The sequence below is a fragment of the Mesobacterium hydrothermale genome, assembly GCF_035818635.1.
GTDB lineage: Bacteria > Pseudomonadota > Alphaproteobacteria > Rhodobacterales > Rhodobacteraceae > Mesobacterium_A > Mesobacterium_A hydrothermale.
Genome location: NZ_JAYLLH010000030.1, coordinates 1 through 49,449, shown reverse-complemented (window position 1 = coordinate 49,449; position 49,449 = coordinate 1). Strand labels below are relative to the sequence as shown.

Annotated in this window: 51 protein-coding genes; 27 read left to right on the top strand and 24 right to left on the bottom strand. The window is 64.7% G+C overall.

Annotated elements, in window-relative coordinates; genetic code table 11:
* The first annotated feature begins 126 nt into the window (after positions 1 to 126).
* The 4 genes from recO to VK792_RS16360 are packed head-to-tail and all read left to right on the top strand — an operon-like array spanning position 127 to position 2,273.
* The gene (recO, locus tag VK792_RS16375) at positions 127 to 861 is read left to right on the top strand and encodes a DNA repair protein RecO (RefSeq protein WP_326298942.1); all 735 of its coding nucleotides are present in this window, start codon (positions 127 to 129) and stop codon (positions 859 to 861) included.
* Positions 862 to 918: 57 nt separating this feature from the next.
* Positions 919 to 1,578, top strand: coding sequence for a CDP-diacylglycerol--glycerol-3-phosphate 3-phosphatidyltransferase (pgsA, locus tag VK792_RS16370; RefSeq protein ID WP_326298941.1), 660 nt, complete (start codon positions 919 to 921; stop codon positions 1,576 to 1,578).
* A 2-nt stretch (positions 1,579 to 1,580) separates the two neighbouring features.
* Positions 1,581 to 1,826, top strand: a complete 246-nt coding sequence (moaD, locus tag VK792_RS16365) for a molybdopterin converting factor subunit 1 (protein ID WP_326298940.1) — start codon at positions 1,581 to 1,583, stop codon at positions 1,824 to 1,826.
* A gap of 3 nt (positions 1,827 to 1,829) precedes the next feature.
* A complete protein-coding gene (locus tag VK792_RS16360; protein ID WP_326298939.1) occupies positions 1,830 to 2,273 on the top strand; it encodes a molybdenum cofactor biosynthesis protein MoaE in 444 nt (147 codons plus the stop codon).
* Positions 2,274 to 2,442: 169 nt separating this feature from the next.
* Here VK792_RS16360 and VK792_RS16355 read toward each other — a convergent pair whose 3' ends face one another.
* The 3 genes from VK792_RS16355 to VK792_RS16345 are packed head-to-tail and all read right to left on the bottom strand — an operon-like array spanning position 2,443 to position 5,329.
* Entirely contained in the window at positions 2,443 to 3,573 is a 1,131-nt protein-coding gene (locus VK792_RS16355) for a saccharopine dehydrogenase family protein (RefSeq protein ID WP_326298938.1), read from the bottom strand.
* On the bottom strand, positions 3,570 to 4,628 hold the full coding sequence (locus VK792_RS16350; protein WP_326298937.1) for a saccharopine dehydrogenase: 1,059 nt from the start codon (positions 4,626 to 4,628) through the stop codon (positions 3,570 to 3,572). The genes VK792_RS16355 and VK792_RS16350 overlap by 4 nt, the downstream gene beginning before the upstream one ends.
* A 47-nt stretch (positions 4,629 to 4,675) precedes the next feature.
* Positions 4,676 to 5,329 (bottom strand): histidine phosphatase family protein, encoded by a 654-nt coding sequence (locus VK792_RS16345; protein WP_326298936.1) that lies wholly within the window; start codon positions 5,327 to 5,329, stop codon positions 4,676 to 4,678.
* A 245-nt stretch (positions 5,330 to 5,574) separates the two neighbouring features.
* Here VK792_RS16345 and VK792_RS16340 point away from each other — a divergent pair, with 245 nt between their 5' ends.
* Positions 5,575 to 6,093, top strand: coding sequence for a sigma-70 family RNA polymerase sigma factor (locus VK792_RS16340; RefSeq protein WP_326298944.1), 519 nt, complete (start codon positions 5,575 to 5,577; stop codon positions 6,091 to 6,093).
* Positions 6,094 to 6,102: 9 nt separating this feature from the next.
* Complete coding sequence (locus tag VK792_RS16335; protein WP_326298935.1) at positions 6,103 to 6,747, top strand: ChrR family anti-sigma-E factor; 645 nt, start codon at positions 6,103 to 6,105, stop codon at positions 6,745 to 6,747.
* Between the two features lie 51 nt (positions 6,748 to 6,798).
* Here the strand turns inward: VK792_RS16335 and VK792_RS16330 are convergent, their stop codons facing one another.
* Positions 6,799 to 8,457, bottom strand: a complete 1,659-nt coding sequence (locus tag VK792_RS16330; protein ID WP_326298934.1) for a KpsE/RkpR family capsule polysaccharide export protein — start codon at positions 8,455 to 8,457, stop codon at positions 6,799 to 6,801.
* Positions 8,435 to 9,094: an ABC transporter ATP-binding protein gene (locus tag VK792_RS16325; protein WP_326298933.1), complete on the bottom strand. Its 660-nt coding sequence runs from the start codon at positions 9,092 to 9,094 to the stop codon at positions 8,435 to 8,437. The genes VK792_RS16330 and VK792_RS16325 overlap by 23 nt, the downstream gene beginning before the upstream one ends.
* A gap of 210 nt (positions 9,095 to 9,304) precedes the next feature.
* On the opposite strand from VK792_RS16325, the gene VK792_RS16320 reads away from it, so the two are divergent.
* The 6 genes from VK792_RS16320 (at position 9,305) to VK792_RS16295 (ending at position 14,921) form a co-directional block, all read left to right on the top strand.
* Complete coding sequence (locus tag VK792_RS16320) at positions 9,305 to 10,045, top strand: SDR family NAD(P)-dependent oxidoreductase (RefSeq protein ID WP_326298932.1); 741 nt, start codon at positions 9,305 to 9,307, stop codon at positions 10,043 to 10,045.
* 12 nt (positions 10,046 to 10,057) lie between these two features.
* On the top strand, positions 10,058 to 10,798 hold the full coding sequence (locus VK792_RS16315; protein ID WP_326298943.1) for a glucose 1-dehydrogenase: 741 nt from the start codon (positions 10,058 to 10,060) through the stop codon (positions 10,796 to 10,798).
* A 123-nt stretch (positions 10,799 to 10,921) separates the two neighbouring features.
* The gene (locus tag VK792_RS16310) at positions 10,922 to 11,575 is read left to right on the top strand and encodes a YfdX family protein (RefSeq protein ID WP_326298931.1); all 654 of its coding nucleotides are present in this window, start codon (positions 10,922 to 10,924) and stop codon (positions 11,573 to 11,575) included.
* Positions 11,576 to 11,720: 145 nt separating this feature from the next.
* Entirely contained in the window at positions 11,721 to 12,725 is a 1,005-nt protein-coding gene (locus VK792_RS16305; RefSeq protein ID WP_326298930.1) for a P1 family peptidase, read from the top strand.
* Between the two features lie 52 nt (positions 12,726 to 12,777).
* Positions 12,778 to 13,572, top strand: coding sequence for an alpha/beta fold hydrolase (locus tag VK792_RS16300; RefSeq protein ID WP_326298929.1), 795 nt, complete (start codon positions 12,778 to 12,780; stop codon positions 13,570 to 13,572).
* Positions 13,569 to 14,921: a tetratricopeptide repeat protein gene (locus VK792_RS16295; RefSeq protein WP_326298928.1), complete on the top strand. Its 1,353-nt coding sequence runs from the start codon at positions 13,569 to 13,571 to the stop codon at positions 14,919 to 14,921. The genes VK792_RS16300 and VK792_RS16295 overlap by 4 nt, the downstream gene beginning before the upstream one ends.
* Here the strand turns inward: VK792_RS16295 and VK792_RS16290 are convergent.
* Together VK792_RS16290 and VK792_RS16285 are read right to left on the bottom strand one after the other, a co-directional pair.
* A complete protein-coding gene (locus VK792_RS16290) occupies positions 14,918 to 15,709 on the bottom strand; it encodes an SseB family protein (RefSeq protein ID WP_326298927.1) in 792 nt (263 codons plus the stop codon). The genes VK792_RS16295 and VK792_RS16290 overlap by 4 nt on opposite strands.
* Positions 15,702 to 16,289 carry a uracil-DNA glycosylase family protein gene (locus tag VK792_RS16285; protein WP_326298926.1) on the bottom strand — a complete coding sequence of 196 codons (588 nt, stop codon included), beginning with the start codon at positions 16,287 to 16,289 and terminating at the stop codon, positions 15,702 to 15,704. Before VK792_RS16285 ends, VK792_RS16290 begins: the two co-directional genes overlap by 8 nt.
* 104 nt (positions 16,290 to 16,393) lie before the next feature.
* Between VK792_RS16285 and VK792_RS16280 the strand changes: the two genes are divergently transcribed.
* The 3 genes from VK792_RS16280 to VK792_RS16270 all read left to right on the top strand — a co-directional run bounded on the left by VK792_RS16280 (position 16,394) and on the right by VK792_RS16270 (position 19,107).
* Positions 16,394 to 16,735: an ArsR/SmtB family transcription factor gene (locus VK792_RS16280; RefSeq protein ID WP_326298925.1), complete on the top strand. Its 342-nt coding sequence runs from the start codon at positions 16,394 to 16,396 to the stop codon at positions 16,733 to 16,735.
* Positions 16,728 to 17,753: a permease gene (locus VK792_RS16275; RefSeq protein ID WP_326298924.1), complete on the top strand. Its 1,026-nt coding sequence runs from the start codon at positions 16,728 to 16,730 to the stop codon at positions 17,751 to 17,753. Before VK792_RS16280 ends, VK792_RS16275 begins: the two co-directional genes overlap by 8 nt.
* A 106-nt stretch (positions 17,754 to 17,859) precedes the next feature.
* The gene (locus tag VK792_RS16270) at positions 17,860 to 19,107 is read left to right on the top strand and encodes a Na+/H+ antiporter NhaA (RefSeq protein WP_326298923.1); all 1,248 of its coding nucleotides are present in this window, start codon (positions 17,860 to 17,862) and stop codon (positions 19,105 to 19,107) included.
* A 67-nt stretch (positions 19,108 to 19,174) separates the two neighbouring features.
* On the opposite strand, the gene VK792_RS16265 is transcribed toward VK792_RS16270, so the two are convergent.
* The 8 genes from VK792_RS16265 to VK792_RS16230 all read right to left on the bottom strand — a co-directional run bounded on the left by VK792_RS16265 (position 19,175) and on the right by VK792_RS16230 (position 27,365).
* Positions 19,175 to 20,620, bottom strand: coding sequence for an aldehyde dehydrogenase family protein (locus VK792_RS16265; RefSeq protein ID WP_326298922.1), 1,446 nt, complete (start codon positions 20,618 to 20,620; stop codon positions 19,175 to 19,177).
* The gene (locus VK792_RS16260; RefSeq protein WP_326298921.1) at positions 20,598 to 22,298 is read right to left on the bottom strand and encodes an ABC transporter ATP-binding protein; all 1,701 of its coding nucleotides are present in this window, start codon (positions 22,296 to 22,298) and stop codon (positions 20,598 to 20,600) included. Before VK792_RS16260 ends, VK792_RS16265 begins: the two co-directional genes overlap by 23 nt.
* The gene (locus tag VK792_RS16255) at positions 22,295 to 23,110 is read right to left on the bottom strand and encodes an ABC transporter permease (protein WP_326298920.1); all 816 of its coding nucleotides are present in this window, start codon (positions 23,108 to 23,110) and stop codon (positions 22,295 to 22,297) included. Before VK792_RS16255 ends, VK792_RS16260 begins: the two co-directional genes overlap by 4 nt.
* A complete protein-coding gene (locus VK792_RS16250) occupies positions 23,107 to 24,054 on the bottom strand; it encodes an ABC transporter permease (RefSeq protein ID WP_326298919.1) in 948 nt (315 codons plus the stop codon). Before VK792_RS16250 ends, VK792_RS16255 begins: the two co-directional genes overlap by 4 nt.
* Positions 24,055 to 24,310: 256 nt before the next feature.
* Complete coding sequence (locus VK792_RS16245; RefSeq protein WP_326298918.1) at positions 24,311 to 24,916, bottom strand: glutathione S-transferase; 606 nt, start codon at positions 24,914 to 24,916, stop codon at positions 24,311 to 24,313.
* A 138-nt stretch (positions 24,917 to 25,054) separates the two neighbouring features.
* On the bottom strand, positions 25,055 to 25,678 hold the full coding sequence (locus VK792_RS16240; protein WP_326298917.1) for an FMN-binding negative transcriptional regulator: 624 nt from the start codon (positions 25,676 to 25,678) through the stop codon (positions 25,055 to 25,057).
* Between the two features lie 59 nt (positions 25,679 to 25,737).
* Entirely contained in the window at positions 25,738 to 26,664 is a 927-nt protein-coding gene (locus VK792_RS16235) for a tyrosine recombinase XerC (RefSeq protein ID WP_326298916.1), read from the bottom strand.
* Positions 26,661 to 27,365: a DUF484 family protein gene (locus VK792_RS16230; RefSeq protein WP_326298915.1), complete on the bottom strand. Its 705-nt coding sequence runs from the start codon at positions 27,363 to 27,365 to the stop codon at positions 26,661 to 26,663. Before VK792_RS16230 ends, VK792_RS16235 begins: the two co-directional genes overlap by 4 nt.
* A 437-nt stretch (positions 27,366 to 27,802) precedes the next feature.
* On the opposite strand from VK792_RS16230, the gene VK792_RS16225 reads away from it, so the two are divergent.
* Positions 27,803 to 29,038, top strand: a complete 1,236-nt coding sequence (locus VK792_RS16225) for a DEAD/DEAH box helicase (protein ID WP_326298914.1) — start codon at positions 27,803 to 27,805, stop codon at positions 29,036 to 29,038.
* A 142-nt stretch (positions 29,039 to 29,180) separates the two neighbouring features.
* Here the strand turns inward: VK792_RS16225 and fsa are convergent, their stop codons facing one another.
* Positions 29,181 to 29,834: a fructose-6-phosphate aldolase gene (fsa, locus tag VK792_RS16220; RefSeq protein WP_326298913.1), complete on the bottom strand. Its 654-nt coding sequence runs from the start codon at positions 29,832 to 29,834 to the stop codon at positions 29,181 to 29,183.
* An 83-nt stretch (positions 29,835 to 29,917) separates the two neighbouring features.
* On the opposite strand from fsa, the gene VK792_RS16215 reads away from it, so the two are divergent.
* From VK792_RS16215 to uvrC, 6 genes are all read left to right on the top strand, one after another.
* Positions 29,918 to 32,116 carry a primosomal protein N' gene (locus VK792_RS16215; RefSeq protein ID WP_326298912.1) on the top strand — a complete coding sequence of 733 codons (2,199 nt, stop codon included), beginning with the start codon at positions 29,918 to 29,920 and terminating at the stop codon, positions 32,114 to 32,116.
* A gap of 204 nt (positions 32,117 to 32,320) precedes the next feature.
* The gene (locus tag VK792_RS16210; RefSeq protein WP_326298911.1) at positions 32,321 to 33,118 is read left to right on the top strand and encodes a S49 family peptidase; all 798 of its coding nucleotides are present in this window, start codon (positions 32,321 to 32,323) and stop codon (positions 33,116 to 33,118) included.
* Between the two features lies 1 nt (position 33,119).
* On the top strand, positions 33,120 to 33,287 hold the full coding sequence (locus VK792_RS16205; protein ID WP_326298910.1) for a hypothetical protein: 168 nt from the start codon (positions 33,120 to 33,122) through the stop codon (positions 33,285 to 33,287).
* A gap of 1 nt (position 33,288) precedes the next feature.
* The gene (locus VK792_RS16200) at positions 33,289 to 34,239 is read left to right on the top strand and encodes a calcium/sodium antiporter (RefSeq protein WP_326298909.1); all 951 of its coding nucleotides are present in this window, start codon (positions 33,289 to 33,291) and stop codon (positions 34,237 to 34,239) included.
* A 10-nt stretch (positions 34,240 to 34,249) separates the two neighbouring features.
* Positions 34,250 to 35,029, top strand: coding sequence for an SDR family oxidoreductase (locus tag VK792_RS16195; RefSeq protein WP_326298908.1), 780 nt, complete (start codon positions 34,250 to 34,252; stop codon positions 35,027 to 35,029).
* Between the two features lie 310 nt (positions 35,030 to 35,339).
* A complete protein-coding gene (gene uvrC / locus VK792_RS16190; RefSeq protein ID WP_326298907.1) occupies positions 35,340 to 37,202 on the top strand; it encodes an excinuclease ABC subunit UvrC in 1,863 nt (620 codons plus the stop codon).
* 8 nt (positions 37,203 to 37,210) lie between these two features.
* On the opposite strand, the gene VK792_RS16185 is transcribed toward uvrC, so the two are convergent.
* Genes VK792_RS16185 through VK792_RS16175 form a run of 3 tightly spaced genes read right to left on the bottom strand, consistent with a single transcriptional unit; the run spans position 37,211 to position 39,320 of the window.
* Positions 37,211 to 37,645 carry an acyl-CoA thioesterase gene (locus tag VK792_RS16185; RefSeq protein ID WP_326298906.1) on the bottom strand — a complete coding sequence of 145 codons (435 nt, stop codon included), beginning with the start codon at positions 37,643 to 37,645 and terminating at the stop codon, positions 37,211 to 37,213.
* On the bottom strand, positions 37,645 to 38,406 hold the full coding sequence (locus tag VK792_RS16180) for a TIGR02186 family protein (RefSeq protein ID WP_326298905.1): 762 nt from the start codon (positions 38,404 to 38,406) through the stop codon (positions 37,645 to 37,647). Before VK792_RS16180 ends, VK792_RS16185 begins: the two co-directional genes overlap by 1 nt.
* The gene (locus VK792_RS16175) at positions 38,406 to 39,320 is read right to left on the bottom strand and encodes a sulfite exporter TauE/SafE family protein (protein WP_326298904.1); all 915 of its coding nucleotides are present in this window, start codon (positions 39,318 to 39,320) and stop codon (positions 38,406 to 38,408) included. The genes VK792_RS16180 and VK792_RS16175 overlap by 1 nt, the downstream gene beginning before the upstream one ends.
* 161 nt (positions 39,321 to 39,481) lie before the next feature.
* Between VK792_RS16175 and aroC the strand changes: the two genes are divergently transcribed.
* Complete coding sequence (aroC, locus tag VK792_RS16170; RefSeq protein WP_326298903.1) at positions 39,482 to 40,585, top strand: chorismate synthase; 1,104 nt, start codon at positions 39,482 to 39,484, stop codon at positions 40,583 to 40,585.
* A gap of 4 nt (positions 40,586 to 40,589) precedes the next feature.
* A complete protein-coding gene (locus VK792_RS16165) occupies positions 40,590 to 41,534 on the top strand; it encodes an AEC family transporter (RefSeq protein ID WP_326298902.1) in 945 nt (314 codons plus the stop codon).
* 21 nt (positions 41,535 to 41,555) lie between these two features.
* Here the strand turns inward: VK792_RS16165 and VK792_RS16160 are convergent, their stop codons facing one another.
* Positions 41,556 to 42,431, bottom strand: coding sequence for a DMT family transporter (locus VK792_RS16160; protein ID WP_326298901.1), 876 nt, complete (start codon positions 42,429 to 42,431; stop codon positions 41,556 to 41,558).
* A 120-nt stretch (positions 42,432 to 42,551) separates the two neighbouring features.
* Here VK792_RS16160 and VK792_RS16155 point away from each other — a divergent pair, with 120 nt between their 5' ends.
* Positions 42,552 to 43,013 (top strand): YbjN domain-containing protein, encoded by a 462-nt coding sequence (locus VK792_RS16155; RefSeq protein WP_326298900.1) that lies wholly within the window; start codon positions 42,552 to 42,554, stop codon positions 43,011 to 43,013.
* Between the two features lie 104 nt (positions 43,014 to 43,117).
* Here VK792_RS16155 and VK792_RS16150 read toward each other — a convergent pair whose 3' ends face one another.
* From VK792_RS16150 to VK792_RS16140, 3 genes are all read right to left on the bottom strand, one after another.
* A complete protein-coding gene (locus VK792_RS16150) occupies positions 43,118 to 44,224 on the bottom strand; it encodes a site-specific DNA-methyltransferase (RefSeq protein ID WP_326298899.1) in 1,107 nt (368 codons plus the stop codon).
* Between the two features lie 90 nt (positions 44,225 to 44,314).
* A complete protein-coding gene (gene rnhB, locus VK792_RS16145; RefSeq protein WP_326298898.1) occupies positions 44,315 to 44,947 on the bottom strand; it encodes a ribonuclease HII in 633 nt (210 codons plus the stop codon).
* A 126-nt stretch (positions 44,948 to 45,073) separates the two neighbouring features.
* On the bottom strand, positions 45,074 to 45,499 hold the full coding sequence (locus VK792_RS16140; RefSeq protein ID WP_326298897.1) for a hypothetical protein: 426 nt from the start codon (positions 45,497 to 45,499) through the stop codon (positions 45,074 to 45,076).
* Between the two features lie 190 nt (positions 45,500 to 45,689).
* On the opposite strand from VK792_RS16140, the gene VK792_RS16135 reads away from it, so the two are divergent.
* Together VK792_RS16135 and VK792_RS16130 are read left to right on the top strand one after the other, a co-directional pair.
* Positions 45,690 to 45,965, top strand: coding sequence for a hypothetical protein (locus tag VK792_RS16135; RefSeq protein WP_326298896.1), 276 nt, complete (start codon positions 45,690 to 45,692; stop codon positions 45,963 to 45,965).
* The gene (locus tag VK792_RS16130; RefSeq protein ID WP_435404864.1) at positions 45,937 to 46,641 is read left to right on the top strand and encodes a winged helix-turn-helix domain-containing protein; all 705 of its coding nucleotides are present in this window, start codon (positions 45,937 to 45,939) and stop codon (positions 46,639 to 46,641) included. Before VK792_RS16135 ends, VK792_RS16130 begins: the two co-directional genes overlap by 29 nt.
* 273 nt (positions 46,642 to 46,914) lie before the next feature.
* Here VK792_RS16130 and pnp read toward each other — a convergent pair whose 3' ends face one another.
* A complete protein-coding gene (pnp, locus tag VK792_RS16125) occupies positions 46,915 to 49,074 on the bottom strand; it encodes a polyribonucleotide nucleotidyltransferase (RefSeq protein ID WP_326298894.1) in 2,160 nt (719 codons plus the stop codon).
* Between the last annotated feature and the right edge of the window lie 375 nt (positions 49,075 to 49,449).

Sequence of the window (49,449 nt, the reverse complement as noted above, 5' to 3'; positions counted from 1 at the left end):
GCATCAGCATGACTCGCACGGCCAGCACCAAATGGGAATCCCAATTCGGACTCGTTTGTCGCGATCAATCCACTAGACGGGGCGCATCCCCTTGTGCGGGGGCGGTTTCCGGCTCACCTTGCGGCCATGGAATGGCGTGACACCGGTATCCTTCTGTCGACCCGCAAACACGGCGAATCCGCCGCGATCATCGAGGTATTCAGCCCGGAACATGGCCGTCACGCCGGGGTGGTGCGTGGGGGCACCAGCCGCAAGATCGCACCGATTTTGCAGCCGGGCGCACAGCTGGACCTGACATGGCGGGCGCGGCTTGAGGATCACATCGGCACCTTCACCGTCGAATTGCAGCGTGCCCGTGCCGGGGCGATCCTGTCCGACAGGCTGGCCTTGGCGGGGCTGAGTGCGGTGGTGGCCCTTCTGGCGTTCTGCTTGCCCGAGCGCGAATCGCATCCCGCACTTTACCGGCGCAGCGAAACGCTGCTGGACCTGCTGCCGCAGACCGACCTGTGGCCGCTGGCCTATTTGCGCTGGGAACAGGCATTGCTCGAGGAGATGGGCTTTGGCCTGGACCTGACGGAATGTGCGGTCACGGGTGCGACCGAGGGGTTGGCGTTCGTGTCGCCCCGCACCGGGCGGGCGGTGACCCGCGCAGGGGCGGGTCCGTGGGCAGATCAGTTGCTACCGCTGCCGCCCTGCCTGCTGGGCCAGGGGGATGCGCCAGATGCCGAGATCCTGACTGCGCTGGGGACGACCGGCCATTTTCTTCAACACCAGCTTGCACCGCAGTTGCGCGGGCAACCGCTGCCTGCCGCGCGTGGCCGGTTCCTGGATGCGATTGCCCGGCGGATCGCGGCACGCTAGGCCGCTGATGATGCGGGCCATCTTCCCTGTCCCGTCAATCCGCGCTAGAGGTGGCGCATGCGCTGGACCATACCAAATATCCTGACAGTCATACGGCTGCTTGCCGCGCCTGGCGTCGCGGTGATGTTCCTGTATTTCAGCCGTCCGCTTGCGGATTGGTGCGCGTTGCTGTTGTTCGTGACCGCCGCCGTGACCGACTGGTTCGATGGCTATCTTGCGCGGGCTTGGAAACAACAGACCAAACTGGGCACCATGCTGGACCCGATCGCCGACAAGGCGATGGTGGTGATCGCGCTGATGGTGATCGTTGGCTATTCGTCGATGTCGCCCTGGTTGGTGTTGCCCGCGACCTTCATTCTGTTCCGGGAGGTGTTCGTGTCTGGCCTGCGCGAATTCCTTGGCGACACCGCAGGTACGCTGAAGGTGACAAAGCTGGCGAAGTGGAAAACCACCGCGCAGATGATCGCCATTGCCGTGCTGTTCGCGCAGGGTATTTTCGAACACTTCCTGGGCATGTCGACCTTCGGGATGAGCCCGGAGATCATCCAGGCCATCATCTCGGGGCAGGAGGAAGACCTGCACGGGTTGTGGTGGAAAGAGGCCGGGATGGTCTGGACCGGAATCGGCGGGCTGGTGCTTTTGTGGATTGCCGCCGTGCTGACGCTGATCACCGGGTGGGATTATTTCCGCAAGGCGACGCCCTATCTGAAAGGATGACCATGGATGTTCTGTATTTTGCCTGGGTGCGCGAACGCATCGGGCTGCCGCGTGAAACCGTGGAGACCGGCGCAACCACTGTGTCGGAGCTGGTCGCGGAACTGCGCGCGCGCGAGGACCGCTATGCCGCCGCCTTTGCCGATCTGTCGGCGTTGCGCGTAGCGGTGGACCAGGAACTGACCGATTTCGATGCCCCCCTTGCCGGAGCGCGTGAAGTGGCGTTCTTTCCGCCGATGACCGGGGGCTGAGCCATGCGCATCGCGGTTCAGGAGGCGGATTTCGACATCGGCGCAGAGGTGGCCGCGTTTGCGCACGGGCGCCGTGACATGGGCGCAATCGTGACCTTCACCGGCGTGGTGCGGGACCTGGCCACCGGCGACCTGACGGCGATGGAGATCGAGCATTACCCCGGGATGACCGAAAAAGCGATTGCCGGTATCGCGGCCAAAGCCGCCGAACGCTGGTCTTTGGGTGATGTTCTGGTGATCCACCGGCACGGCCGGTTGGCGCCAGGGGATCGCATCATGATGGTGGCCACGGCCGCACCGCATCGCAAGGACGCATTCGAGGCAGCGGAATACCTGATGGACTACCTCAAGTCCCGTGCGCCGTTCTGGAAAAAGGAACTGAGCGCCGCCGGGGCTGACTGGGTCGTGGCCAAAGACGAAGACGAGGACGCGCTGGACCGCTGGTAAGCGGAGCGCAGCCTCGGCTGCGCGCAGGGTTTGCCCGGGCCTGTGGCCCGGGCGGGTTCGGGGGCGCTGCCCCCCTGGGCGGCTGCGCCGCCATCCCCCCGAGGTATTTGTGAAGCCAAAGACATATGGGGCTGGCCCCGGGTCAGCAGGCAGGGCTCGGGCCTGCGGGTCAGGCCAGGTGATCCACAATCATCAGATGCTGCGCCAACACGTCGATTTCGCCCATCCATTGAGCGATGAGTTTCGGATCGCTGGGCGCGGCGGAGACGCCGACCGGTATGGCCCGGGTCATCGCGGCCTCGACCGCCAGGGACACCGGCACCGACACGAGGCGCGCCATCGCGGTGCCGCGGGCATCGCCCCAGGCGTCCATGACATAGGTTTTGTGCCAGACGGGTACGCCATCGCGCCTCGCTTCGAGCGACACACAGAGGACCACGCGGTCGGGGTCGTCTTCGCCATAGGCGTTGTCGGCCCAGAGCCGTTCTGACAGCGCCTTGAGGTCGGCATCAGACAGGGTTTCGACCTGGTCGAAGATCCCGGTCCAGGCATCTGCCCAGCCGTTCAGCCGCAGGGTGCCGCGCACGAAGGTTTCGATCTTCCACGTCGGATCGAAGTGATATTCCTCGATGAAGGGCAGGCTGTCGCGGTTGGGATAGACCTCGAAGGTTTCCGGGGCGGGCAGCGGCGCGCTGTAGTGGCTGATTGCGTCCCAGGGGCGTTTCACGTCCAGTTCGGTGAAATGGCGAATGGATTTCGACGGTGAGCGCAGCGCCTTGAGCACGCCCAGCGGCGACCAGCTGAACTTGTAGCGGAAGGCGTTGGGATGTTTCGGGATGCCGCCACAATAGGACAGGAAGGACAGGGCGTTGTCGGCGTCGCAGGCGTTGGACGCGCGATAATCGGCCACAAGGTGATGCGCCATCAGGTGGTCGATGCCCGGGTCCAGCCCGACCTCGTTGATCAGGCAGACGCCCGCCAGTTGGGCCTTGGCGTGCAGGCGGCGCATTTCCGGCGAAATGTAGGAGGAGGACACGAAATGCGCGGCCTTGGAGATCGCCAGTTCCGCCAGCGGGACGTGCCAGTCGCCCGGCAGCATCGACACGATCACGTCGCCGGACTGGACCTCGGCGCTGAGCGCGTCGAAGTCGAATTCCTGGATGCGCTGGGTCAGGTCGCCGACCGCGTCCTGGGCTTTTTCGATGGTCCGGTTCCAGACCGTGATCTCGTGACCGGCCTGGATCAGGCGGCGAAGTCCGGGAACGGCCGACAGGCCGGTGCCACACCAGTGGATCGTCATGAGCGCACCTTTGAGCTGTGAATGAGGAAATCGGAATGGGCCCGCGCCCAGACGTCCGCGTCAAGATCTGTCAGCGTCAGGAGCGAGGGGAGAAGCTGGGCCGCGAAATCTTCCGAGGATTCGCGGGGCAGCAAGGACGGCAGGTTGTCGATGGCAGTCACGTCGAGCACCGGGTCGTCGTGCACGCGCAGAGCGGGTTCGGCCCAGTCGGTGGTGCGGTCATAAACCTTGATCGGGGAAAAATCGCTGTCGGGGTCGCAGGCGATATCGCCGATCACCGACAGGGCGCGGGGATCAGTTTTCGCGCTGGCGGGCACGAAGACCGGCGTGCCGGGGCGCGCCAGGATGCAGTTGAAGAAGATGTCGTGTTGCAGCACTTCGGGGAAGGGGCCACCACGGGCGGTTTCGGCCATGTCCCAGCGGGTGGGGTCAATGCCCATCGCGGTGCACAGGTCCGCGGCGCCGGTGCCCACGCGGCCGAGCGCGCCGATGATCAGCGCGGTGGGGCGTTTGCCGGTGGCGTCGAGATCGGCGGTCAGCGCGGCGCGCAGGGCGTCGGAATCCTTGTAGGTGCTGACCGGTCCGCAGATGCCGCCCGCTTGCTGTGCGGCCCAGCATTTCAGCGCGACCGCCGCACCGGCGTATCCCGCCCAATAGCCGAAGGCCGCGACCCTGCGGCCGGCTTCGTCGACCAGGTATTCCAGATCATAGAGCGTGCCGCCGCCCGCCACGAACCGCGCCAAAAGGCGCTGGCCTGCGGGTTGGCCCTTGTAGGCATGGCCGAACATGATGTGGCGGTGCGGCAGCGGGGTGCCGTCCTCGGGCAGTTCCTTCAGGCCAAAGATGATCGCGTCGGCAGGGGCCTTGGGCCAGCTGTTCTGCGGTGCGATTTCGGCGCCCGCTTCGGCATAGCCGTCGATCGGGATGGCGCGCACGTCGCTGTGTTCGACCGTGACACAGATACCGGCCTTGATCAGCGCGGCGACGCCGTCGGGCGTAACGCCCACGCGTTCTTCGTTCGGGCGCTGTTCGGCGCGCACCCACAGATGCACCATGGCGGGACTCCTTTTTGGGCGCCACGCTAGTGCAGTTTCAAACCGGCTTAAAGGTGCGTTTGTGCGTGACGGCGTTCGATCGTGTCGAGGTGCGGCAGCGCGTTGAACTGGGTCAGAGCAAGCCCGGCGGGCAGCCGCGTCCAGCGGTGGACCGAGGTGTTCTGGATCGCGAGGCAGGCGTGGGTCATGGCCTGCAGGTCCAACCCCATTGTCACCCGCATCGCCATGCCGATCAGACCGCCCGAGGTCACCACCAGCGCCGGTCCGTGACCATCGGCGATTTCGGTCAGAGCCGCGCGCACGCGGGTCTCGAACGTGGCAAAAGTTTCGGGGATATCGGTCAGCCGGTCTTCCTGCCAGGTGCGGAACATCAGCGGCAGATGCGTCAGGAATTCCTCACGGTCCTTGGGGATCGGCACGCCGTGCTGGGCCTGCATCGCTTGGGCCATGGTGAAATAGGCCAGCTCGTTCAGGCGAGGATCCTGCACCGGCTCTGCCCCGATGCCCATCGACTGCGCGGTTTCCACGTGGCGGCGCAGGGTACCGGAATAGACCCGCGCAAAGCGTTCGCCCGAGGTCCGAAAATAGTCCCCCAGCCAGGCCGCCTGCTGATGTCCAAGTTCGCTCAGCCGGTCATAGTCGTCCTCGGTTCGGGCGTTGGAATTTGCCTGGCCGTGACGGATGAGCGTGATCTGCGACATGGGGGGCTCCTTTTTTCGGATGCATAGGCAGGCGGTCCTGAAAAGGCCAGTGAAGAAAAAAATTTGATCCCGGTGATCCAACCCGGGGCGCCGCCCGTAGAACACATATGTTCGAAGTATGCGCCCCTGACCCGTCCTGTGACGTTGCGCCCGTTGCCACCGTGCGGTCGATGCGCGATGCCAGGGGCATGACTGGGGCTGGAAAGACAGTGGATCGTTCGAACGAAGACAAAGCTGGCGTGCAGATGGTGGCATTGATCCGCCGGATTCGCGACGAGCGTGACGAGGACGCCTTCGTCGCGCTGTTCAACCATTATGCGCCGCGGGTGAAGGCGTTCCTGATGCGATCAGGGGCGGATTCGGCGCTTGCCGAGGAATGCGCGCAAGAGGTGATGGCGACGGTATGGCACAAGGCGCACCTGTTCGACCCGTCCCGCGCCAGCGTGGCGACCTGGGTGTTCACCATCGCCCGCAACCGCAAGATCGACGCCCTGCGCAAGCAGCGGCGACCAGAACCAGAAGACCTGCCCTGGGGTCCGGAGGCCGAGCCTGATCAGGCCGACGTCCTGGAGTTCCAGCAGGAAAGCAAGAAACTGGGGCAGGCGATTGCGAGCCTGCCCGACAAGCAGAGGGAGCTGATCGAAAAAGCCTATTTCGGGGATCTGTCGCATAGCGAAATCGCCGAACAGACCGGCCTGCCCCTCGGCACGATCAAATCCCGCATCCGGCTCGCGTTGGACCGCCTGCGCCACGCGATGAAGTGAGTGAAGACCATGACGATTAAACACCACCTGACCGACGCGCTGCTGATGGGGTATTCCTCGGGCAGCCTTCCCGAGGCGTTCAACCTGATCGTCGCGGCACATCTTTCCCTGTGCGACGAATGTCGCGCCCACCTGGCAAGCTTTGATGCCGTGGGTGGCGAGGTTCTGGAAGGCACGAGCGCCACACCGGTGTCTGACAGCTGCCTTGATGGCGCGATGGCACTGATCCGAGGCGCGACCCCTGTCGAACCCGCCCCCGTGCGCCCCCGTGACAAGACGCTGCCTGCGCCGGTGCTGGATTATGTCGGCGGGTCGCTCGACAACGTGAAATGGCGTTCTGCCGGGATGGGCGTGAAACAGGCGATTTTGCCAACCTCGCCCGAGGCCAGCGCGCGGCTTCTATATATCCCTGCCGGTGTGGCGGTGCCGGACCACGGCCACAATGGCCTGGAACTGACCTTGGTACTGCAAGGGGCCTTTGCAGATGAAGAGGGCTATTTTGCGCGCGGCGATATCGAAGTGGCCGACGAGGAGGTCGAGCACCTGCCGGTTGCCGATATTTCCGAGGATTGCATCTGCCTTGCGGTCACCGACGCGCCGCTGCGGTTCAAGGGCTTGCTGCCCCGGCTTGCGCAGCCGTTCCTGAAAATCTGAGTGTGTGTAAGTGGTGTCGGAAGGGCGGATCAAACCGCCCTTCTTTTTATGTCACGACGACACTTGTTCACGCAGGATTGATGCGGTCAGCGACACCATCAGGTAAATGCCCGCAAAGATCATGAACGCCAGGATCGTATTTTCGAACTTGCGCGGATAGCTGGGGTCTTCGGACGCAACGGGGACGACAGACGTTGTCAGGTAACGCGCTTGGCTGTCGGCATCGCGCCGTGCGGTTTCCAGCCGTTCCAGCGCCGCCTTCAACATCAGGTCCCGGGTGGCTAGGTCGGCTTGTGCCAACTGAATTTGCACCGCAAGTTCGGCCAGCGAATCCGATCCGGAGGACGCATTCGTCATCTGTCCGTTCAGATCGGCCAGCAGGTTTTCCAATCGGCGAATGTCGCCACGCACGCCGTCGACCTTGGCTTCGTTCGGGCGACGGTTGTCCAGCAGCGCGGCCAGTTCCAGCCGCTTTTCCTGCAACTGCACTTCGATGTTGTTGATCTGTCCGCGCAGGGTTGTGATCCGACCCTCGGGGTCCACGATTGCGCCTTCCTGCTGCAGGCGCACCAGTTTTTCCTGTGCATCGAAGCGGGCGTTCTGCGCCGCGATCAGGCCTTCTTCGGCGTCCGACACCGCGTTCGACCGTTTGCGAAGCGACAGGTTGTCGACCCGATCCTCGGCATAGCCGATCAGGGCGCGGGAAAATTCCGCTGCGGTTTCCGGGTCGGCGGCGATAACCTCCATCTTGATCACCCCTTCTGTCGGGTCATAGGCGATCTCGACGTTGCGCTTGTAGACCTTGTAGGCCTCTTCGTTCGACGGAGAGTCTGACAGCCGCTGGATGGGGTCGATACCGGGCTGGCTGAAATGCGCCTTGAATCCTTCGTCTTCGTCCAGTCGCAGCATGGCGTCCTTGGATTGCAGGTAGGATTGCACTGCGATGGCATCTTGGTTGGTGGCGAACTGGGTGCCCGACAGCAGGCTGGGCATGGCACCGCCGCCATCGTTCTTCAGGATCAGGAATTCTGAATCGGTGGCATACATCGGCGTCGCCACGACATAAAAATAGTAGCCGGCCAGGATCGTCGGCAAAAACACGAAGAACGCCAGCCGCGTCATCAGCAGCGCCATCTTCTTGCGGCGGCGCTTCGCGATATCCTTTTGGATGCGGGTGATCTCTGCCGCGCGGCGTTCTGCGGGGTTTTCGTCCGGTTCAAGTGACAGCTGGGTCGACGGAAGCTGCGCCGTCTGGATCGTCTGCGGCAGTTGGACCCGGCCCGGCTGTGGTGGCTGCGGCGGTTGCTGTGCAGCACTCTCCTGCGTCGCCTGGGGCACCACCAGTTCCAGCGTCGCGGTGCGCTGGAACGGGTCGATCCCCTTGGCGCGCAACAGCCGGACGGCGTCGAAATCCGATGTTGGTGCCAGCCCGTGTTTCTGGGCCACGCGCCGCGCCATGCGCAGCTGGCGACCAGTCAGCCCTTCACGCCGGATCGAATCGATATCGGTTTCGGTCTCGACCTCCCGGGCCGATGTCACTTCGCCGGACTGGGCGGTTGCCTCGGTATCCGCGCGGTCGCTGGTTTCCAACCGCAACGGCGCGCGCGGGATGTCTTCGGTGGCGTCCGCATCGGGTATATCTGCCGCCGCGGAAGAGCTGGTGGCGGTTCGGCGGATGCGAAACTTCTTAGCTTTGGGTTTCGTAGTCATAGAGCTGTTTCGCTTCTTCCAGTGTTTCGAACATATGCAGCCGTCCATCCATCAAAACCGCCGCCTTGCGGGCGAATTTCTGCAGGATTTCCGGCTGGTGCGACACGATGATGATCGTCGTGCTGCGCAGTCTTTCGGCCAGGATATCCCCGGCCTTGCGGTTGAATTCCACGTCGGTCGAATTCGGCATGCCTTCGTCGATCAGATACATATCGAAATCCAGCGCCAGCATCAGCGAGAACGAGAACCGCGCCCGCATCCCCGAGGAATAGGTCCCGACCGGCTGGTCGAAATATTCGCCCAGTCCGCACAGCCAGCGGCAGAACGCTTCGACGTAGTCCGGGTCCAGACCGTAAAGCCGCGCGATGAAACGGGCGTTTTCGCGGGCCGAGATCTTGGTGACGATGCCCCCCATGAAGCCCAGCGGAAACGATACCCGGCACCCGCGCCGGATTTCGCCCTCGTCGGGCTTTTCCAGCCCGGCCATCATGCGGATCATCGTGGTCTTGCCGGTGCCGTTGGGGGCGAGGATACCCAAGGATTCCCCCAGGTCGACGCGGAACGACGCACGGTCAAGGATCACCTTGCGCTGGGTTCCTGTCCAGAAGGACTTGCTGACATTGTCGAACTCTAGCATCCGCTGGCCCTGAAACTGCTCCGGTCCTCAATCACGCGAGGCCGCGTTGGCTTGGTTTATGCGGCAATTTTGTCCTCATTATGGCTGCAGCGGGAAACAAAAAACAGTGATTGTTCGGCTTTGTCGTTCAATCGCGCCGCAATGGCGGGCGCAATCCCTCTTGCCGGGCGCAAGGATTTGCGAAACCTTGGCCGCCAAGGGAGGATTTTCATGATACAAAACCGTTTCGACGGCCAATGCGCTGTTGTCACCGGCGGCGGCTCTGGGATCGGCGAGGCGATTGCCCGCCGGCTTGCCTCGGAAGGGGCGCACGTCACGATCTGGGACATCAGCCCGGCGGCGCTGGACCGGGTCACGCAGCAGGCGGGGATCAGCGGCCGGCAGATCGACGTCACCGACCCCAAGGCCGTTTCCGCCGCGATGCAGGCCGACGCCGACGCGATGGGCGGGCTGGATATCGTGGTGTGTTCGGCAGGGATCACCGGGCCGAACCTGACCACCTGGGACTACCCGGTAGAGGATTGGCACCGGGTCATGGACCTGAACCTGAACGGCGTTTTCTATTGCAACCGGGCCGCCGCGCCGATCCTGAAGGATCGCGGCTATGGCCGGATCATCAATATCGCGTCGATCGCCGGGAAAGAGGGCAACCCCAACGCCCCGGCCTATTCCACGTCCAAGGCGGCGGTCATCGGGCTGACGAAATCTCTGGGCAAGGAACTGGCCGGCACGCGGGTCACGGTGAATGCCGTCGCCCCCGCCGTGGTCGAAACCGCGATTCTCGACCAGATGACGCCAGAATTCATCGCCTACATGAAATCAAAAATCCCGATGGGCCGGTTCGGCACCACCGACGAAATCGCCTCGATGGTGTGCTGGATGGCGTCGAAAGAGGCCAGTTTCACCACCGGCGCGGTGTTTGACCAGTCCGGCGGCCGGGCGACTTACTGAAAAGGACAGACCATTAGACTTGAAGGAAAAACCGCCATCGTCACCGGCGGGGGGTCAGGCTTCGGCGCGGGCATCGTGCGCAAGTTCGCCGCCGAAGGCGCGCGCGTCATGGTGGCCGACATCAACGCAGATGCCGCCGCCGCCATCGCGGCAGAGGTGGGCGGCCTTGCCCAGACCGTCAACGTCGCCGATGGCGACAGCGTCAACGCCATGGCCTTTGCCGCGCTCGACCAGATGGGCCATGTCGACATCCTGGTCAACAACGCCGGCATCACCCATCTGCCCGCGCTGATGGAAACGGTGACCGAGGACGATTTCGACCGGGTCTTCGCGGTCAACTGCAAGTCGGTCTTCCTGACCGCGCGGGCACTGGTACCGCATTTCAAATCGCGCAAGACCGGTGCGATCCTGAACATTGCCTCTACCGCCGGGGTATCGCCGCGACCCAGGCTGAACTGGTACAATGCGTCCAAGGGCTGGATGATCACCGCCACCCGCGCCATGGCCGTCGAACTCGCGCCCGAAGGCGTGCGGGTCAACGCGCTGAACCCGGTGGCGGGGGAAACGCCGCTTCTGGCCAGCTTCATGGGCGAGGATACGCCGGAAATGCGGGCGAAATTCCTGTCCACCATTCCCATCGGGCGGTTTTCCACACCCGAGGATTTGGGCAACGCCGCCTGTTTCCTGTGTTCGGACGAGGCCAGCATGATCACCGGCGTCGCGATGGAAGTGGACGGCGGTCGCTGTATCTGATTGCATGTGCCCTCCGCGGCCACCGCCCGGGGGGCACATTGGAAATCTGTAATCTCTGGCAAAGGCTGGGGACAAGGACGCGGCGCATATCCCTGGTCATCGCTTCCGAAAAGGAGACCGGATATGAAACCGTACACCGTCCTGAAATCCGTGGCCGTTGCCATGTTGCTGTCAACATCGGCGATCACCGCATACGCGGCGACCACCGACCCCGCACCGGTGACCGCGCCGAGTTACAAGACACAGTCTGCCATGCTGAAAACCGCGGACGAGGCGCTGAACGCCGTGGTCAATGCCCGCGCCGCAAGGTTGGCCCTGTTTGACAACAACATTGACGAGGCCAAGGCCCGTCTGACCAAGGCAACGGAAGAGTTTAACGTCGCCGAGAAAGGTTTGAACGACCTGACCATCGGCGATACCGAGATGCCCGACAACGCTGCGCGCTATTTGCCGTTCGACATGTCGATGGTGCTGAGCGACAATTTCGTGCCCAGCGAAGATGCCACGCAGGCGCTGAACCAGGCCGGCGACCAGATCAAGCAAGGCAATACCGACCAGGCGCTGGAAACCCTGAGGCTGGCATCGGTCGACGTGAACGTTTCGGCGGCGCTGCTGCCGGTGGCCGACACCTCTGACCAGCTTGAAAAGGCCCAGACCCTGATGGACCAAGGCAAGTATTTCGAGGCTAACCTGCAACTGAAAAAGATCGAGGATTCGGTGATCATCCGAAGTTTCTCGATCGATGCGATCCCCCAGCAAGGGGATGCCAAGGGCTGATTTCCCCCCAGTCCAGGGCACGTGGACCCCGGTGCAGCTCCGTCGCCGGGGTCTATTTGCGTCCGCCGGTCTGCGCACCCTTGCGCAGCGGCGCGGGCACAGGGATTGTACACTCAGCACAGCCGAATGAAGGACCCAAGACACCATGCGCCCCGGCCCCTTGAACCTGATCACCGACATCGCGGGCTTTCGCGTCGGCAACGCCGCTGACCCGGTTCTGAAATCGGGGGTCACCGTGCTGACGTCCGATATGCCGTTTTCCGCCAGCTACAGCGTTATGGGGGGCGCGCCGGGCACGCGGGAAACCGATCTTCTGGAACCCGACAAAAGCGTTGAGGGTGTCGATGCGCTGGTCTTGTCCGGCGGCAGCGCCTTTGGTCTTGCCGCGGCGCAGGGCGTGATGGAGGCGCTGGCGGAGGCCGGCCGCGGCTTCGCCGTGCATTCCGTGCGCGTTCCCATCACCCCGGCGGCGATCATCTTCGATCTGCTGAATGGCGGCGACAAGACGTGGTCGGTCAACCCCTATCCCGCGCTTGGCCGCATCGCGTATGAAGACGCGGGCACGGTATTCGGCATCGGCAGCCATGGCGCAGGCACAGGCGCGCAGACGGCGATGCACAAGGGCGGGCTTGGGTCCGCGTCGCTGGTGCTGGCCGATGGCCTGACCGTCGCCGCGCTTGTCGTGGCCAACCCGATGGGCAGCGTTGCCACGCCGTCGGGCCGGCATTTCTGGGCAGCCCCGTTCGAGGTGGGCCATGAATTCGGCGGTCTGGGCACCGATCCCGCGCCCGGGCTGCAACCGCTGCCTGCCAGCCGCAAGGCCCACGCCATGGCGCAGCAGGGCAACACCACGATCGCCATCGTCGCGACCGACGCGCAACTGACCAAGGCGCAGTGCAAGCGGCTGGCCACCGCCGCGCAGGATGGCATCGCGCGCGCCATCGTGCCCGCCCATTCGCCCCATGACGGCGATCTGGTCTTTGCTGCCGCCAGCGGGGCAAAACCGCTGGACCTGCCCGCCGTTCAACTGTCCTACCTGGGCCACGCGGCGTCGGTCTGCCTGTCCCGCGCGATTGCCCGCGCGGTGTGGGAGGCAACGCCGGCCCCCGGCGATACGCTGCCGACCTTCCGGTCAGAGCTGCCGGGTTGACCCGCGCGCCGCGCCGGGGTTCCATGCGCGCCATACCTGCCGGAGCCGCCCCATGCCGCAATTCGCCCTTCCGCACCTGAAACTGCACTATGAAATCGCGGGCAGCGGGCCGCCGATGCTGTTGATCCCCGGCATGCTCAGCGACAATGCCAGCTGGTCGGTTCTGGTCCCGCTTATGTCCGACCGGTTCACCCTGATCATGCCCGACCCGCCCGGCGCGGGACGGACGCAGCCCTGGGATGCGCCGATCACGCTGGCGGGGTTTGCGCGGGACCTTCTGGCGCTGTCTCGCGATCTTGGCCACGACCGGCTGCATGTGGTGGGCCATTCCATGGGCGGGCTTGTGGCGATGGTGCTGGCGGGGCTTGCGCCCGATCACCTGGCCAGCATTACGGTGCTCGGGTCCACTCCGCTGCCGTCCGCGCGCATCCCGACCGTGTTCCACACCCTGTGCCTGATCCGCGAAACCGGGCCCGAGGACCTGTGGCTGCGGGCATTGTTCCCGTGGCTGTTCGGCGATCAGTTCTTCTGGGACAGGCAGGGCGTCGAAGACGCACTCGCCGCCAGCCTGAGCTATCCGTACCTGCAAAGCCTTGAGGCGATGAAACACCAGACCCGGTCGCTGGCGCGGCTGGATATCCGCAGCTTGCCCGAACGGATTCCCGTACCAGGTCTGGCGCTTTTGGCCGAGGCCGACGCACTGATTCCGCCGGAACCCAACCGCGATGCGCTGCAAGCCATGGGTCTGCGGGTCGAGGTGCTGCCGGACTGCGGCCATTCCCTGCACTGGGACGCGCCGCAACTGGTGGCCGACCGCATCCTTCTGCACGCCGGGGCGCTGGCATGACGGACCGGTATGGCAACGCCATCACCTGCACCTGTGCCGACACCGCGCAGGGCATCGACGATTTCATCCACGGCTTCCTGTCCTACACCACCAAGGCCGTGAACATTCTGCACGCGGCAGAGGCCGACCCCGGGTGTTGTCTGGCCCAGACCTATGCCGGGATGATCTGGATGTTCCTGGAGGCGCCCGAAGCACCGGGCCGTGCCGAGGCGTTCATCACGCGGGCAGAGGCACTGGCCGGGCAGGTCACCGACCGCGAAGCCGCGCTGGTCCGCCTGACCCGGCTTTGGGCGCAGGGTGACATCCCGGCGCTGCTGGACCAGGGCGAGTCGCTGGCGCGCCGGCACCCCCGCGACCTGGCGTTGATCAAGCTGCTGCAATACCACCATTTCAACCGCGGCGACGCGCCGGCGATGTTGCGCACCGGGTTGATCGCCCTGCCGGAAAGCGCGGCAGAGCCCTACGTCCACGGCATGATCGCCTTTGGCTATGAACAATGCCACCTGCTGGACCAGGCCGAAGCCAGCGCCCGCCGCGCGATGAAGATCGAGCCAGCCGACCCCTGGGCGCATCACGCGCTGGCGCATGTCATGCTGACGCAGGGCCGGGTGGACGAAGGCATTGCCTTTCTTGAACAGGTCGCGCCGACGTGGGTCGACCTCAACAGTTTCATGCACAGCCATAACTGGTGGCACCTTGCGCTGTTCTACCTGTCGCGCGGGCGCCATGACGACGTGCGCGCCGCTTATGACACCCATGTCTGGGGGCTGGCCAAGGACTATTCGCAGGATCAGGTCGGCGCCGCCTCGCTGCTGGCGCGGATGGAGCTGGCCGGGGTCGATGTGGGCGACCGCTGGGGCGATCTGGCCGATCACGTTGCCGCGCGCGGGGCGGACACGGTGCAGCCTTTCCTGACGATGCAATACCTTTACGCGCTGGCCCGCGCCGGCCGGGCCGAGGCGGACGCCCTGATGCAGGCGGTCGAGGCGCGTGCCCACGGCACTGCCTTCGATGCCGAGGTCTGGGCGCATGTCGCGCTGCCCGCTTGCCGGGGCTTGCTGGCCCATGCCCGCTGCGATTTCGAGACATGCGTTGCGCAACTTGGCCAGGCCCTGCCACGCATGGCCGAAACCGGGGGCAGCCATGCGCAGCGGGACCTGTTCGAACAGATCCACCTTGATGCGTTGATGCAAACCGGGCGGCTGGCGCAGGCGCAGCAGGTGCTGGAACTTCGCCGCAGTTTTGACCCCGACGGTGTCGCGGTGAACGGCGCCTTGGCCGGCGTCTATCGCAAGGTCGGGCTGGACGCGCTGGCGGCAGAGGCCGAAGCGCGCCGCAAGTTCGGTTAGCGCAGGATCGGCGGCGCGTCAGGATCGGTGCCCGGCGCAGGGCGTTCCACCCGTTCGGGCTCTGCCGGTTCGGGAATGTCGAACCGCAGCGCAACGCGGGCCAGCTGTGCCGCCACCGGGTCGCTGTCATCAAGGAATATCACGTCCAGCGCCCCGGCCTCGATCCCGGAAAACACCAGCGCCTCATTCACCGCATGGGCCAGCGCGCGTTCCGCCCCCGGCAGCGCGCCGGTCAGGCCCAGCAGATGCCCGCGCGTGCCGTCGTCATAGGTGACCGCCGCAAGGTAGGCCTTGCGCGCCATGCCCTGCGCGGTGGCCAGTTTCGCATCCAGCGCCGTCAGCAGCACGTCGGGCAGCCCGGCGGGCGGATGCAGTTCGGACGGCCGCGCCTCGGCCTCTGCCGGGCCGTGCCCCAGCGTTTCAACCAGCCAGTCGACGGCCCCCGGCGGGATCAGGATCGACGATGGCGCGACCTCCAGGTTCACGCCCAGCCCGATGCCTTGCCCGGCCAGCATGTTGGCCAGCGCCCGCCCCGACATCGCGGCATAGGGCGCGGGCTTGCCGACGAACTGGCCCAGCCGGTCTTCGCTGTCGAAGACAAGGATGAACCTTGCATCCGACAGGTCGAACAGTTCGGGCGTGACGGTGTCGCCCTCGGCCTCGCGTTCCAGCAGCAGGAACAGTTCGGAATCCGCCAACCGTTCATAGAACCGCAGGCGGGCCGCGTCGTCTTCGGGGGCGGCGTCCATCGCTGCATGGGCGCGGTCGAGCGGCGTGAGGTCAGTCATTCAGGGTCTCCTTCACCCGCTGCCGCAGGACTGGCAACAGGTCGGTTTCGAACCAGGGATTGCGTTTGAGCCAAGCGGTATTGCGCCAGGACGGATGGGGCAAGGGCAGCGCTTGGGGCAGAAAGCCGCGCCAGCCCGCCACGGTTTCGGTAACAGAGCCGCGCGCCTGCAGGTGATACCGGTGGGCATACCCGCCTACGACAACAGTGAACCGCAGGTCAGGCAGCGCCTTCATCACCCGGTCGTGCCAGGTGGCCCGGCACAACGGTGGCGGCGGCAGGTCGCTGCCCCTGGTGTCATAGCCCGGAAAGCAAAAGGCCATGGGCACGATGGCAACGCGGGACCGGTCATAGAACTGGTCCGTTGTCAGCCCCAGCCAGTCGCGCAGCCGGTCGCCCGAAGGGTCGTTGAACGGCTTTCCGGTAGTGTGCACGCGCATCCCCGGCGCCTGCCCGGCGATCAACAGCCGCGCGCCGGGCTGAAACCAGACCACCGGGCGCGGCGTATGGGCCGTGGCCGAAGCGGCAAACCGGTCGGCACACAGGCGGCAGGCACGGATCTGGTCGGGCAGGGTGGTCATGAAAGCAGCGGTAGCGCATGGGCGCGCGCGCTGCAAACCCCGTCATTTCGACGATTATCGAAATAAAGATTGACCGAGCTAAAGTTTTCGATATTTCTAGAACCATGAAAATGAAGCCCACTCTTGATGCCCTGCCGCTGGAAGTCGCGGCGTCCAAATTCGCCGCCCTCGGGTCGGAACAGCGCCTTGGCGTTCTGCGCAGCCTTGTCCGCGCCGGGCCAGAGGGGCTGACAATCGGCGACCTGGGCCTGCGCAGCGGCGTCACGGGATCGACCCTGACCCATCACCTGAAGATTCTGACGCAGGCGGGCTTGATCACGCAAACGCGGCAGGGGCGCAGCATCATTTGCGCCTGTGCCGACTATGACCAGATGCGCACGCTGTCGGAATTCCTGCTGAGCCAGTGCTGCGCCGATTGTTCCACGGAAGGACATGACCATGGCTGACACCAGCACCCAACCGGCCCGTCAGTGGCCGAAACCCGACAAGGCGTGGCTGGCCATCGTCGCGGTTCTTGCCGTGATCGCGCTGCTTGACTTGCCGCAGACGATACCGACGGTGGAATTCGCGCTGGCCGCTCTGTGGCGCACGTTCCCCTATGTGGTCTTTGCCGTTCTGGCCGTTGCCTACATGAAGGCGACGGGGGCGGAAACGCTGCTGTCGCGCGCCTTCGAGGGGCGGGAAACCCGGATGATCGTGCTGGCGGCACTTCTGGGCGGGTTGTCGCCGTTCTGTTCATGCCAGGTGATTCCGTTTATCGCCGCGCTTCTGGCGGTGGGTGCCCCGCTGTCCGCGGTGATGGCGTTCTGGCTCGCCTCTCCGCTGATGGACCCGGCGATGTTCCTTGTCACCTCGGGCGAACTGGGGCTGGATTTTGCCATCGCCAAGACCTTGGCGGCCGTGGGCCTTGGCCTTTTCGGCGGGATCGGCACGATGATCTTTACCCGCAGCGTGGTCTTCCGCGATCCGCTGCGCGAAAAGCCCAAGGTCGGCGGGTGCTGCGGCGTCAAGAAACCGTTCCAGGGCAAGCCGCAGTGGAAGTTCTGGGGCGAGGCCGACCGGCGCGAGGTGTTCCGCGACAACATCCTTGAAAACGGGCTGTTCCTGCTGAAGTGGCTTCTGCTGGCCTATGTGCTGGAATCGGTGATGATCCACTATGTTCCGGCCAGCATGATCGCGGGCGTTCTGGGCGGCGAAGGCGTCTGGCCCGTGGTTCTTGGCGGCGTCATCGGTGCTCCGGCCTACCTGAACGGCTATGCCGCCGTGCCGTTGGTCAGCGGGCTGCTGCAACAGGGCATGGCGCAGGGCGCGGCGATGAGCTTTGTCATCGCGGGCGGGGTCAGCTGCATCCCCGCCGCGGTCGCGGTCTGGGCGCTGGTCAAGCCGCGGGTGTTTGCCGCCTACCTGGGCTTCGCGGTCACGGGGGCCATCCTTGCGGGGCTGGTCTGGGGCGCAATCGCCTGATCCAATTCCGCTGCGGGCCGGATTCCGGCCCGCAGCGCGTTGCCCATCCCGGCCCGCTCGGCTATAGCCGCTTGAAAGTGGGACATTAGGGAAGGCCGGGGACAAGATGTATCGCGTCTGGAATTTTCTGACGAACTATTCGTTGCTGCTGATCATCGGGGCGATCAGCGCGCTGATCTGGGCCAATACCAACCCTGACAGCTACCACCACTTCATCCACCTGGTGGTCTGGGACAATGCCCCGATTGGTCACCTGCACGATGGCCACCGCACGCTGACGCTGCACTATCTGGTCAACGACGTGCTGATGGCGTTGTTCTTTGCCATCGCGGCCAAGGAAGTCTGGGAAGCGGTGATCCTGAAAACCGGATCGCTGCGCGGCAAGAAAGCGGCGACGCCGCTTCTGGCCACCGCGGGCGGGATGCTGGGGCCGATCTCGGTTTATCTGGGCCTTGCAATGTTGATGGGGTCCGACACCTACAACGCCGTCGCCAACGGCTGGGCGATCCCCACCGCGACCGACATCGCGTTTTCCTATCTTGTCGGCCGCATGGTGTTTGGCGCAGGCCACCCGGCGGTGCGGTTCCTGTTGCTTCTGGCGATTGCCGATGACGCCGGCGGGCTGATCATCCTGGCGGTTTTCTACCCCAGTGGCGAACTGGCGCCGGAATGGCTCCTGGTTTCCGTGGCCGCCGCTGCGACGGTGTACCTGCTGTTTAACTGGCTGCCGCGCCGATTGGACAAAGGCAACCAGCTGCGGCCGAATTCGACCTGGGTGCGCAAGTACCTGTCGTTCTGGCCCTATGCCGCTGCGGGTGTCGTCAGCTGGTATGCGTTCATGAAATCGGGGATTCACCCCGCGTTGGGTCTGCTGCCCGTCGTGACCGCGATCCCCCATGCCGACCGGTCCTTCGGCATCTTCTCTCAGGCCGAAGAACACCTGACAGACCTGCTGAACGCCATTGAACATGCGCTCAAGCACCCGGTGGAAATCATCCTGTTCTTCTTTGGCCTGATGAATGCCGGGGTCGAGTTCTCGGCCATGGGCGATGCCACCTGGCTGGTGCTGGCGGGGCTGCTGATCGGCAAACCGGTGGGCATCTTCCTCTTCGGCTGGATCGCCGCTGTGGTCCTGCGGCTGGGCATCCCCGAAGGCATGCGCCTGATCGACCTTGCCACCATCGGCTGCGTTGCCGCCATCGGCTTTACCGTGTCGCTGTTCGTGGCCTCGGTCGCGTTCGATGCGGGGCCGGTGCAGGACGCGGCCAAGATGGGCGCGTTGTTCAGCTTTGCCGCTGCCGCGATTGCCATTGTCGTGGGCAAGCTGCTGCGGACTGAGAAACAGGAAATCTGACCCGCGCGTCAGACGTGAAAAAGCCCCGCCCGGATGCGTTCCGGGCGGGGCTTTGTTTTGACCGGGTTCAGCCGTGCAGCGCGGCGACGGTTTTCAGGACGGAAAAGCCGTACAGCGCCTCGAACCCCTTTTCGCGGCCGTGACCGGATTTGCCGACCCCGCCAAAGGGCAGTTCCACACCGCCCCCGGCGCCATAATTGTTGATGAACACCTGCCCGGCGCGCAACGCCCGCGCCATCCGCATCTGCCGCGCACCGTCGCGGGTCCAGACGCTGGCGACAAGGCCATAGTCGGTGCCGTTGGCGATGCGGATCGCGTCGGCCTCGGTGTCGAACGGGATGATCACCTGCACCGGACCAAAGATTTCGTCCTGCGCCAGCGGGTGATCCTCGGGCACCGGGCCATAAAGTGTCGGCTGCACATAATTGCCGTTCTCGGGCAGGTTATCGGCCAGCCGCGCCTGCGCCAGAACCGGCAGATCGCCCCCTTGCAGCAGGAACCCCGACACCCGCGCCTTTTGCACCGCCGAAATCAGCGGACCCACGTCCAGATCGTCGATCGCGGGGCCAACGACCTTGGCCGTATAGGCGGCGGCCATGCGGGCGCAGACCTCGTCCAGCAAGGCGCGCTGGACAAGGATGCGCGACGAGGCCGAACAGGTCTGGCCGGCGTTCTGCAGTCCCGCGTTCACAAGGAACGGCAGCGCGGCGTCCAGATCGGCGTCGTCGAACACCACCTGAGGGGATTTCCCGCCCAGTTCCAGCGTCACCGGCACCACGTTCTGCGCCGCCGCCACCTGAACGGCAGTGCCGGTCAGGACCGAGCCGGTAAAGCTCAGGTGGTGAATGCCGGGATGCGACGACAGCGCCGCCCCGGCCTCGGATCCCAGCCCCGGCACCACGTTCAGCACGCCGGCGGGCAGACCCGCCTCCATCGCCAGGTGGGCGAACATCAGCGCGGTCAGGCAGGCGTCTTCGGCCGGTTTGAGCACACAGGCATTGCCCATGGCCAGCGCCGCGCCGACGGAGCGCCCGATGATCTGCATCGGATAGTTCCACGGCACGATATGCCCTGTCACCCCGTGCGACTCGCGCAGGGTATAGACGGTGTAGCCGTCCAGGTAGGGGATCGTGGCGCCGTGTACCTTGTCTGCCGCGCCGCCGTAAAATTCGCAATAGCGCGCCAGGGCCAGCGCATCGGCGCGGGCCTGTTTCACCGGCTTGCCGACGTCCAGCGCCTCAAGCTCGGTCAGAAGATCGGTGTTGTCCAGCACAAGCTGGCCGATACGGGCCAGAATGCGACCCCGTTCGGCGGCGGGCGTGCGGTCCCAACCGGCGGCGCGCGCGGCCTCTGCCGCCTGCACGGCGGCGTCGATATCGGCGGCGGTACCACGGGCAATGCGCCCGATCTCCTCCCCGGTCGAGGGGTTCGACAGCGGCAGCGTTTCAGCGGTTGCCCGCCATGTGCCCCCGATCAGGACGTGGGACGGGTCAAAGGGCAGGGGTGGCAGCATGGGGTCCTCCGGCAATGTCTGGCAACTTTGGGGCGGCAGCGATCAGCTGCCGGGTGTAGGGATGTTCGGGCGCGGTCAAGACCCGTTCTGTCGGGCCGTGTTCGACGATCCTGCCGGCCTGCATCACCATCACCATGTCGGTGATCGTGCGCACCACCGACAGGTCGTGGCTGATGAACAGATAGGCCAGGTTGCGGTGGCGCGACAGCTCTGCGATCAGGTCCAGGATCTGGGCGCGAACCCGCACATCCAGCGCCGAGACCGCTTCGTCAAAGATGATCAGCTCGGGAGCGTTGATCAGCGCACGGGCAATGGCGATGCGCTGACGCTGGCCACCGGAAAAGGCGTGGATGTGGCGATCGGCATCCTCGGGTTGCAGGCCGACGGCGACCAGCGCGTCTTCGACCGCCTTGCGCCGCGCGGCGCCCGTCGGCGGATCGGGGCGCAGGTGAAACGGTTCGGACACCAGCCGGGCGACGCGGTGGCGCGGGTTGAAACTGCCATAGGGATCCTGGAACACCACCTGCAGGCCCGATCGCAGCGCACCGGGAAGCGCGGGCCAGACCGGATGACCAAAGGCGCGGATTTCGCCCTCCTGCAGCGGCTCCAGCCCCAGGATGGCGCGGGTCAGGGTTGACTTCCCGCAGCCGGATTCCCCCACCAGACCGACCCGTTCACCCTGGTGAATGGTGAAACTGACGTCGTCCACCGCGCGCACGGACTGGCGCGGCTGGAACAGGCGGCGGGGTTTCAGGTAGTCCCGCGTAGCGCGTGTGACCTGCAGGATCGGGTCCGGCCCGTCCTTCGGTGCAGGCAGGGCCACCTTGTGACCCGACGCTTCGAACAAGGCGCGGGTGTAGGGGTGGGTCATCCGGGCAAACAGCTGGCGGGTTTCGCCCTGCTCGACGATCTCGCCCGATTTCATCACCGCGATCCGGTCGGCCATGTCGCTGACCACGGCAAGGTCATGTGTGATCATCATCAGTGCCATGCCATCCTGCCGCACCAGCCCGGTCAGCAGATCGAGGATCTGCGCCTGGGTCGTCACATCAAGCGCGGTGGTCGGTTCATCCGCGATCAGAAGTTTCGGCCGCAGCGCAATGGCCATGGCGATCACCACGCGCTGGCGCTGCCCGCCGGACAGTTCGTGGGGGAAGCGCGACAGCGGGAAACGGTCGGGTGGCAAGCCGACCCGGGTCAGGACATCGCGGGCGCGTGTCTCGGCCTCGGCGGACGGCATGGCGCGGTGGATCAGGATGGTTTCCATCACCTGCGCGCCGATGGTCTGCACCGGGTTCAGCGCGGTCATGGGTTCCTGGAACACCATGCCGATGTCCTTGCCGCGGATGGCACAGAGCTGGGGTTCGGTCAGGGTGCACAGATCGGTGCCGTCAAGCGCGATCCGGCCGGTATGGGTGGCGCCATGGGGCAGAAGGCCGATGGTGGCGAAGGCGGTCATCGATTTGCCGGAGCCGGATTCCCCGGTCAGCGCCAGGATTTCACCCGTCGCGATGGCGAGGTTCAGGTCGCGCAGGATGGGTTTGCCGTGGATCGACAGGGTGAGCGCGTCGATGGCGAGGAGCGGTTTCGGATCGCCTGGGGCGATCCGACCGGGCGGGGGCGCTGCCCCCGCGCCCCCGGAGTATTTCGGGAAAGATGAAAGGGGGGGCTGGCTCATGTCCTGATCACCCTGAGCCTTGGATCGAGGTGGTCGCGCAAGCCATCGCCCAGCAGGTTGAGGCCGAGCACGGTGAGGATGATGGCGAGGCCGGGCATCAGAGCGACATGGGGGGCAAGGGCGACCATGGTCTGGGCGTCGGCCAGCATGCGGCCCCAGCTGGGCAGCGGAGGTTGCGCGCCGAGGCCGACATAGCTGAGGCCCGCCTCGGCCAGGATGCCGAGCGAGAACTGGATGGTTCCCTGCACGATCAACAGGTTGGCGACGTTGGGCAGGATGTGTTCGGCGCTGATCCTTGGGGCGGACTTGCCGGCGACGCGGGCGGCCATGATGAAGTCGCGCTGCCACAGGCTAAGGGCTGCGCCGCGGGTCAGGCGGGCGAAGACCGGGATGTTGAAGATGCCGATGGCGATGATGGCATTGACCGCGCCGGGGCCGAAGGCTGCGGTGATCAGGATCGCGATGACGAGCGAGGGAAAGGCGAAGACCAGGTCGTTTGCGCGCATGATGAGTTCGTCGAGCCAGGTTCCTTTCAGCGCGGCGGCGGCCAGGCCCAGCGGCACGCCGAGGACCATGCCGATGCCAACCGCGACCAGCGCCACGGCGATGGAGATGCGCGCGCCGACCATGAGCATCGACAGGATATCGCGGCCGAAATGGTCGGTGCCCAGCCAATGCGCCGTGGACGGGGGCTGCAGTCGTTCCGAAATCGCCATTGTATCAACAGGATAGGGTGTCCAGGCAAAGGACAGCAGCGCGGCGGTGACGAAGACGGCCGACAGCAGCGCGCCGAGGGCGAGGGTGCGGGTCATGTCCGGGACCTCAGCCTTGGGTCGACCACAGCGTAGGCGAGATCGACGAGGAAATTCACCATGATGACGGCGAAGACCAGCAGCATGACGACGGATTCCACCACGATCAGGTCGCGTTGCGAGATCGACTGGAACACCAGCCGGCCAAGGCCGGGCAGGTAGAACACCTGTTCGATGATGATTGCACCCGCCAGCAGGAAGGAGAATTGCAGGCCGATGATGGTCAGCACGGGAATCAAGGCGTTGCGCACCCCGTGACGCCAGAGGGTCTGCCGCTGGGACAGGCCCTTGGCGCGGGCGGTGCGCATGAAATCCTCGGACAGGATGTCGATCAGGGCCGACCGCATGACGCGGGTCAGGATCGCGGCCTGAGGCAGGGCAAGGGCGATGGCGGGCAGGGTCAGCGCCTTGATCGCGGGGAAAATCCCGGCGTCCCAACCGGGAAAACCGCCCGCGCCGAACCAGCGCAGGTTCACGGCAAAGACCAGCACCAGCATCATCGCGAACCAGAAATTCGGGATCGCGACGCCCAGCTGCGTGGCGCCCATGACCGCAAGGTCGCCGGTCTTGCCGCGGCGGCTGGCGGCGAAGATGCCGGCGGGAAAAGCGATGAGGGTAGAAAGACTTAGCGCGTAGATCGCCAGGGGCAGCGAGACCCAGAGGCGGTCGGCGATCATTCCCGCCACGGCGCTGCGATAGGTGTAGGAGATGCCGAAATCGCCGGTCATCATGCCGCCCAGCCAGCTGAGGTAGCGTTGCCATTTCGGCAGGTCCAACCCCAGTTCGGCGCGCAGGGCGGCGACGGTGTCGGGCTGCGCGTTGATGCCCAGCATGTAGCTGGCCGGGTCGCCCGGCGCGACCTCGACCACCAGGAAGATCACCAGCGAGGCCACCAGCAGGCTGACCAGCACCGAGACCAGACGTTTGAGCAAATAGCGCGCCATTGCGGCACGTTATGCCGGGCAATCGGGGGAGGGAAGGGGGCGTTTGTACGGAAATGCCCAACGGGTCGTACGGGGCGTCCGTACGAAACCGGGGTTTTCGGCCCGTTTGCGAGGGTGAGCCGGGGGCCGGGGCGCAGCCTGTACGGTCTTGCGCTTTTTCCGTACCAAACGGGCGGTTTTCCGTGCCGGGACCGAGACCGGCACCTGACGCCCCCCCGCTCTGGCGTGCCGACCGGGGGGGACGCGCCCAGTCGGGTCAGCCGACCGGCAGGGTCGAGGTCATCGAGGGGCGTTCGGAGAAGCCCTTGAACCAGGCGGCCAGCGCGTCGTTGCCGCTGCGCCAGTCGCGGTCGGGCATCCGGAAGTCGGCATAGCCCAGTGCGCAGCCGACGGCGATGTGACCGGCGTCGAGGCGGCCGTGCAGGTGGCTCATCCAGCGGGCGTTCAGTGCGGCGCAGGCACGGGTGAATTTCGTCCATTGCCCGTCGGTCCAGTCCGTCGAGCGCATGCCCTCGGGGCGGAAGCGGGCTTCGTAGACGATCTGCAGGCAGGCTTCCATCATGCCGTCGCCCGTGGCTTCGAGCGTGAGCGTTTCCCACAGGTGGCTGTCGGGATAGAGCCCGGCGCCCTTGCGCGCATCGAGGTAGCGGCAGATCACCCGGCTGTCGTATAGCGTGCAGCCCTCGTCGCGGACCAGCGCCGGGATCTTGCCCAGCGGGTTGGCGCTGTGCAGGTCTGCATCGCCGCCGACGGGCGAGGCAGTGACGTTGACCTTTTCGACATCTCCGTCCTGCCCGGTTTCCTGCAACAGAACGAGGACCTTGCGCACGAAGGGCGAGGGCCCGGCCATCAGTAGTTTCATGTCTCTCTCCCGGTTTTGGTTCGCATGACGTTGGCGCAACGCGGGGGGTGGTGCAAGGGGGGCTGCTGTCGGGACCGGTGGGGGTTCCACCCCCACACCCCCGAGGTATTTGAAAAACCAAAGACAAGCAGGTGTTGTTCAGAGTTCCGGCGGCGTGCGCATGATGCGGGCGAGCTGGCCGGTTTCAAGGCCGAAGCCTGCAGCCTGCGTGCCGGTTGCGGCGCCAAGGCGGGCGGCGTCGGGTTTGTTCTGGGCCAGTTTCCACGTCGCGGCGATGTCGGCGATGTGCAGGCGGCAGGGCACGATCATGCGCATCAGCCGGTCCATCACCGCGTCTGGCATCTTGTCGGTCTTCCAGACCGGTTTCGGCAAGAGCCGCGATTCAAACGCTTCGGACTGGCGGTCGAGCAGGGGCAGGAGCGCGTTCTGCGGCAGCAACTCCAGCCGCCCGGTCAGGTGCACGGCGACGTAGTTCCACGTTGGCACCTGGTGGTCGATGCCGTACCAGTCGGGCGAGATGTAACCGTCGGGGCCGTTGACCGCGATCATCGCCGGTTGCGGGGCGTTCAGGGCGCGGGCGATGGGGTTCGACCGGACAAGATGCAGGTCGGCATGGCTGCCATCCCCGGCCAGAAGGAAAGGCACATGGCTGACCATCGGAACCAGGTCGCCGTTCAGCACCAGCGTGCCGAAGGCGCGGTCGCGGGCAAAGGCGATGTCCGTGGCGGTGTCCTGGGAATGGTAGATCGGATTCGGGTGCATCGGTCCGGCCTTTCGCTGGTGTCGAAAGGCTGCGGGAGCAGCGCGGGAATGTCCAGTGCTCAGCCGGCCTTGGGGTGGGCCTGTTCGTAGACCTTCATCAGGTGCACCTCGTCGACCGAGGTATAGGCCTGCGTGGTGGACAGCGACGCATGGCCCAGCAATTCCTGGATTGCGCGCAGGTCGCCGCCGGCGGCCAGAAGGTGGGTGGCAAAGCTGTGGCGCATGGCATGGGGCGTGGCAGAGGCCGGCAGCCCCAGCTGCATCCGCGCCTGTTCGGTCACCTTCTGCACCAGGCGCGGGTTCAGCGGCCCGCCGCGCGCGCCGCGAAAGACCGGTGCGTCGGGTTCCATCGGATAGGGGCACAGGCGCAGGTAATCCTGCACCGCGGCGCGGGCCACCGGCAGGACCGGCACGATGCGTTCCTTGTTGCCCTTGCCCAGGATGCGCAGGCTGTCGCCCAGCGGCAGGTCGCGCCCGGTCAGGCCCAGTGCCTCTGAGATCCGCAGACCGCAGCCGTAAAGCAGGGTGATCACGGCGGCATCGCGGGTGCCGATCCAGCCGTCGCGCGATTGCAACGCCACGGTGTCGATCATGGCGCGGGCGGCATCTTCGGTCAGTGGGCGGGGGAGCTTTTTCTGGAACTTGGGGGCGCGGGTGGACAGGACGGCGGTGGGCTCATACCCGTGACGTTCCGCCAGCCAGCGGTAGAAGGATTTTACCGCCGAGAGCTTGCGGGCCACCGAGCGCGGCGCCACGTCCTGCGCCCGCAGATGTGCCATCCACGCCCGCATGTCCGGCACGCCGATGCGCGCCAGCGCGGCAAGACCCTGCGACTCCGCGAAATGCCCGGTCATGAAGGCGATGAAGTCGGTGACGTCGGCGCGGTAGGCCGTCAGCGTGTTGTCGGCGGCGCCGTTCAGCGCGCGGGCATGATCCAGCCAACCGGACAGCGCATCGCGCGCGGCGGGCGAGATCGCCAGTGTCACGACAGCCAGCGCCGCATTGCGCGTTCGAAAACGCCCGCGAAGAACGCCAGCAGGTCGGTGCCCTGCTGCGGGGTGAACTGATGCGGGTCCTCTGCCCCCATGACCAGCAGGCCGGGCAGGCGGCCCTTGCCGAAATCGAGCTTGAGGCAGGCCTCGGACCGGATCCAGGGGGCCTTGTCGCCATACATGTCGGGATCGCCGGCCTGCAGCTGACGCAGGGTGACCTGTCGGGTCTGGATACTGCGGCCCGCGGCCAGGTAGCCGTCGACATATCCGGGGCGCGCGATCTTCAGCACGCCGCCCAGGCGTTTCTCGGTCGCCTCAGACCCGCCCTGCGCCGTCTCCAGCGTCAGGCGGATGCGGTCGACGCGCAGGATTTCCGCCACTTCGCCGCCGAGGTCGCGCAAGAAGATCTCGAATTCCGTGGGGTCGAGCATGCGCAGGATGGCGCGGTGCACCTGGTTGGTGCCGGCCAGGTTTTCATAGGCCGCCGCGATCACGCTGCGGTGGGTGTCTTCCAGCCGGTCCAGCCGGCGTTCCAGCCGGTCCATCGCGATGCCGCGCAGATCGACGATGTTGTTGCCCATCGTGCGTTCGTTGGCGGCGATCAGCGCGCGCATGACTTCCTTGTCGTCCAGAATCACGTCCGGGCGCGAGATGATGGCCTCACGCGTGGCGTCGTCCATGTTGGCGTTGTTCATTCCTGCCCTCTGCCTCGGGTATCTGTGTAGTTACCTTAGCATCGTACCGCGGCCAAGGCTGTCTTTTTGTTGTTGCCAGATCGTTTCGCGGATGGCGCAAGACCTGTCAATGAAAACCGGCCCGGCCGGGTACGCCCAGTGCGGGACTGTGGCGCCAGGAAGCCACGCAAGGCGGGAATCCCGTTGACTTGCGGGCCAAAAGGGCGCATTGGCGCCGCTGTAGTCGCCGGGTTCCTTCCGGTTCGGGCCATTTCCCCCGTTCCTGCGAAACGTCTTTGCCGTCCACGCCAATGCGTGTCGCAAGGGGCTGTTGCGATTATCACCGCTGCGCAATCCGGCGCTTCGGTCAGTCGCAACCCGACGTTACGTGCCGCACCAACGGGCGGACAGACCCGGCCCGCGCCAACGGTGGCAGGGCCCGAAAGGACCAATACCTGATGACATTCGAACCGCTGGGGCTCCGCCCCGCATTGCTGGCGCGCCTGCAAGAGCAGGCTCTGACCAAACCCACACCGATTCAGCAGCAGGCGATCCCGCTGGCGCTGGCAGGCCGCGACGTGATGGGCCTGGCCCAGACCGGCACCGGCAAGACGCTGGCCTTTGGCCTGCCGCTGCTGGACAAGCTGACCACGTCGAAAAACAAGTGCCAGCCCAAGCAGGTACAGTCGCTGATCCTGGCGCCGACCCGTGAACTGGCCAAGCAGATCCACGATTCGCTGAAACTGTTCCTGCAAGGCTCGCACCTGCGCACCGTGCTGGTGATCGGCGGCGCGTCGATCAACGCCCAGTCGCAGCGCCTGATGCGCGGCGCGCATCTGCTGGTGGCAACGCCGGGCCGGCTGATGGACCTGCTGGAACGGGGCGCGGTGTCGCTCGACGACACCCGCTACCTGGTGCTGGACGAGGCCGACCAGATGCTGGACCTGGGCTTCATCCACACCCTGCGCAAGATCGCGAAGCTGCTGCCGAAGAACCGCCAGACGTTGTTGTTCTCGGCCACCATGCCGAAGCAGATGGAAGAAATCGCCGCCGCCTTCCTGACCGATCCGGTCCGGGTCGAGGTGACGCCCCCGGGCAAGACCGCCGACAAGATCGACCAGGCGGTGGTCTTCGTCGAACAGGCCGGGCGCCCCAAGGCTCTCTCGGATCTGCTGGATCAGCACCGCGACGAACTGGCGCTGGTCTTTGCCCGCACCAAGCATGGCGCCGAACGGTTGAGCCGCAAGCTCGAATCCGAAGGCTTTGCCGTTGGCGCGATCCACGGCAACAAGTCGCAAGGCCAGCGCAACCGCGCGCTCGAAGCGTTCCGCACCGGCGAATTGCGCGTGCTGGTGGCCACCGACGTGGCCGCGCGCGGGATCGACATTCCCGACGTGCGCCACGTCTACAACTTCGACCTGCCCAACGTCGCCGACAACTACGTTCACCGCATCGGCCGCACCGCCCGCGCCGGGCGCGATGGCCGCGCCATCAGCTTCTGCGGCCGCGAAGAGATCAAGCACCTGCGCGGCATCGAACGCCTGATCGGCAAGCCGATCCCGGTGATTGGCGACACGCCGGCAGAGCCCCACGGCCCCAAGTCCGGAACCCGTGCGGATGGAAAACCCAAGCCCAAGGGGGGTGCGCGCCGCCGCCCGCAGAGCCGCAGCCGCAACCGTCAGAAAGCGGCCTAAACAACAAAACGGCGGGGCCACCCCCGCCGTTTCCAGTTCAAGGCCATGGCTGCAAGGCCACGCTCTGTTCATCATCTTGCCGAAAATATCCCGGGGAGCGCGAGGGGCTGGCCCCTCGCTCCCGCCCTGGCCGCAGATGCACTCAGACGATCTTGATCCCGGCCTTTTCCGCGTCCTTCAGGAAACCGGCCAGACCCTTGTCGGTCAGCACGTGGTTGGCCATCGCCTTGATCACGGCGGCCGGCGCGGTGATCACGTCGGCACCGATCTTGCCGCAATCGCTGATATGGTTGACCGACCGGATCGACGCGGCCAGGATCTGGGTCTCATAGCAGTAATTGTCATAGATCGTGCGGATGTCCTCGATCAGGTCCAGACCGTCGAGGTTGATGTCATCCAGACGCCCGATGAACGGGCTGATGAAGGTCGCCCCGGCCTTGGCCGCGAGAATCGCCTGGTTGGCGCTGAAGCACAGGGTGACGTTGACCATGTGGCCGTCGTCGGTCAGCACCTTGCAGGCCTTCAGACCGTCCCAGGTCAGCGGCACCTTGACCGCGATGTTCGGCGCAATCTCCAGCAGTTTGCGCCCCTCGGTGATCATCGCCGCGGCGTCGGTGGCGACAACCTCGGCGGACACCGGGCCGTCGACCAGGTCGCAGATTTCCTTGATGACCTCAAGGATATCCCGGCCCGATTTGGCGATCAGCGACGGGTTCGTGGTGACCCCGTCGACCATGCCCAGGTCGTGCAAATCGCGGATGTCCTGAATTTCTGCGGTATCGACAAAGAATTTCATGGCGCGCGCCTCCTCTCTTGGCTTGGCCTTTCGTGCCCCGGGCTTTACCCCATGAGGACGGCAACCGAAACCCCCAAGAGCGTATGGACAACAGCCCCTCCCATTTTGCCGAGAACGATCTGATCGGCGTTCTGACCACCCAGCCGCTGGACCGGGTGCTGGATTATCGCGCGCCCGAGGGCGGCTGTTTCCTGGGCGCCTTCGTCGAGGTGCCGCTGGGCCCGCGCAAGGTTCTGGGCGTGGTCTGGGGGCCAGGCAGGGGCGATTTCGACGCCGCGAAAATCCGCCAGGTCCTGCGGGTGCTGGAGGCCGCGCCGATGCGCGACGAGATGCGGACCTTCCTCGAACGCGCCGGGGCCTACACGCTGACACCGATGTCGGCGATGCTGCGTCTGGCGACCCGTGCGCCGGGCCTGGGTGATCCGCCGTCGATGCGCAAGGTCTATCGCCTGGGGACGGGCCGCCCCGATCGCGAAACCGACGCCCGCCGCCGGGTGATCGCCGTGCTGCAACAGCTGGGCGGTCTGTCCCTGACCCAGCGCGAACTGGCGGAGGAGGCCGGGGTGACCCCCTCGGTCATCAAGGGGCTGGTGAAACAAGGTGTCTTGCAGGAGGAAGACACCGCCCGCGACACGCCCTTTCCCGGGCTCGATCCCGGATATGGCGGCAAGGACCTGACCGAAGATCAGCACGATGCCGCCGCCCGCCTGCGCGCCGGGATCGCCGCCGGCGGCTATGGCACCACGCTGCTGAAGGGCGTGACCGGCTCCGGCAAGACCGAGGTCTACCTCGAAGCGGTGGCCGAATGCCTGGGCCGTGGCCGCCAGGCGCTGGTGCTGCTGCCCGAAATCGCGCTGACCGCCGAATTCCTGACCCGGGTTCAGGCCCGGTTCGGCGCGCGCCCGGCGGAATGGCATTCCGGCGTGACGATGACCGAACGCCGCCGGGTCTGGCGCATGGTGGGCCAGGGCGGCGCGCAGATGGTGATCGGCGCCCGCTCGGCCCTGTTCCTGCCGTTCCGCGATCTTGGCCTGATCGTCGTCGATGAAGAACACGACACCTCCTACAAGCAGGAAGAGGGCGTTCTGTACAATGCCCGTGACATGGCGGTGCTGCGGGCGTCGATCCTGGGTGCGCGGGTGGTGCTGGCCTCGGCCACGCCGTCGCTGGAAAGCTGGGCCAATGCCGAAGCCGGCAAATACGACCGGGTCGACCTGACCGCGCGTTTCGGTCCCGCCGTCCTGCCCGAGATGCGCACCATCGACATGCGGGCGGAAAAGCTGCCCGCCGCGCGCTGGATTTCCCCCACGCTGCAGGCGGCGGTCACCGCGCGCCTGGAAAAGGGCGAACAATCGCTGCTGTTCCTCAACCGGCGGGGCTATGCCCCGGTCACGGTCTGCCGGGCCTGCGGTCACCAGATCGGCTGCGATCACTGCGACGCGCGGATGGTCGAACACCGCTTCCTGAAACGGCTGGTCTGCCACCAGTGCGGCGAAACCAGACCGATGCCAACCGCCTGCCCGCACTGCCAGGCCGAGGACAGGCTCGCCCCGGTGGGCCCCGGCGTCGAACGGTTGGCCGAGGAAACCCAGGCGCTCTTCCCCGAGGCCCGGGTGGCCACGCTCAGTTCCGATCTGTTCGGCTCGGCCCGTGCCCTCAGGGAGCAGATCGAGGCGATCGCCGCCGGCGGCGCCGACATCATCATCGGCACGCAGCTGGTGGCCAAGGGACACAACTTCCCGCTGCTGACGCTGGTGGGCGTGATCGACGCCGACCTTGGCCTGCAAGGCTCAGACCTGCGCGCCGCCGAGCGCACGTTCCAGTTGATGCGGCAGGTGGCGGGCCGCGCCGGCCGCTCGGAACGCAAGGGCCTTGCCCTGCTCCAGACGTGCCAGCCCGACCACCCGGTGATCCGCGCGATCCTGTCTGGCGACGAGGAAGGCTTCTGGCAGGCCGAGGCCGCGGAACGTCAGGCCGCAGGCGTGCCACCCTATGGCCGCATGGCCGGCATCATCCTCAGCTCGACCGAAGTGCAAGACGTCTTCGACCTTGGCAACGCGCTGGCGCGCCATGACGGCCCGCTGCGCCGCATCGGCGCGCAGGTCTTCGGCCCGGCCCCGGCGCCCATCGCCCGGGTCCGCGGCCGTCACCGCGTCCGCCTGCTGGTCAAGGCCGACAAGGGCGCGCCGCTGCAACAGGCGCTGGCCGACTGGATCCGCCCTTTCCCGCTCAAGGGCCAGCTGCGCCTTGCCATAGATATCGACCCGCAAAGCTTCTACTGACCCTGTCTTGTCTTTGGTTTTGCAAATACCTCGGAGGTCTGGAGGCAGAGCCTCCAGGGCGTTCGAAGAACGCTGCCGGCGGGCAAGGCCCGCCGGGGTCGGATCGGGCGCAGCCCGGTCCGAAACCCCACTTGCAAACAACACCGCGGCATTCTTTCCGCCGGAACCTTGTTTGTCCGCGCCCGGCCATCTACATGCCCCGTCATGAAACGCTGGATCCCTTTCGTGAAATCGTCACCCGTCGTGTCAGTGGTCCGCCTGCAGGGCGCCATTGGAATGAACGGGCGTGGCAGCCTGAATGACACCAGTCTGGCCCCGGTGCTGGAAAAGGCCTTTCGCAAGGGCAAACCCGACGCCGTCGCGCTGGAAATCAACTCGCCCGGCGGCTCTCCGGTGCAGTCGTCGCTGATCGGCGCGCGCATCCGCCGCCTGGCCGAAGAATGCGAGGTCCCGGTTTTCGCCTTTGTCGAGGACGTGGCCGCTTCGGGCGGCTATTGGCTGGCCTCGGCCGCGGACGAAGTCTTTGCCGATGAAAGTTCCATCCTCGGCTCGATCGGGGTGATCTCCGCGGGCTTCGGGCTCAACGTGCTGCTGTCGCGGCAGGGGATCGAACGGCGGGTGCACACGGCGGGCACGTCGAAATCCATGCTCGACCCGTTCCTGCCGGAAAAGCCGGAAGATGTCGAACGGCTGAACCGCCTGCTGGAAGAGCTGCACGACAACTTCATCGGTCACGTCAAATCGCGCCGGGGTGCGAAACTGGCCGACACTCCCGATCTTTTCACCGGCGAAATCTGGATCGGCCGGTCGGCGGTGCAGGTCGGGCTGGCGGATGGAATCGGGCACCTTGTGCCGGTGATGAAGGACCGTTTCGGCGACAAGGTACGGTTCCGCCGCTATGGCGCCCGTAAACCGCTGTTGATGCGCTTCGGCGCCCAGGCCGCGCAAGAGGCGCTGGCCGGGATCGAGGAACGCGCGCAATTCGCACGGTTCGGGCTCTGACGTGCTGGTCAAGATCATCACGTTCTTTCTGCTGGGCATGGCGGTGCTGGCCATGTTCGGCAAGGTGAAGCTGCCGGGCCAGAAACGGCTGGCCTCGCAGAAATGTCCGAAATGCGGACGCTACAGGATCGGCAAGGGGCCGTGCCCCTGCGGCAACAGGAAGGGCTGAGATGGTCTGGGTTTTCGCATTGCTGGGTCTGGTGATCCTGCTTCTGGCCGGGGATGCCCTGGTCAAGGGGGCGGTCAACCTGTCCCTGCGGATCGGGATCCCGGCGCTGATCGTCAGCCTGACCATCGTGGCCTTCGGCACCTCGGCACCAGAACTGCTGATTTCCATCAAGGCGGCGCTGGACGGCGCGCCGGGGATTGCGCTGGGCAACGTGGTGGGATCGAACACCGCCAACGTGCTGCTGGTGCTGGGCGTGCCGGGGATGATCGCGCTGATGCACACCAGCGGATGCGACACCCGCAAAAGCTATGTCCAGATGATCGGCGCGTCGCTGCTGTTCATCGCGCTGGCGTTTCGCGGCGTGTTCGACTGGATCGCAGGGCTTGTGTTGCTGCTGGTGCTTGCAGCAATCCTGCTGACCCAGATCGTCGACGCGCTGGCGCATCGCCGGCAAGGGATCGCTGCCGCCGAGGATGAGGAAGAGCCCGAAGGTGCCGATCCCGACATGCCGTGGTGGAAGATCTGCCTGTACCTTGCCCTTGGCCTGGTCGGGCTGCCGCTTGGCGCTGACCTTCTGGTCGACAGCTCGGTTCAGATCGCGCGCATGTTCGGGGTCAGTGAAACCGTGATCGGGCTGACGCTGGTCGCACTGGGCACATCGTTGCCGGAACTGGCGACCACGGTGATGGCGGCGCTGCGGCGTCAGGCGGACGTGGCACTGGGCAATGTGATCGGGTCGAACATGTTCAACCTGCTGGCCATCATCGGTGTGGCGTCGCTGATCACGCCAATCGAGGTCGATCCCGAATTCCTGACCTTCGATCTGTGGGTCATGCTGGCCGCGTCGGCGATCCTTGTTCCCTTTGTTTTCCTCAAGCGTGATCTTGGACGTGGCTGGGGGGTGGCGCTGACCGCGCTTTACCTTACCTATATCGCGGCCGTTCTGATCTGAGGAGTTTTCGATGCCCCAAGCACTTGTCACCGGAGCCGCCCGGCGGCTGGGTCGTGCCATGGCGATATACCTTGCCGGTCGCGGCTTTGACGTGGCCGTGCACTATGCTGGCTCTGAGGCCGAGGCTGCCGAGGTCGTGGCCGAGATCGAGGCGCTGGGCCGCCGCGCTGTGGCGCTGCAGGCCGACCTGACAGACGAGGCCGGGATGCAGGGGCTGGTGCCGCGTACGGTTGCCGCGCTGGGCGGGCCGTTGACCTGCCTTGTCAACAACGCGTCGGTCTTCGAATATGACAACATCGCCACGGCGACGCGCGACAGTTGGGACAGGCACCTGGAATCCAACCTGCGCGCGTCTTTCGTGCTGACACAGCATTTCGCGGCGCAGGTGCCGGAGCCCGCGACCGACGAGATCGGAGAGCCGGTGGCGCAGGGGCTGGTCATCAACATGATCGACCAGCGGGTGCGCAAGCTGACGCCCGAGTTCATGACCTATACCATCGCCAAGATGGGGCTGTGGGCCTTGACCCAGACCGCGGCGCAGGGGCTGGCGCCCGCGGTGCGGGTCAATGCGATCGGCCCCGGCCCGACGCTGCAAGGCGCGCGGCAAAGCGCGCAGCACTTCCAAAACCAGCGCAGCACTACCGTTCTGAAACGCGGCGCAAACCCGTCGGACATCACGGCCGCGCTGGGGTTCTTCCTTGATTCGCCGGGGGTGACGGGGCAACTGATCTGCGCTGATGGCGGACAACACCTGGGATGGCGTACGCCGGACGTGCAGGGGGTTGAATAGGGGTTTCCCGCAAAAGTTTTGCACGGCGTTAATTTACGTTACGAAAGCGTTACAAAACCTTCAATGTTTTCAATGTTTTGCGGCGCACGCAAAAATTAACGCTTATGTTTCAATGGTTTGAAAATCAGCCTAAAAATTGTGCAAAGCAAGGAAATGGGCCAAATACAAGGAAAAATCCGGCTGGGTCAAAACTTACCCATAAACTTATCCACAGGAATGGTGGATGCAATCCACCTTGCCTTGGACGTGCCGGCGTTGCAGCCAGATGCAAAGAATCACATGTTTGGATGATGATCCAAGGGCAGCCTGCATGACACACGAATCGATCCCCGCGGTGACCGGCCATGCCTGTATCCAGGGCTACTTGAAAACGCTGGACAGCAGTCCCGGCGTTTATCGGATGCTGGATGCCCAAGCACGGGTTCTGTACGTCGGAAAGGCGCGCAACTTACGGGCGCGGGTGTCGAACTATGCCCGGCCCTCGGGGCATTCGCCGCGCATCGCGCGGATGATCCGCGAAACCGCCAGCATGATGTTCCTGACCACGCGGACGGAAACCGAAGCGCTGCTGCTGGAACAGAACCTGATCAAGCAGCTGAAGCCGCGCTACAACGTGCTGTTGCGCGACGACAAGTCGTTTCCGAACATCCATGTGACCGATCACGCCTTTCCGATGATCCGGAAACATCGCGGGGCCAAGAAGGAAAAGGGCAGCTATTACGGCCCCTTCGCCAGCGCGGGGGCGGTGAACCGAACGCTGAGCCAGTTGCAGAAGGTGTTCCTGCTGCGGAACTGTTCCGACACCATGTTCGAAGGGCGCACGCGGCCCTGCCTGCAATACCAGATCAAGCGCTGTTCCGGGCCCTGCGTCGGCAAGATCAGTGCCAAGGACTATGCCGCGGCGGTGCGCGATGCCGAACAGTTCCTGTCCGGTCGCACGACGCAGGTGCAGGAAACGCTGGCCAAGCAGATGCAGGCCGCAAGCGACGCGATGGAATTCGAACGGGCCGCCGCGTTGCGCGACCGGATCCGGTCGCTGACGCAGGTGCAGACCGCGCAGGGCATCAACCCGCGTGGCGTGGCCGAGGCCGACGTGATCGCGCTGCATCTGGAAAACGGACAGGCCTGTGTGCAGGTGTTCTTCATCCGGGCAAACCAGAACTGGGGCAACCGGGATTTCTATCCCCGGGTCGGCGAATATGTCGAAGAGGCCGAAGTGCTGGAGGCGTTCATCGGCCAGTTCTACGACCAGAAGGACCCGCCGCGCCTGCTGCTGCTGTCGCATGGAATCGAGAACGCCGACCTGATGGAAGAGGCGCTGTCGGGCAAGCTGGGCCGCAAGGTCGAGATCGCCGTACCGCAGCGGGGCGAAAAGGCCGAACTGGTGGAAAGCGCCGCGCGCAACGCCCGCGAAAGCCTGGCCCGGAAGATGGCGGAAACCGCGACACAGGCGAAATTGTTGCGCGGGGTGGCAGAGGCGTTCGGGCTGGACGGCCCGCCGCAGCGGATCGAGGTCTATGACAACAGCCACATTCAGGGCACCAACGCGGTGGGCGCGATGATCGTGGCAGGGCCAGAGGGCTTTCTGAAAAGCCAGTACCGCAAGTTCAACATCAAGGGCGACGACCTGACGCCCGGCGATGATTTCGGCATGATGAAAGAGGTTCTGACGCGGCGGTTTACCCGGCTGTTGAAGGAAGACCCCGACCGCGAAAAGGGCATGTGGCCCGACCTGCTGCTGATCGACGGCGGGGCCGGGCAGGTGTCGGCTGTGGCCGCGATCATGGCCGAGCAGGGGGTCGAGGATATCGCGATGGTGGGCGTTGCCAAGGGCGTGGACCGCGACCACGGCAAGGAGGAGTTCCACCGCGTCGGTGAACGGCCCTTTGCCCTTCGGATGAACGACCCGGTGCTGTATTTCATCCAGCGTTTGCGCGACGAGGCGCACCGCTTTGCCATTGGCACCCACCGGGCGAAACGGGCGAAGGCGGTGGGCGCAACCCCGCTGGACGAGGTGCCGGGGGTAGGCGCGTCGCGCAAGCGGGCATTGCTGGCACATTTCGGGTCGGCCAAGGCCGTCAGCCGGGCGAACCTTGCGGATTTGAAGGCGGTCGATGGGGTCAGCGAGGCTCTGGCCGAACGGATCTATGCGTTCTTCCACGAAGGGGCGTGACGCCGCGCCTAGCGGATCACCAGCGGCGCAAGGATCGCGCGGATCGGATCGGGAATCGGGGCAGGGCGGTGGTCAGGGCCGACATGGACCTGCGAAAAGAAGCCTTCGGTGCTGGCGATGTCGTCGTCATTGCGGAACAGCCCGACCTCGTACCGGAAGGAACTGGTGCCAAGGTGGCCGATGCGCAGGCCGGCGTGAACCACGTCGGGAAAGCCCAGTTCGGAAAAATACCGGCAGCCGGTTTCGACCACCAGAAAGCGCGTGGCCTCTGGTCCGCGGATCTCGATCCCGTTTTCAAGTTGCCACAGGCTGACCGCTGTATCGAACAGCGACAGGTAAGTCGCATTGTTCATGTGGCCGTATTCGTCGTTGTCCATCCAGCGCGTCTGCATCTGGCGGAACGCGCGATAGGCGCTGCGGGGCTGCGGCGGGGTACGCGCCATCAGCCGTTTCTGAGCAGCCGGAACGCGGCAGAGGCCCCCCACCCTGCAACAACCGCAATCAGCAGGGACAGGATGCCGTAGTAGACCGGCTGTTGCTTGGAAAGGTTGTAAAGCCAGCGTTCAAGCCCGACCTTTCGCACGTCGATCGTGGTTTCGAATTTCGACACCACATCGCCACCCCGGGTCAGGAAGATGCGCGTGGCATAAGTCCCTTCGGTCAAGTTGGCGGGCATCTTGATCGACGTGGAAAACAGGGTCTGTTCATCCAGTTGGACCGCATTTTCCGCCAGCGTATACAGGCCGTTCTCGGTGCGCAGTCGGATCAGCGCGTCGATGAAAGCCTGGGCGTCGGCGGATTCGCTGGTGGCCCCCACCGACCGGATCGCCCGCGGGATCGAGATCTTGTGGCGCAGGTCTTCTGTCTCGGTCAGGACGCTGGGCCAAGGACCGCTGGTGGCCACGGCATAAAACGATGGCGCGGCGGCGATGTTGACGTTGTCGGTGTTGATCCAGATGCCGAAGCGGCGTTCCTTGCGATAGACCTGTGCCGGTTCAGACGGGCCGGCAACGGAGACCACCACCTCGATCGGGCCGTCGGTGGGAATTGGTACTTCGCGCTTGATCGCGCCAAAGATCAGAATATCGGAGCCATCGAAATCGGCGGTGATGCGCACGCTGTCCTTGCTGAGGCCAAGCACGACCTCCTCGGCCAGGGCGGGGCCGGTCAGCAAGGTCAGCAGGGTGACGATCAGCCAGCGCATCAGTCCGCCTTGATGAAAGCGATGGAGTAGTGCTCTGCCGGTTCCAGCAGCAGGTCGAGCGCGATCTTGCCGCAGACCGCCAGAACCAGAACCGCCAGCAGGATGCGCAGTTGCTCGGCCTTGAGATAGACCGCGATCCGGGTGCCCAGTTGCGCGCCGATGACCCCGCCCAGGATCAGCAGCAGCGCCAGCATGATATCGACGGTGTGCGACGACGAGGCGTGCAGCAGCGTGGTGAAGGCGGCGACGAATATGATCTGGAAGAGCGAGGTCCCGATCACCACCTTGGTGGGCATGCCCAGCAGATAGATCATCGCGGGCACCATGATGAACCCGCCCCCCACGCCCATCACGGCCGACAGCACGCCGACGGCGACGCCGACGAAGATTGGCGGGATGACGGAAATATAAAGGCCGGACGTGCGGAACCGCACCTTCAAGGGCCAGCCATGCACGGCGAAGTGTTTCTTGCGGGCGGGCGGGCCGCCGCGTTTCACCTTGCGCAGGGCGCGCAGGCTTTCGACAAACATCAGCGCGCCGATGATGCCCAGGAAGATGACATAGCAAAGCTGCACCAGAAGATCGACCTGGCCCAGGCTTTTCAGGTAGTTGAACAGCCCCACGCCCATCGCCGCGCCGGCAAGACCCCCGATCAGCAAAACGCTTCCCATCCGCAGATCGACCGTCTTGCGCCGGAGATGCGCCAGCACACCCGAGATCGACGAGGCGACGATCTGGTTCGCGCCGGTGGCGACCGCAACGGCCGGGGGGATGCCGATGAAGAACAGCAGCGGGGTCAGCAGAAAGCCCCCGCCGACGCCGAACATGCCGGACAGCAGACCGACAAGCCCACCCAGCCCCAGAAGCATGAAGGCGTTCACCGATACCTCGGCAATGGGCAAGTAGATTTGCATATGTCGATAAGACTCAAAGCCGGGCGGTCTTGCAAGCGCAGAACACGCCGTTTCCGCGTTCTGCGACACTGGTGTTGCGCGCGGGCGCGGGGGCTGCCGCGGGAAAGCGCTTGAGGGCGCCGCGCCGCTGTCCTAACACGGCCAGCAAAGGAGACCGCGCCATGAGCCTGAACAGTTTCGGACATCTCTTCCGCGTCACCACCTGGGGTGAAAGCCACGGGCCCGCACTGGGCGCGACGGTGGATGGCTGCCCGCCGGGCGTGCCGATTGACCCGGCGATGATCCAGCACTGGCTGGACCGTCGCAAGCCGGGACAGAACAAGTTCACCACCCAGCGCCGCGAGCCGGATGAGGTCAAGATCCTGTCGGGTGTCTTCGAAGGCCAGACCACCGGCACGCCGGTGCAGCTGATGATCGAGAACACCGACCAGCGGTCGAAGGATTACGGCGATATCGCCGAGAAATTCCGCCCCGGTCACGCCGACATCACCTATTGGCAGAAATACGGGATCCGCGACTATCGCGGCGGCGGCCGGTCGTCTGCCCGCGAAACCGCGGCGCGGGTCGCGGCGGGCGGTCTCGCGCGCGAGGCGATCAAGGCGCTGGCACCGGATGTGCAGATCACCGGCTACATGGTGCAGATGGGGCCGCACAGGATCGACCGTGACCGGTTCGACTGGGACCAGATCGAACAGAACCCGTTCTGGACCCCGGACGCGCAGGCGGCCGAACAGTGGGCCGATTACCTGGGTGAATTGCGCAAGTCCGGCAATTCCGTCGGTGCGGTGATCGAGGTGGTGGCGCGCGGCGTGCCCGCCGGTCTGGGCGCGCCGATCTATGGCAAGCTGGACACCGATCTGGCGGCAGCGATGATGTCGATCAACGCCGTCAAGGGTGTTGAGATCGGCGAAGGCATGGCGGCTGCGGAACTGACCGGCGAAGCCAATGCCGACGAGATCTTCATGGGCAACGATGGCAAGCCGGTCTATTCGTCGAACCACGCGGGCGGCATCCTGGGCGGGATTTCCACCGGGCAGGATGTGGTCGTGCGCTTCGCGGTCAAGCCGACGTCGTCCATCCTGAAGCCGCGCCAGACCATCACCAAGTCGGGCGAGGCGGCGGAAATCATCACCAAGGGCCGTCACGACCCCTGTGTCGGCATCCGCGCGGTTCCGGTGGGCGAGGCGATGATGGCCTGCGTGATCCTGGACCACCTGCTGCTGCATCGCGGCCAGATCGGGGTGAACCGGGGGCAGATCGGCTGACCCGATGTCGGCGATCCTGAACATCACCTTCCCGATCTTCGCGCTGGTGGCGCTGGGCTATTTCAGTGTCTGGAAGGGGCTGTTCAAATCCGCCGACATGCGCGTCTTCGGCCAGTTCGTGATGATGTTCTCATTGCCCGCGCTGCTGTTCAACGCGGTGTCGCGCACACCGATCCAAGAGGTTCTGAACCTGGGCTACATGGCGGTGTACCTGGCCGCGGCCGGGGCAACCGCGCTGGTGGTCTATGCCGTGCTGGCGCTAACCGGGACAGACGCCCCGCGCCGGGCGGCGGCGGTGCTGGGGGCGGTGGCGCCCAATTCCGGGTTTGTCGGCTATCCCACCATGTTGCTGGCCTTCCCGGACGAGGCGACGCGGGTTCTGGCCATGAACATGCTGGTGGAAAATTTCGCCATCCTGCCCGCCTGTTTCGTGCTGATGGAACTGGCGAAGCCGGGGCGGCACGGGTCTGCCATCGGCACGGCGGGGCAGGTGATCTGGTCGGTGTTGCGGCGTCCGATGGTGATTGCGATCATCCTTGGCGCGCTGTTCGCGGCGCTGAACCTGCCGATGCCCGCGACGCTGGACAAGGTGTTTTCCATGCTTGCCGTGTCGGCGAGTTCGCTGGCGCTGTTCTTTATCGGCGGGGCGCTGGTCGGGCTGCCGTTCCGGGGCAACCGGGGGCTGGCGGCGTTCATCGCGCTGGGCAAGCTGGTGGTCTTTCCCGCCGTGGCCTTTGCCCTGCTGCTGCTGGCGCCAACCATTGGGCTGCCGCTGCTGGACCGCGACATGCAGGTGATCCTGGTCCTGTCGGCGGCGATGCCGATGATCAGCATCTACGCCATCCTGTGCCAGGAGGCTGGGACCGAGGGGCTGGCCTCGCTTGCGCTGCTGGGGACGACGTCGGCGTCCTTCCTTACGCTGAGCGTGCTGCTGGTGTGGTTGCTGTAGGGCCCGCGCCGTGTGCCGGCACTATGCCTTCGCGGGCACCTGTTTTGACACTTGCACGGCAAGGATCCCGGCGGTGATGACAGCGACGCCGACAAGGTCCATCAGCCCAAGGCTTTCGTTCAGGATCACAGCGGCGACCGCGACGCCGAAGAACGGGTTGAGAAAGTGGAAGGTGGCCGCCTTGACCGTGCCGATGCGGTTGACCAGCAGGAACCATACCAACGTTGCTGCCAGACCGGGCACCAACGTGGTGTAAAGGAACGCCACCACCAGTTGCCACGACCAGTCGACCGACAGCGTTTCCAGTGCCAGCGCAGGACCGACCAGAACGGCGCTGCCGACCAGCATCTGCAACCCGACCACCATCATGAAATTCCCGCTGGACGATGCGCCTTTCAGCGCCAGCGTCGCCACGGCAAGCGATATCGCCCCGATCACGCACAGCGCGACGCCCAGCAGGTCGACCCCGCCCTGCATCCGCGCGCCCATGATCAGCACGACGCCAAGAACCCCGGCCACCAGCCCGGCAATGCCCAGCGGGCGTACTTTGTCACCAAAGACCAGCCAGCCCGCCAGCGCCACGATCAGCGGCATGGTCGAGGCGATGATCGCGGCCAGCGACGCCTCGACCCATTGCATCGCGATGAAGTTCAGGCCGAGGTACAGCGCGTTCTGGCAGATGCCGAAGATGATCGTCGCGCGCCACTGGGTGCGGGTCAGGTGCCAGCTTTGGCCCATGATCCGGGCCAGCGCCACGGCAATCAGCCCCGAGATCAGGAAGCGGAAGGACAGCGCCATCATCGGCGGCGCGGCTGCCACGATGATCCGGGCCGAGGTAAAGGCCGAAGACCACATGAAGGCGAAAGCCAGCCCCATCAGGATTGCGCGCAGGTCCATGTCGTGCCCCAGGTTCCGTATTTGCCCTGCGTCATATGCGGGCCGTTGCAAAAGCGGTATACCGTTCGCATGGCAGGCGCAACGGCACCGCGCGATGCACAACAGGACAGAGGGAACAGAATGATTAGAAAAACAATCCTTGCTTTGGGGGTTTCCATGCTCGCCGTTCCGGCGGTGGCGGAAATCCATGCCAACGACGTGCAATCCATGATGCGGGTGTTCCAGTCCGAAGGGTACCTGGTATCGCAGACCTTTGATTCCACCGGTGACCCGATGCTGGAGGGCAAGATCGATGGCACGCCGTACCGGGTTCTTTTCTATGGTTGCGGCGACAATCACGATGCCTGCACGACAATCCAGTTCAAGGCCGGTTACGACCTGACGTCCGGCATGTCGCTGGATCGGGTCAATGCGTGGAACCGCGACAAGCGGTTCGGCAAGGTCTATCTGGATGACGAGATGGATCCGTTCATCGAATACAACGTCAACCTGTTCGGCGGCGTGACTGACACCAATTTTGCCGACACCATCGACTGGTGGCGCGTGGTGATGGGCGAGTTTGAGAAATACATCGGCTGGTAGGCCCTGCCACATATGAAAAAAGCCCCGCCAATGAAGGCGGGGCAGTTCCGTGCGCTGTGGAAGGCCACAGGCACAGGCGGTACCTCTTGAGATACTTTGGAAACTCAGGTTTCGCGCATTTCTGCGCGGATCTGTTGGCGCAGCACGTCGATCGGGACGATCTTGCCTTCGCGCTTGAAGTGCCAGTAGGTCCAGCCGTTGCAACTGGGTGCGCCTTCCAGATGGGCACCGACCTGGTGGATCGAGCCTTTGACGTCATTGCCGACCAGCGTGCCATCGGCGCGAACCTTGGCGGTCTTGCCGGTGGCCGAGGTCAGCATTTCGCCCGGGCGCAGCATGCCGCGTTCGACCACCTGGCCAAAGGGCACACGCGGTTCGGCGCGCTTTGACTGGCTGACCTCCAACGCGGATTTGTCGAACTTGCGAATGTTGTCGATGCGCTTCTGTGCGACCGTACGATAGGCCGCTTCGCGTTCGATACCGATCCAGTCGCGGCCCAGCATCTTGGCGACGGCACCGGTGGTGCCGGTGCCAAAGAACGGATCCAGCACCACGTCGCCGGGATTGGTCGCGCCGACCAGCACGCGGTGCAGCAGCGCTTCGGGCTTTTGGGTCGGGTGGGCCTTTTCGCCGTTGGCGTCCTTCAGTCGTTCGCCGCCATTGCAGATCGGCAGAACCCAGTCGCTACGCATCTGGATGCCTTCGTTCAGCGATTTCAGCGCCTCGTAGTTGAAGGTGTATTTCGCGCCTTCCGATTTTGACGCCCAGATCATGGTTTCATGCGCATTGGTGAACCGCTTGCCGCGGAAATTCGGCATCGGGTTCGACTTGCGCCAGACCACGTCATTCAGGATCCAATAGCCGGCGTCCTGCAACGCGGTGCCGACACGAAAGATGTTGTGATACGAACCGATCACCCAGATCGCGCCGTTGGGTTTCAGCAGGCGGCGGGCGGCGGCCAGCCAATCCCGGGTGAACGCGTCATAGGCGGCAAAGGACGAAAACTGATCCCAATGGTCATCCACCGCGTCGACGCGGGAATTGTCGGGGCGGTGAAGATCGCCCTTGAGTTGCAGGTTATAGGGCGGATCCGCAAAGATCAGGTCAACAGATTCTGCGGGGAGACTGTTCATCATGTCGATACAGTCGCCATCAAGGATCGTGTTGAGAGGAAGCGTCTTCACGCCCTTCAATGAAGTCATCTTAGTCATTTTCTGCCTCTGTCCCCGGCACGTTTTCGCGCTCTGTGGTTAGGCAGAAAGATGAGTCAAACCTGATTCGTCGTCAAATTCTTTTTTGAATCAAGGGGTTGTAGATTTCTCTTGATACAAGATATTGTGTACCGGTTTGAAGGATCGTCTATGGTGTGGGGTGATCCCAAGGTCTTGAAGTGCAGCTTTGTGACACTTTGACGGGTATCCGGCGTTTGTTTCCCAGCCGTAGCCGGGGAACTGTTGCGCCAAGTCCCACATGATGCGGTCGCGGGTGATTTTTGCCACGATCGACGCGGCGGCGATCGACAGGCTCAGAGCATCGCCCTTGATCACGGCGGTGGCAGGGATGGTCAACCCGCGCGGCAGCAGGTTGCCGTCGATCAGCGCGTGGTCGGGGCGGCGGGGCAGGCCGTCAAGCGCCCGGACCATGGCCAGGTGACTGGCGCGCAGGATGTTCAGCGCGTCGATCTCTTCGACCGAGGCATGGGCGATGGACACCTCTGCCGTGGCCATGATGCGGTCGAACAGCGCTTCGCGTTTGCGGGCGGTCAGTTTCTTGGAATCGTTCAGCCCCTCGGGCAAATTGGTGGGGTCGAGGATCACGGCAGCGGCGGTGACGGGGCCGGCCAGCGGGCCACGTCCGACTTCGTCGACCCCGGCGACCCGCACGGCGCCTTGCGCCTGCGCGGCCTGTTCAAAGGAAAAATCGGGTCCGGTCATATGCCGGTTGAACCGCGCGGCGCGGGCAGGCGCAAGCAAAAAGGGCGCGTGGACCCGAACCTTGTCCACGCGCCCTGCCGGATGCGGCTGAGACTGGGGGTGCGCCGCATCCCTGCCTGGTTGCGATCAGCGGCGCGGCAGGTTGCGGCTGACGCAGTTGCTGTTCACCACATAACGATTGTGGCCGACCTCTCGCATGCAGCTTTGCGGAACCTGAACCATGCGATCGTTGCGGCGGTTATGATCCCAACGCTTGCCGCCCTTGCCGTCCCAGCGATTGTGCGCCTGTGGGCGCGGCTTGGGTTTGGGGTGATACGCATGGGCTTGCGGCTTGGGCTTGGGCTTCGGCTTATAATGGTTCTGCGCCGGGGCATGGACGCGCTGCCGGTCACGGTCGTTGTGGCTTTCGATGGCCTTGCCGATGATGAACAGCGTTGCCGCCGTTCCCAGGAAACGCGCAAGGTCCCTGTCGTCGGCGCGGGCCGGTGCGGCCGAAAAGGCGGTGACGGTCAGCGCTGCGCCAAGGATGGCTCCGATGAATTTACGCGACATGGGAAAACTCCTTTATCCTATCTGTTCGCGGGACTTGATCCGGCGCGCCCCCCTTGGTGGCAGCACCCGTAAGACCAACCTGGGCCACCCCCCGAAAGACAGGCAATAACGTCCCCCGGTTATCCGATAACAACGGGCCAACCCCTTTGTGTTATTGAATTTCGCCGCTTGCCGGCGCAGGCTGCCATGCATGAGACATCTGTTGATCATCCTGGCCCTTCTGGGCCCCGTGGCCGCTGAGGCAGGCTGTTTTGCCGACTACAAGGCAAAGCAGGACAGCCCGTTGCGCCTGCATTATGGTGTGGCCCAGATCACTGGCGCCTGCACCCCGTCCGCCGCGCAGGCACAGCTTGCGCCGCGGCTTGCCGCGCAGGGCTGGACTCTGCTGAACGTGCTTTCGGTGTTCGACGAAAGCGGACTTGATGAAAGGAAGGCGAGTGCCGGAGCCTATTACCTCCGCTTCTGATGCGCGCCGGTCGGGCACACGGATCGTGAGCTTTGGGATTGCCGCGATCGTCGGCCTGCTGTTCATCGCCGGCGCGCTGCTGCTGTTGACCTTGCCGGATGCCAACGCATTCAACGCGCGGGTGGAGCGGATCTTTGTTGAAAACGACGGGCTGACCGGGCCTGCGGAAATCAAGTTGCTGGAAATCCTTGCCCAGTCAGGCACCGCCTTTGCCGATACGCTGGCCAGCTATCGCGTGGTGATCTTTGTCCTGCTTGTCTTTGCCAGCGCAATGCTGATCGCGGCCTTGGTGTTCCTGGTGTTTCTTGTGATCCTGAACAGGCGGATGGCGCAGATCGAACGGTCTGGTATCCAGGTCAATTCGCTGATCATCAGCCGCGAGGAAAAGACCGTTTACCTGAACACCATGGGGTTCAAGCTGACCGACGCGGCGATCGAAACCCTGTCGGTGCTGGCCGAGGCGCGGATGGATGACGACATCCTGACCGGGGCAGAGATCGAGGCGATGATTTCCGGCCGCGATGCATCCGACTGCGAAGAGGCGGCGGGCGCGACCCGGATCAAACGGTTGCGCGATGCGTTGGGCAATCAGTTGGTCAGCGAGCTGTTGGTCAAGAATATTGCGCGGCGCGGCTATATGCTGTCGATCGAGAAGTCGGTGATTCAGGTCTTGTAAGTCCTGCGGCTACTGGAAAAAAGTTGACCCCGATCTTTCGATCGGGGTCCTGCAGCGGCACGTTGATGTCCCGTGAGTGTGACTTGGTTCATCCGCTGTCCGCTTGCATCCCATGTAGCGATGCGACCGCTATCGCAGAAATCACATACTCGTTTCACGGGTAAAGAGCGGGGTATTTTCCCAGTAGGGTAAACCCGACCTGTGGGCCAGCCCGGCAACGAAAAAACCCGGCCCTTTCGGGGCCGGGTTTCGCAACAGCGCGGGACGCGGGGATCACTCCTCGGCGTCGTCGCCCTTTTTCTTGCGCGGCTTTTCTTCCGGCGCGATTTCTTCGCCGGTTTCCTGATCCACGACCTTCATCGACAGGCGGACCTTGCCACGATCATCGAAGCCCAGAAGCTTGACCTTCACATCCTGGCCTTCGGTCAGCACCTCGTTCGGGTGATTCAGCCGACGGGGAACGATCTGGCTGACGTGAACAAGGCCGTCACGCTTGCCGAAGAAGTTCACGAAGGCACCGAAGTCGACGATCTTCACGACCTTGCCGTCATATACCTTGCCTTCTTCCGGCTCTGCCACGATCGACCAGATCATGTCATAGGCCTTCTGGATGGCTTCACCGTTCGGCGACGCGATCTTGATGATGCCGTCATCGTTGATGTCGACCTTGGCGCCCGACACTTCGACGATCTCGCGGATGACCTTGCCGCCCGACCCGATCACTTCACGGATCTTGTCGGTCGGAATCTGCATGGTCTCGATGCGCGGGGCGTGAACACTGAACTCGCCAGCGCCGGACAGTGCCTTGTTCATCTCGCCCAGGATGTGCATCCGGCCTTCCTTGGCTTGCGCAAGGGCCTTCTTCATGATCTCGGGCGTGATACCCGCGACCTTGATGTCCATCTGCAACGAGGTGATGCCCGCTTCGGTCCCGGCAACCTTGAAGTCCATGTCGCCGAGGTGGTCTTCGTCACCCAGGATGTCGGTCAGAACGGCGTAAGAGCCGTCTTCTTCCAGCACCAGGCCCATGGCGACACCGGCGACGGCGGCCTTGAGCGGCACACCGGCATCCATCATCGACAGCGACCCACCGCAAACCGACGCCATCGAGGACGAGCCGTTGGATTCGGTGATCTCGGACACGACGCGGATGGTGTAGGGGAAATCGGTGGCGGCGGGCAGCACGGCCTGCAGCGCGCGCCAGGCCAGCTTGCCATGGCCGATTTCGCGGCGACCCGGGGACCCCACGCGGCCGACTTCACCTACCGAATACGGCGGGAAGTTATAGTGCAGCAGGAAGTTCGAGCGGAAGTTGCCGTGCAGCGCGTCGATGATCTGTTCGTCATCGCCGGTGCCCAGCGTGGTCACCACCAGACCCTGGGTTTCACCACGGGTGAACAGGGCAGACCCGTGGGTCCGCGGCAGGATGCCGGTTTCCGCCACGATCGGGCGCACCTGATCAAGCGCACGGCCGTCGATCCGCTTGCCTTCCTTCACCACGCTGCCGCGCAGGACGGAGGATTCCAGCTTCTTCAGGGCCGAGCCAAGGTTCGCGTCTTCCAGCTCTTCCTCGGACAGGCCAGCCTTGATCGCCTCTTTCGCGGCGGCCACGGCAGCCACGCGTTCCTGCTTGTCGAGGATCGCGTAAGCGGCGCGCATCTGCTCTTCGCCGGCGGCCTTCACCTTTTCATACAGCGCGGAATAATCCGGCGGGGTGAAGTCGAACGGCTCTTTCGCGGCGTCTTCGGCCAGCGAGATGATCAGGTCGATGACCGGCTGGATCTGTTCGTGGGCAAAAGTCACGGCGCCCAGCATTTCGTCCTCGGTCAGCTCGTATGCTTCCGATTCCACCATCATCACGGCGTCCTTGGTGCCGGCGACGACCAGGTCCAGGCGCTGTTCGGGGTTGTTGCGCAGCTGGTCCATATCCTCAACCTCGGGGTTCAGGATGTAGTCGCCGTCAACAAAGCCCACGCGGCAGCCTGCAATCGGGCCCATGAATGGTGCGCCCGAAATGGTCAGCGCGGCGGACGCGGCGATCATCGCGACGATGTCGGGGTCGTTGACCAGATCGTGCGACAGCACGGTGCACATCACCAGCACTTCGTTCTTGAAGCCGGGGACGAACAGCGGACGGATCGGACGGTCGATCAGGCGCGCGGTCAGCGTTTCCTTTTCGGTCGGACGCGCCTCGCGCTTGAAGAAGCCACCCGGGACTTTGCCGGCGGCATAGTATTTTTCCTGATAGTGCACGGTCAGCGGAAAGAAGTCCTGACCGGGCTTGGGTTCCTTGGCAAAGGTCACGTTCGCCATGACCGAGGTTTCGCCAAGGGTGGCGATGACAGAGCCATCAGCCTGACGGGCAACCTTGCCCGTTTCCAGTGTGAGCGTCTCTTCGCCCCACTGCATCGATTTCGTCGTAACGTTGAACATCGTCGTTTCCTGTAAGGGGCGCTCCCGGGCGTATCCCGGGTCCCCGTTTGAATGGCGGCCCCATTGCCGCCGACCCCTCAATCCATCGCATGCGCCGGGGTCAGTGCGTCACGTCTCAGATGTGGGGGTGCGATACAGGTTTTTCCATCATTTGGAAAGCGATGAGTTTCTCGTGCCGCCAACGCGTCCTGCCGGGCCGGGAACGGGCAGAAACCGGGCTTGCATCGGAAAAGCGCGTCAGCACACCCGGAGAATTATGACCTCTGGCGGATTTGGGCGGCAAAGATCGTTCAGTCCGTGCTAGTGGATTGAATCCAACATTTGGAACCCTCGATTTCTTGCGGCGATGATGTCGTTGGGGTCTGCCCGCCAAAC

What these genes read in the sequence shown, in the direction of transcription:
- VK792_RS16200 (WP_326298909.1), top strand. Translation starts at nt 33,289, where the DNA reads ATGGTCTGGGTTTTCGCATTGCTGGGTCTGGTGATCCTGCTTCTGGCC.
- VK792_RS16255 (WP_326298920.1), bottom strand. Translation starts at nt 23,110, where the DNA reads ATGACCCGCACCCTCGCCCTCGGCGCGCTGCTGTCGGCCGTCTTCGTC.
- VK792_RS16245 (WP_326298918.1), bottom strand. Translation starts at nt 24,916, where the DNA reads ATGAAACTACTGATGGCCGGGCCCTCGCCCTTCGTGCGCAAGGTCCTC.
- VK792_RS16150 (WP_326298899.1), bottom strand. Translation starts at nt 44,224, where the DNA reads ATGACTAAGATGACTTCATTGAAGGGCGTGAAGACGCTTCCTCTCAAC.
- VK792_RS16320 (WP_326298932.1), top strand. Translation starts at nt 9,305, where the DNA reads ATGATACAAAACCGTTTCGACGGCCAATGCGCTGTTGTCACCGGCGGC.
- VK792_RS16295 (WP_326298928.1), top strand. Translation starts at nt 13,569, where the DNA reads ATGACGGACCGGTATGGCAACGCCATCACCTGCACCTGTGCCGACACC.
- VK792_RS16305 (WP_326298930.1), top strand. Translation starts at nt 11,721, where the DNA reads ATGCGCCCCGGCCCCTTGAACCTGATCACCGACATCGCGGGCTTTCGC.
- pgsA (WP_326298941.1), top strand. Translation starts at nt 919, where the DNA reads ATGCGCTGGACCATACCAAATATCCTGACAGTCATACGGCTGCTTGCC.
- VK792_RS16275 (WP_326298924.1), top strand. Translation starts at nt 16,728, where the DNA reads ATGGCTGACACCAGCACCCAACCGGCCCGTCAGTGGCCGAAACCCGAC.
- VK792_RS16175 (WP_326298904.1), bottom strand. Translation starts at nt 39,320, where the DNA reads ATGCAAATCTACTTGCCCATTGCCGAGGTATCGGTGAACGCCTTCATG.
- recO (WP_326298942.1), top strand. Translation starts at nt 127, where the DNA reads ATGGAATGGCGTGACACCGGTATCCTTCTGTCGACCCGCAAACACGGC.
- rnhB (WP_326298898.1), bottom strand. Translation starts at nt 44,947, where the DNA reads ATGACCGGACCCGATTTTTCCTTTGAACAGGCCGCGCAGGCGCAAGGC.
- VK792_RS16285 (WP_326298926.1), bottom strand. Translation starts at nt 16,289, where the DNA reads ATGACCACCCTGCCCGACCAGATCCGTGCCTGCCGCCTGTGTGCCGAC.
- fsa (WP_326298913.1), bottom strand. Translation starts at nt 29,834, where the DNA reads ATGAAATTCTTTGTCGATACCGCAGAAATTCAGGACATCCGCGATTTG.
- VK792_RS16340 (WP_326298944.1), top strand. Translation starts at nt 5,575, where the DNA reads ATGGTGGCATTGATCCGCCGGATTCGCGACGAGCGTGACGAGGACGCC.
- VK792_RS16330 (WP_326298934.1), bottom strand. Translation starts at nt 8,457, where the DNA reads ATGACTACGAAACCCAAAGCTAAGAAGTTTCGCATCCGCCGAACCGCC.
- VK792_RS16350 (WP_326298937.1), bottom strand. Translation starts at nt 4,628, where the DNA reads ATGGTGCATCTGTGGGTGCGCGCCGAACAGCGCCCGAACGAAGAACGC.
- VK792_RS16325 (WP_326298933.1), bottom strand. Translation starts at nt 9,094, where the DNA reads ATGCTAGAGTTCGACAATGTCAGCAAGTCCTTCTGGACAGGAACCCAG.
- VK792_RS16155 (WP_326298900.1), top strand. Translation starts at nt 42,552, where the DNA reads ATGATTAGAAAAACAATCCTTGCTTTGGGGGTTTCCATGCTCGCCGTT.
- uvrC (WP_326298907.1), top strand. Translation starts at nt 35,340, where the DNA reads ATGACACACGAATCGATCCCCGCGGTGACCGGCCATGCCTGTATCCAG.
- VK792_RS16215 (WP_326298912.1), top strand. Translation starts at nt 29,918, where the DNA reads ATGGACAACAGCCCCTCCCATTTTGCCGAGAACGATCTGATCGGCGTT.
- VK792_RS16250 (WP_326298919.1), bottom strand. Translation starts at nt 24,054, where the DNA reads ATGGCGCGCTATTTGCTCAAACGTCTGGTCTCGGTGCTGGTCAGCCTG.
- moaD (WP_326298940.1), top strand. Translation starts at nt 1,581, where the DNA reads ATGGATGTTCTGTATTTTGCCTGGGTGCGCGAACGCATCGGGCTGCCG.
- VK792_RS16165 (WP_326298902.1), top strand. Translation starts at nt 40,590, where the DNA reads ATGTCGGCGATCCTGAACATCACCTTCCCGATCTTCGCGCTGGTGGCG.
- VK792_RS16280 (WP_326298925.1), top strand. Translation starts at nt 16,394, where the DNA reads ATGAAAATGAAGCCCACTCTTGATGCCCTGCCGCTGGAAGTCGCGGCG.
- VK792_RS16300 (WP_326298929.1), top strand. Translation starts at nt 12,778, where the DNA reads ATGCCGCAATTCGCCCTTCCGCACCTGAAACTGCACTATGAAATCGCG.
- VK792_RS16290 (WP_326298927.1), bottom strand. Translation starts at nt 15,709, where the DNA reads ATGACTGACCTCACGCCGCTCGACCGCGCCCATGCAGCGATGGACGCC.
- VK792_RS16210 (WP_326298911.1), top strand. Translation starts at nt 32,321, where the DNA reads ATGAAACGCTGGATCCCTTTCGTGAAATCGTCACCCGTCGTGTCAGTG.
- VK792_RS16335 (WP_326298935.1), top strand. Translation starts at nt 6,103, where the DNA reads ATGACGATTAAACACCACCTGACCGACGCGCTGCTGATGGGGTATTCC.
- VK792_RS16160 (WP_326298901.1), bottom strand. Translation starts at nt 42,431, where the DNA reads ATGGACCTGCGCGCAATCCTGATGGGGCTGGCTTTCGCCTTCATGTGG.
- VK792_RS16180 (WP_326298905.1), bottom strand. Translation starts at nt 38,406, where the DNA reads ATGCGCTGGCTGATCGTCACCCTGCTGACCTTGCTGACCGGCCCCGCC.
- VK792_RS16360 (WP_326298939.1), top strand. Translation starts at nt 1,830, where the DNA reads ATGCGCATCGCGGTTCAGGAGGCGGATTTCGACATCGGCGCAGAGGTG.
- VK792_RS16140 (WP_326298897.1), bottom strand. Translation starts at nt 45,499, where the DNA reads ATGTCGCGTAAATTCATCGGAGCCATCCTTGGCGCAGCGCTGACCGTC.
- VK792_RS16355 (WP_326298938.1), bottom strand. Translation starts at nt 3,573, where the DNA reads ATGACGATCCACTGGTGTGGCACCGGCCTGTCGGCCGTTCCCGGACTT.
- VK792_RS16135 (WP_326298896.1), top strand. Translation starts at nt 45,690, where the DNA reads ATGAGACATCTGTTGATCATCCTGGCCCTTCTGGGCCCCGTGGCCGCT.
- VK792_RS16225 (WP_326298914.1), top strand. Translation starts at nt 27,803, where the DNA reads ATGACATTCGAACCGCTGGGGCTCCGCCCCGCATTGCTGGCGCGCCTG.
- aroC (WP_326298903.1), top strand. Translation starts at nt 39,482, where the DNA reads ATGAGCCTGAACAGTTTCGGACATCTCTTCCGCGTCACCACCTGGGGT.
- VK792_RS16345 (WP_326298936.1), bottom strand. Translation starts at nt 5,329, where the DNA reads ATGTCGCAGATCACGCTCATCCGTCACGGCCAGGCAAATTCCAACGCC.
- pnp (WP_326298894.1), bottom strand. Translation starts at nt 49,074, where the DNA reads ATGTTCAACGTTACGACGAAATCGATGCAGTGGGGCGAAGAGACGCTC.
- VK792_RS16240 (WP_326298917.1), bottom strand. Translation starts at nt 25,678, where the DNA reads ATGCACCCGAATCCGATCTACCATTCCCAGGACACCGCCACGGACATC.
- VK792_RS16265 (WP_326298922.1), bottom strand. Translation starts at nt 20,620, where the DNA reads ATGCTGCCACCCCTGCCCTTTGACCCGTCCCACGTCCTGATCGGGGGC.
- VK792_RS16260 (WP_326298921.1), bottom strand. Translation starts at nt 22,298, where the DNA reads ATGAGCCAGCCCCCCCTTTCATCTTTCCCGAAATACTCCGGGGGCGCG.
- VK792_RS16230 (WP_326298915.1), bottom strand. Translation starts at nt 27,365, where the DNA reads ATGAACAACGCCAACATGGACGACGCCACGCGTGAGGCCATCATCTCG.
- VK792_RS16185 (WP_326298906.1), bottom strand. Translation starts at nt 37,645, where the DNA reads ATGGCGCGTACCCCGCCGCAGCCCCGCAGCGCCTATCGCGCGTTCCGC.
- VK792_RS16195 (WP_326298908.1), top strand. Translation starts at nt 34,250, where the DNA reads ATGCCCCAAGCACTTGTCACCGGAGCCGCCCGGCGGCTGGGTCGTGCC.
- VK792_RS16310 (WP_326298931.1), top strand. Translation starts at nt 10,922, where the DNA reads ATGAAACCGTACACCGTCCTGAAATCCGTGGCCGTTGCCATGTTGCTG.
- VK792_RS16270 (WP_326298923.1), top strand. Translation starts at nt 17,860, where the DNA reads ATGTATCGCGTCTGGAATTTTCTGACGAACTATTCGTTGCTGCTGATC.